Annotated in this window: 50 protein-coding genes, 1 tRNA gene, 1 other RNA gene, 1 pseudogene and 1 riboswitch (1 of these 54 running past the window's edge); of the genes and pseudogenes, 39 read left to right on the top strand and 14 right to left on the bottom strand. The window is 73.7% G+C overall.

The genetic code is table 11. The features are described from left to right. Positions 1-671: the 3' portion of a peptide chain release factor 2 gene (gene prfB / locus ACZ4UX_RS22065; protein ID WP_329487884.1), read on the top strand. Its footprint begins 442 nt before the window's first position; the window shows 671 of its 1,113 coding nt (coding positions 443-1,113); its start codon lies off the left edge, out of view; the stop codon is at positions 669-671. Positions 672-749: 78 nt separating this feature from the next. Here prfB and ACZ4UX_RS22060 read toward each other — a convergent pair whose 3' ends face one another. After that, on the bottom strand, positions 750-944 hold the full coding sequence (locus ACZ4UX_RS22060; protein ID WP_329487883.1) for a hypothetical protein: 195 nt from the start codon (positions 942-944) through the stop codon (positions 750-752). A gap of 349 nt (positions 945-1,293) precedes the next feature. Between ACZ4UX_RS22060 and ftsE the strand changes: the two genes are divergently transcribed. The 8 genes from ftsE (at position 1,294) to ACZ4UX_RS22020 (ending at position 10,379) form a co-directional block, all read left to right on the top strand. Beyond that, positions 1,294-1,983, top strand: coding sequence for a cell division ATP-binding protein FtsE (ftsE, locus tag ACZ4UX_RS22055; RefSeq protein ID WP_329487882.1), 690 nt, complete (start codon positions 1,294-1,296; stop codon positions 1,981-1,983). 60 nt (positions 1,984-2,043) lie between these two features. Next, the gene (ftsX, locus tag ACZ4UX_RS22050) at positions 2,044-2,955 is read left to right on the top strand and encodes a permease-like cell division protein FtsX (RefSeq protein ID WP_329487881.1); all 912 of its coding nucleotides are present in this window, start codon (positions 2,044-2,046) and stop codon (positions 2,953-2,955) included. Between the two features lie 113 nt (positions 2,956-3,068). Then, entirely contained in the window at positions 3,069-4,211 is a 1,143-nt protein-coding gene (locus ACZ4UX_RS22045) for a S41 family peptidase (RefSeq protein ID WP_465707884.1), read from the top strand. A 58-nt stretch (positions 4,212-4,269) separates the two neighbouring features. Continuing rightward, positions 4,270-4,746 carry an SsrA-binding protein SmpB gene (gene smpB, locus ACZ4UX_RS22040; protein ID WP_329487879.1) on the top strand — a complete coding sequence of 159 codons (477 nt, stop codon included), beginning with the start codon at positions 4,270-4,272 and terminating at the stop codon, positions 4,744-4,746. A gap of 110 nt (positions 4,747-4,856) precedes the next feature. Next, positions 4,857-5,238, top strand: a transfer-messenger RNA (tmRNA) gene (ssrA, locus tag ACZ4UX_RS22035). Between the two features lie 246 nt (positions 5,239-5,484). After that, on the top strand, positions 5,485-7,788 hold the full coding sequence (locus ACZ4UX_RS22030) for a HelD family protein (protein ID WP_352296299.1): 2,304 nt from the start codon (positions 5,485-5,487) through the stop codon (positions 7,786-7,788). Between the two features lie 329 nt (positions 7,789-8,117). Further along, positions 8,118-9,590: an NAD-dependent malic enzyme gene (locus ACZ4UX_RS22025; RefSeq protein WP_329487878.1), complete on the top strand. Its 1,473-nt coding sequence runs from the start codon at positions 8,118-8,120 to the stop codon at positions 9,588-9,590. Between the two features lie 507 nt (positions 9,591-10,097). Continuing rightward, positions 10,098-10,379 carry an HU family DNA-binding protein gene (locus tag ACZ4UX_RS22020; protein WP_030059737.1) on the top strand — a complete coding sequence of 94 codons (282 nt, stop codon included), beginning with the start codon at positions 10,098-10,100 and terminating at the stop codon, positions 10,377-10,379. Positions 10,380-10,472: 93 nt separating this feature from the next. Here the strand turns inward: ACZ4UX_RS22020 and murA are convergent, their stop codons facing one another. Next, positions 10,473-11,813 (bottom strand): UDP-N-acetylglucosamine 1-carboxyvinyltransferase, encoded by a 1,341-nt coding sequence (gene murA / locus ACZ4UX_RS22015; protein WP_329487877.1) that lies wholly within the window; start codon positions 11,811-11,813, stop codon positions 10,473-10,475. Positions 11,814-12,137: 324 nt separating this feature from the next. Here murA and ACZ4UX_RS22010 point away from each other — a divergent pair, with 324 nt between their 5' ends. The 6 genes and pseudogenes from ACZ4UX_RS22010 to ACZ4UX_RS21985 all read left to right on the top strand — a co-directional run bounded on the left by ACZ4UX_RS22010 (position 12,138) and on the right by ACZ4UX_RS21985 (position 19,686). Then, positions 12,138-12,722: a YqgE/AlgH family protein gene (locus ACZ4UX_RS22010; protein WP_329487876.1), complete on the top strand. Its 585-nt coding sequence runs from the start codon at positions 12,138-12,140 to the stop codon at positions 12,720-12,722. A gap of 110 nt (positions 12,723-12,832) precedes the next feature. After that, positions 12,833-13,114 carry a DUF3039 domain-containing protein gene (locus ACZ4UX_RS22005; protein WP_329487875.1) on the top strand — a complete coding sequence of 94 codons (282 nt, stop codon included), beginning with the start codon at positions 12,833-12,835 and terminating at the stop codon, positions 13,112-13,114. Positions 13,115-13,322: 208 nt separating this feature from the next. Continuing rightward, a complete protein-coding gene (locus ACZ4UX_RS22000) occupies positions 13,323-14,933 on the top strand; it encodes a beta-N-acetylhexosaminidase (RefSeq protein ID WP_465707883.1) in 1,611 nt (536 codons plus the stop codon). A gap of 321 nt (positions 14,934-15,254) precedes the next feature. Continuing rightward, a complete protein-coding gene (locus ACZ4UX_RS21995; protein WP_329492115.1) occupies positions 15,255-16,121 on the top strand; it encodes an FAD binding domain-containing protein in 867 nt (288 codons plus the stop codon). Between the two features lie 71 nt (positions 16,122-16,192). After that, positions 16,193-16,723 (top strand): annotated as a pseudogene (locus ACZ4UX_RS21990) ((2Fe-2S)-binding protein); the annotation flags it as partial. A 635-nt stretch (positions 16,724-17,358) separates the two neighbouring features. Further along, complete coding sequence (locus ACZ4UX_RS21985; RefSeq protein WP_380390055.1) at positions 17,359-19,686, top strand: xanthine dehydrogenase family protein molybdopterin-binding subunit; 2,328 nt, start codon at positions 17,359-17,361, stop codon at positions 19,684-19,686. Between the two features lie 133 nt (positions 19,687-19,819). On the opposite strand, the gene ACZ4UX_RS21980 is transcribed toward ACZ4UX_RS21985, so the two are convergent. Beyond that, positions 19,820-19,894, bottom strand: a tRNA-Cys gene (locus tag ACZ4UX_RS21980). A gap of 234 nt (positions 19,895-20,128) precedes the next feature. Next, positions 20,129-20,194: riboswitch (guanidine-III (ykkC-III) riboswitch) on the top strand. 43 nt (positions 20,195-20,237) lie between these two features. Between ACZ4UX_RS21980 and ACZ4UX_RS21975 the strand changes: the two genes are divergently transcribed. Both ACZ4UX_RS21975 and ACZ4UX_RS21970 read left to right on the top strand, forming a co-directional pair. Further along, positions 20,238-20,552: a DMT family transporter gene (locus ACZ4UX_RS21975; protein ID WP_465707882.1), complete on the top strand. Its 315-nt coding sequence runs from the start codon at positions 20,238-20,240 to the stop codon at positions 20,550-20,552. Between the two features lie 107 nt (positions 20,553-20,659). Beyond that, on the top strand, positions 20,660-22,102 hold the full coding sequence (locus ACZ4UX_RS21970; RefSeq protein WP_465707881.1) for an MFS transporter: 1,443 nt from the start codon (positions 20,660-20,662) through the stop codon (positions 22,100-22,102). 2 nt (positions 22,103-22,104) lie between these two features. Here ACZ4UX_RS21970 and ACZ4UX_RS21965 read toward each other — a convergent pair whose 3' ends face one another. Next, positions 22,105-23,385 (bottom strand): polysaccharide deacetylase family protein, encoded by a 1,281-nt coding sequence (locus tag ACZ4UX_RS21965; protein WP_329487870.1) that lies wholly within the window; start codon positions 23,383-23,385, stop codon positions 22,105-22,107. A 394-nt stretch (positions 23,386-23,779) separates the two neighbouring features. Here ACZ4UX_RS21965 and ACZ4UX_RS21960 point away from each other — a divergent pair, with 394 nt between their 5' ends. From ACZ4UX_RS21960 to ACZ4UX_RS21950, 3 genes are read left to right on the top strand one after another with little or no spacing between them, the layout of a single operon-like run. Continuing rightward, a complete protein-coding gene (locus ACZ4UX_RS21960; RefSeq protein WP_329487869.1) occupies positions 23,780-24,424 on the top strand; it encodes a class F sortase in 645 nt (214 codons plus the stop codon). After that, on the top strand, positions 24,421-25,746 hold the full coding sequence (locus ACZ4UX_RS21955; protein WP_465707880.1) for an alpha/beta hydrolase: 1,326 nt from the start codon (positions 24,421-24,423) through the stop codon (positions 25,744-25,746). The genes ACZ4UX_RS21960 and ACZ4UX_RS21955 overlap by 4 nt, the downstream gene beginning before the upstream one ends. Next, positions 25,743-28,325, top strand: coding sequence for a bifunctional lysylphosphatidylglycerol flippase/synthetase MprF (locus ACZ4UX_RS21950; protein ID WP_465707879.1), 2,583 nt, complete (start codon positions 25,743-25,745; stop codon positions 28,323-28,325). Before ACZ4UX_RS21955 ends, ACZ4UX_RS21950 begins: the two co-directional genes overlap by 4 nt. Positions 28,326-28,416: 91 nt before the next feature. On the opposite strand, the gene ACZ4UX_RS21945 is transcribed toward ACZ4UX_RS21950, so the two are convergent. Beyond that, positions 28,417-28,866: an SsgA family sporulation/cell division regulator gene (locus ACZ4UX_RS21945; protein WP_465707878.1), complete on the bottom strand. Its 450-nt coding sequence runs from the start codon at positions 28,864-28,866 to the stop codon at positions 28,417-28,419. A gap of 326 nt (positions 28,867-29,192) precedes the next feature. Here ACZ4UX_RS21945 and ACZ4UX_RS21940 point away from each other — a divergent pair, with 326 nt between their 5' ends. From ACZ4UX_RS21940 to ACZ4UX_RS21920, 5 genes are all read left to right on the top strand, one after another. Beyond that, positions 29,193-31,025 carry a DEAD/DEAH box helicase gene (locus ACZ4UX_RS21940; protein ID WP_329492114.1) on the top strand — a complete coding sequence of 611 codons (1,833 nt, stop codon included), beginning with the start codon at positions 29,193-29,195 and terminating at the stop codon, positions 31,023-31,025. Positions 31,026-31,284: 259 nt separating this feature from the next. Continuing rightward, complete coding sequence (locus ACZ4UX_RS21935; RefSeq protein ID WP_380388532.1) at positions 31,285-31,524, top strand: TM2 domain-containing protein; 240 nt, start codon at positions 31,285-31,287, stop codon at positions 31,522-31,524. A gap of 2 nt (positions 31,525-31,526) precedes the next feature. Then, positions 31,527-32,018 (top strand): DUF2752 domain-containing protein, encoded by a 492-nt coding sequence (locus ACZ4UX_RS21930; protein WP_465606240.1) that lies wholly within the window; start codon positions 31,527-31,529, stop codon positions 32,016-32,018. A gap of 390 nt (positions 32,019-32,408) precedes the next feature. Further along, complete coding sequence (locus tag ACZ4UX_RS21925; protein WP_329487863.1) at positions 32,409-33,059, top strand: IclR family transcriptional regulator; 651 nt, start codon at positions 32,409-32,411, stop codon at positions 33,057-33,059. A gap of 24 nt (positions 33,060-33,083) precedes the next feature. Further along, positions 33,084-33,890 (top strand): S16 family serine protease, encoded by an 807-nt coding sequence (locus tag ACZ4UX_RS21920; protein WP_465707877.1) that lies wholly within the window; start codon positions 33,084-33,086, stop codon positions 33,888-33,890. Between the two features lie 36 nt (positions 33,891-33,926). Here ACZ4UX_RS21920 and ACZ4UX_RS21915 read toward each other — a convergent pair whose 3' ends face one another. Next, positions 33,927-34,493 carry an Lrp/AsnC family transcriptional regulator gene (locus tag ACZ4UX_RS21915; protein ID WP_329487861.1) on the bottom strand — a complete coding sequence of 189 codons (567 nt, stop codon included), beginning with the start codon at positions 34,491-34,493 and terminating at the stop codon, positions 33,927-33,929. Positions 34,494-34,696: 203 nt separating this feature from the next. Here ACZ4UX_RS21915 and ACZ4UX_RS21910 point away from each other — a divergent pair, with 203 nt between their 5' ends. Then, a complete protein-coding gene (locus ACZ4UX_RS21910) occupies positions 34,697-35,227 on the top strand; it encodes a VOC family protein (RefSeq protein WP_329487860.1) in 531 nt (176 codons plus the stop codon). A 30-nt stretch (positions 35,228-35,257) separates the two neighbouring features. Here ACZ4UX_RS21910 and ACZ4UX_RS21905 read toward each other — a convergent pair whose 3' ends face one another. Next, positions 35,258-35,833: a hypothetical protein gene (locus ACZ4UX_RS21905; protein WP_465707876.1), complete on the bottom strand. Its 576-nt coding sequence runs from the start codon at positions 35,831-35,833 to the stop codon at positions 35,258-35,260. A 178-nt stretch (positions 35,834-36,011) separates the two neighbouring features. Between ACZ4UX_RS21905 and ACZ4UX_RS21900 the strand changes: the two genes are divergently transcribed. From ACZ4UX_RS21900 to ACZ4UX_RS21885, 4 genes are all read left to right on the top strand, one after another. Further along, positions 36,012-36,737 carry a response regulator transcription factor gene (locus tag ACZ4UX_RS21900; protein ID WP_329487858.1) on the top strand — a complete coding sequence of 242 codons (726 nt, stop codon included), beginning with the start codon at positions 36,012-36,014 and terminating at the stop codon, positions 36,735-36,737. 17 nt (positions 36,738-36,754) lie between these two features. Next, positions 36,755-38,251, top strand: coding sequence for a HAMP domain-containing sensor histidine kinase (locus tag ACZ4UX_RS21895; RefSeq protein ID WP_465707904.1), 1,497 nt, complete (start codon positions 36,755-36,757; stop codon positions 38,249-38,251). A gap of 274 nt (positions 38,252-38,525) precedes the next feature. Continuing rightward, positions 38,526-40,118, top strand: a complete 1,593-nt coding sequence (locus tag ACZ4UX_RS21890) for a glycoside hydrolase family 18 protein (RefSeq protein WP_465707874.1) — start codon at positions 38,526-38,528, stop codon at positions 40,116-40,118. Between the two features lie 174 nt (positions 40,119-40,292). Then, positions 40,293-41,696: a glycosyltransferase 87 family protein gene (locus ACZ4UX_RS21885; RefSeq protein WP_465707873.1), complete on the top strand. Its 1,404-nt coding sequence runs from the start codon at positions 40,293-40,295 to the stop codon at positions 41,694-41,696. A 161-nt stretch (positions 41,697-41,857) separates the two neighbouring features. Here the strand turns inward: ACZ4UX_RS21885 and ACZ4UX_RS21880 are convergent, their stop codons facing one another. After that, a complete protein-coding gene (locus tag ACZ4UX_RS21880; RefSeq protein ID WP_352293229.1) occupies positions 41,858-42,274 on the bottom strand; it encodes an SsgA family sporulation/cell division regulator in 417 nt (138 codons plus the stop codon). Between the two features lie 398 nt (positions 42,275-42,672). Between ACZ4UX_RS21880 and ACZ4UX_RS21875 the strand changes: the two genes are divergently transcribed. Then, positions 42,673-44,274 carry an RDD family protein gene (locus tag ACZ4UX_RS21875; RefSeq protein ID WP_465707872.1) on the top strand — a complete coding sequence of 534 codons (1,602 nt, stop codon included), beginning with the start codon at positions 42,673-42,675 and terminating at the stop codon, positions 44,272-44,274. 79 nt (positions 44,275-44,353) lie between these two features. Further along, a complete protein-coding gene (locus ACZ4UX_RS21870; protein ID WP_465707871.1) occupies positions 44,354-45,109 on the top strand; it encodes an RDD family protein in 756 nt (251 codons plus the stop codon). 36 nt (positions 45,110-45,145) lie between these two features. On the opposite strand, the gene ACZ4UX_RS21865 is transcribed toward ACZ4UX_RS21870, so the two are convergent. After that, positions 45,146-45,427 carry a hypothetical protein gene (locus tag ACZ4UX_RS21865; protein ID WP_465707870.1) on the bottom strand — a complete coding sequence of 94 codons (282 nt, stop codon included), beginning with the start codon at positions 45,425-45,427 and terminating at the stop codon, positions 45,146-45,148. Positions 45,428-45,660: 233 nt separating this feature from the next. On the opposite strand from ACZ4UX_RS21865, the gene ACZ4UX_RS21860 reads away from it, so the two are divergent. The 4 genes from ACZ4UX_RS21860 (at position 45,661) to mycP (ending at position 49,798) form a co-directional block, all read left to right on the top strand. Further along, the gene (locus ACZ4UX_RS21860; protein WP_465707869.1) at positions 45,661-46,374 is read left to right on the top strand and encodes an endonuclease V; all 714 of its coding nucleotides are present in this window, start codon (positions 45,661-45,663) and stop codon (positions 46,372-46,374) included. A 127-nt stretch (positions 46,375-46,501) separates the two neighbouring features. Next, positions 46,502-46,948, top strand: coding sequence for a hypothetical protein (locus ACZ4UX_RS21855; protein ID WP_329487850.1), 447 nt, complete (start codon positions 46,502-46,504; stop codon positions 46,946-46,948). A 43-nt stretch (positions 46,949-46,991) separates the two neighbouring features. Further along, positions 46,992-48,461: a WXG100 family type VII secretion target gene (locus ACZ4UX_RS21850; protein WP_465707868.1), complete on the top strand. Its 1,470-nt coding sequence runs from the start codon at positions 46,992-46,994 to the stop codon at positions 48,459-48,461. Between the two features lie 221 nt (positions 48,462-48,682). Then, complete coding sequence (gene mycP, locus ACZ4UX_RS21845) at positions 48,683-49,798, top strand: type VII secretion-associated serine protease mycosin (RefSeq protein ID WP_465707867.1); 1,116 nt, start codon at positions 48,683-48,685, stop codon at positions 49,796-49,798. A 24-nt stretch (positions 49,799-49,822) separates the two neighbouring features. Here mycP and ACZ4UX_RS21840 read toward each other — a convergent pair whose 3' ends face one another. Beyond that, positions 49,823-50,311 (bottom strand): GNAT family N-acetyltransferase, encoded by a 489-nt coding sequence (locus ACZ4UX_RS21840; protein ID WP_465707866.1) that lies wholly within the window; start codon positions 50,309-50,311, stop codon positions 49,823-49,825. Positions 50,312-50,467: 156 nt separating this feature from the next. Continuing rightward, positions 50,468-51,127, bottom strand: coding sequence for an NAD(P)-dependent oxidoreductase (locus ACZ4UX_RS21835; RefSeq protein ID WP_465707865.1), 660 nt, complete (start codon positions 51,125-51,127; stop codon positions 50,468-50,470). A 129-nt stretch (positions 51,128-51,256) separates the two neighbouring features. Here ACZ4UX_RS21835 and ACZ4UX_RS21830 point away from each other — a divergent pair, with 129 nt between their 5' ends. Both ACZ4UX_RS21830 and ACZ4UX_RS21825 read left to right on the top strand, forming a co-directional pair. Beyond that, positions 51,257-51,652, top strand: a complete 396-nt coding sequence (locus tag ACZ4UX_RS21830) for a winged helix-turn-helix transcriptional regulator (protein WP_352293209.1) — start codon at positions 51,257-51,259, stop codon at positions 51,650-51,652. A 115-nt stretch (positions 51,653-51,767) separates the two neighbouring features. Next, positions 51,768-52,370 (top strand): DinB family protein, encoded by a 603-nt coding sequence (locus ACZ4UX_RS21825; protein WP_465707864.1) that lies wholly within the window; start codon positions 51,768-51,770, stop codon positions 52,368-52,370. A 66-nt stretch (positions 52,371-52,436) separates the two neighbouring features. Here the strand turns inward: ACZ4UX_RS21825 and ACZ4UX_RS21820 are convergent, their stop codons facing one another. Together ACZ4UX_RS21820 and ACZ4UX_RS21815 are read right to left on the bottom strand one after the other, a co-directional pair. Further along, a complete protein-coding gene (locus ACZ4UX_RS21820; protein ID WP_352293205.1) occupies positions 52,437-52,871 on the bottom strand; it encodes an RNA polymerase sigma factor in 435 nt (144 codons plus the stop codon). A gap of 719 nt (positions 52,872-53,590) precedes the next feature. After that, positions 53,591-54,100: a hypothetical protein gene (locus ACZ4UX_RS21815; RefSeq protein ID WP_465707863.1), complete on the bottom strand. Its 510-nt coding sequence runs from the start codon at positions 54,098-54,100 to the stop codon at positions 53,591-53,593. Positions 54,101-54,355: 255 nt separating this feature from the next. Here ACZ4UX_RS21815 and ACZ4UX_RS21810 point away from each other — a divergent pair, with 255 nt between their 5' ends. Further along, on the top strand, positions 54,356-55,387 hold the full coding sequence (locus ACZ4UX_RS21810) for a hypothetical protein (RefSeq protein WP_329487843.1): 1,032 nt from the start codon (positions 54,356-54,358) through the stop codon (positions 55,385-55,387). A gap of 19 nt (positions 55,388-55,406) precedes the next feature. On the opposite strand, the gene ACZ4UX_RS21805 is transcribed toward ACZ4UX_RS21810, so the two are convergent. After that, positions 55,407-55,997, bottom strand: a complete 591-nt coding sequence (locus tag ACZ4UX_RS21805) for an isochorismatase family protein (RefSeq protein WP_329487842.1) — start codon at positions 55,995-55,997, stop codon at positions 55,407-55,409. Between the last annotated feature and the right edge of the window lie 216 nt (positions 55,998-56,213).

Below are 56,213 nucleotides of genomic sequence, written 5' to 3'. Positions count from 1 at the left end.
TGCGGATGTACCTGCGCTGGGCCGAGCGGCACGGGTACCCCACCGAGGTGTACGACACCTCGTACGCGGAGGAGGCCGGCATCAAGTCCGCGACCTTCACCGTCAAGGCGCCCTACGCCTACGGCACCCTCTCGGTCGAGCAGGGCACCCACCGCCTGGTCCGCATCTCGCCCTTCGACAACCAGGGCCGCCGGCAGACCTCGTTCGCCGGTGTCGAGGTGCTCCCCGTCGTCGAGCAGTCCGACCACGTCGACATCGACGAGTCCGAGCTGCGGATCGACGTCTACCGCGCGTCCGGCCCCGGCGGCCAGGGCGTCAACACCACCGACTCGGCGGTGCGCATCACGCACCTCCCGACCGGCGTCGTGGTCTCCTGCCAGAACGAGCGCTCGCAGATCCAGAACAAGGCGTCCGCGATGAACGTCCTCCAGGCCAAGCTGCTGGAGCGGCGGCGCCAGGAGGAGCGGGCGGCCATGGACGCGCTGAAGGACAGCGGCAGCTCCTGGGGCAACCAGATGCGCTCCTACGTGCTGCACCCGTACCAGATGGTGAAGGACGTCCGCACCGAGTACGAGGTCGGCAACCCGCAGGGCGTGCTGGACGGCGACATCGACGGCTTCATCGAGGCCGGCATCCGCTGGCGCAAGCAGCGCGAGACTGCCGCGAACTGAGCGTGAACGACGGAAGGCCCCCGACGGAGATCCTGAAACCAAGGATCCGTCGGGGGCCTTCCGGCTGTCCGTCGTGGCTCAGGCCAGCGCCTGCCGGGCGATCAGTGCCACCGCGATCAGCCCGGCCAGCAGGGCCAGCAGCATCACGGGGGAGAGCGCGGCGAACGGACCCTGCTGCTCCTGCAGCCGGGCCCGGTTGGCGCGGCACACGGGGCAGCGGCCATCGCTCACGCGGCCGTTGCAGTTGGCGCACACCAGATGGTCGCAGGTCATGCGATCTCCTCCTCGCTGCTACTGCCAACGCACCGGACGGGGCTTTGGTTCCTGTTCTTGCCCTGTGCGGGGGAGTGGCCGGCCCCGGCCACCACCTCCACTCTGCCAGGTTCCGACCGTTCCGGCCCCCGGGCTGTGAGATGCCTCCAAATTTTCCGGGCATAACCGGACATTATCTCCCAAGATGAGGTTTCCGTCCCGGACCGGCCCTGCGAGCCGGACGCCGGTTCGCGTATGGTCCCAAGCCGGGAGTGGCCCTTTCCGCTCCCGCCGCCCGCCCCCGGGCCGGGCGCCCGGGGTGGACCGACCGAGGACTGGCGCCGCCTAGGATGGCCTCCGTGATGCAGCCGTGATCAGATTCGACAACGTCTCCAAGACCTATCCCAAGCAGAACCGTCCCGCCCTGGACAACGTCTCGCTGGAGATCGAGAAGGGTGAGTTCGTCTTCCTGGTCGGTTCGTCCGGCTCGGGCAAGTCCACCTTCCTGCGCCTGTGCCTGCGCGAGGAGCGCCCCAGCACCGGCGAGGTGCACGTGATGGGCAAGGACCTGGGCAAGCTGTCCAACTGGAAGGTGCCGCACATGCGCCGCCAGCTGGGCACCGTCTTCCAGGACTTCCGCCTGCTCCCCAACAAGACGGTCGCGCAGAACGTGGCCTTCGCCCTCGAAGTGATCGGCAAGCCCAAGAGCGCCATCAACAAGGTGGTGCCCGAGGTGCTGGACCTGGTCGGCCTCGGCGGCAAGGAGGACCGCATGCCGGGCGAGCTCTCCGGTGGTGAGCAGCAGCGCGTCGCGATCGCCCGGGCGTTCGTGAACCGCCCGATGCTGCTGATCGCGGACGAGCCCACCGGCAACCTCGACCCGCAGAACTCGGTCGGCATCATGAAGCTGCTGGACCGGATCAACCGCACCGGCACCACGGTGCTGATGGCCACGCACGACCAGGCCATCGTCGACCAGATGCGCAAGCGCGTCATCGAACTCGACAAGGGGCTGCTGGTCCGCGACCAGGCCCGCGGCGTCTACGGGTACCAGCACTGATCCCGTAGGCCGCCGGCCCGTCTCGCCCGACCAGCAACCGACCCTGGAGTTGTTACCCGCATGCGCGCCCAGTTCGTCCTGTCGGAGATCGGTGTGGGTCTCCGCCGCAACCTGACGATGACCATCGCGGTGGTCGTCAGTGTCGCGCTCTCCCTCGCCCTCGCCGGTGCCTCCCTGCTGGTTCGTGACCAGGTGAACTCCATGAAGGGGTACTGGTACGACAAGGTCGAGGTGAGCATCTACTTCTGCACCAAGGCGGATGCCCGCAACTCGCCGCAGTGCCAGGCGGGTGCGGCCACCGACCAGCAGATCGCCGACATCAAGACCCAGCTCGACAAGATGGACTCGGTCGTCCAGTCCTCCGTGTTCGAGGACTCCGCCGAGGCCTACAAGCACTGGAAGGAGATGAACCCGGACAACCCGCTCATCTCCGTCCTCGGCCCGGAGGCCATCCCGCAGTCCTGGCGGGTGAAGCTGAACGACCCGACCAAGTACGACGTCATCCAGAGCGCCTTCGCGGGCAAGCCCGGGGTGAAGTCGGTCGAGGACCAGCGCAAGATCCTGGAGAACCTGTTCGGCCTGCTGAACGGTCTCCAGACCGCGGCCTTCGTGATCATGGTGCTGATGCTCTTCGTCGCGTTGCTGCTGATCGTGAACACCGTCCGGGTGTCGGCGTTCAGCAGGCGGCGCGAGACCGGCATCATGCGCCTGGTGGGTGCCTCGAACTTCTACGTCCAGATGCCCTTCATCGCCGAGGCGGCGTTCGCCGCGCTGCTCGGCGCGGTGATGGCCTCCGGACTGCTGCTCGGCGGGCACTTCTTCGTCCACAGCTGGCTGGCCGAGCGGGTGCAGTTCATCCACTTCATCGGGCTCGGTTCGGTGCTGGCGGTGATACCGCTGCTGGTGGTGGTCGGGATGGGCATGGCCGGCATCGCGGCGTTCTTCACCCTGCGCAAGTACCTCAAGGTCTGACCCCGCGCGGCCCCGACGGCCCCGGACGGCACTGCGCCGTCCGGGGCCGTCGGGGTTTCGCCGTCGGCCGATCCGGCCCACCGCCCCGCACGCTGCGCCTACACTCCGATGCCATGCCAGAAACTCCGCGCAGAGCACGTCAGGTGGTCACCCTCAGCCTGGTGTTCGGCGCCGTGCTGCTGGCCGGGGCCGCGACCGGTGCCTGGGGCGACCCGGCCGCGCCGCACCCGCGCCCCTCCGGCGACGCGGCCCCGGCCGCCGTCGCCACGGTCGGGGCCGGCCAGGACCCGGCCGGCGCGGCCCTCTCCGAGCAGCAGGCCGAGCACCTGATCGGCGCCACCGGCGACCGCTGGGGCGCCTACTACAGCGCGCGGGAGTACGCCGAGTTCAGCCAGGGACTGGACGGCCGCTACCTCGGCGTGGGCCTCTCGGTCGGCCGGGGCCAGGACGGCGTCACCACGGTCTCCCAGGTGCTGCCGGCCGGTCCGGCCGCCGCCGCCGGGATCGCGGTGGGCGACCGGCTGCTGACGATCGACGCGGACCAGGCCGACCGGCTGCCGGTCACCGAGGTGGTCGCCCGGCTGCGCGGCCGCGAGGGCGAGCGCCAGGCCGGCTCCGAGGTGACCCTGACCGTCCGGCGCGGCGAGGGCGAGGTCCGCGAGGTCCGGCTGCGGCGGGCCCTGCTGGACAGTCAGCAGGTCGCGGTGGAGCGGCTGGACAAGGGGGTCGTGCGGATCACCGTGCGGGCCTTCACCAGCGGCGTCGCCGAGCAGGTGCGCGCCGCCGTGCACGGCGCCCACGGGGTGGTGCTCGACCTGCGGGGGAACTCCGGCGGGCTGGTCGAGGAGGCCGCCGGCACCGCCGCGGTCTTCCTGGACGGCGGCCCGGTCGGCTCCTACCAGGAGCGCGGCGGGACGCGCGAGCTGACCGCCCCGCCCGGCGGCGACCAGCGCACCCCGCTGGTGGTGCTGGTGGACGGCGGCACCATGAGCGCCGCCGAACTGCTCACCGGCGCCCTCCAGGACCGCAGCCGGGCCGTCGTGGTGGGCGGCCGGACCTTCGGCAAGGGCACCGTCCAGCAGCCCAGCCGGCTGGCCGACGGCGCGGTGCTGGAGCTGACCGTCGGGCGCTACTACACCCCCGCCGGCCGCTCCCCGGAGGGCGCCGGCCTGGTGCCCGACGTGCCCGCGTCCGGCACCGAGGACGCCGGCGCGCTGGCCCTGCGGGTGCTCGCCGGCCTCGGCACCCGGACCTGAGGCACCGCGGGTAAAGGAGCTGCCCGCCACCGCGTCGAGGTGCGAGAATGGCGGCGCTATGGCAAAGGAAACCGGACACAAGCTGATCGCGCAGAACAAGAAGGCGCGACACGAGTACACCATCCTCGACACCTACGAGTGCGGTCTCGTGCTCACCGGCACCGAGGTCAAGTCACTGCGCGAGGGGCGGGCCAACCTGGTCGACGGCTATGCCTACATCCAGAACCACGAGGCCTGGATCGACAACGTCTTCATCCCCGAGTACACCCAGGGGACGTGGACCAACCACGCCGCGCGGCGCAAGCGCAAGCTGCTGCTGCACCGGCTGGAGATCCACAAGATCGAGGCGAAGGTCCGGGACGCGGGCCACACCCTGATCCCGCTCTCGCTGTACTTCAAGGACGGCCGGGTGAAGCTCGAACTGGCACTCGCCGTCGGCAAGAAGCTGTACGACAAGCGCCAGACGCTGCGGGAGAAGCAGGACACCCGCGAGACGGCCCGCGCCGTCGCCGCCGCCCGGCGGCGCCAGCAGTGACCCGGCGGCCACGTCGGAGTTAATCCGCTGGACCCTCGCAGGCCGCCTCGCGTAGTATGGCGCCAGCACCACGGACGGTTCGCCGTCCGAGTTGTTTCTCAACAAAACATGGGGATGATCGGTTTCGACAGGGGAAGTCGAAACAGGAGAAGCGAGCCGAGGAACGCGGCAATGATCTCGTTAACCATCTGTCGCAAACAAATAATCGCCAACTCTAAGCGCGATTCCCAGCAGTTCGCTCTCGCTGCCTAATAAGCACCGATAGCGCTTGGGTGTCAGACCGGGGAGTTCCCGACCCGGACCCTGGCATAATCTAGGGAACTCAACCGTCCACCCGGGCTGCGGGGGTGGAGGGGAAATCAAACAGCAGCTGGGCCTGTTGGCGGCTTGTCCGCGTGACCGCCAGGGCCGAGAAAATCACAGCGGACTGCGCTCGGAGAAGTCCTGAATCCACTCCACTGGACCCGGGTTCGATTCCCGGCATCTCCACCACCCCATGTTTGAAGATCGAAGGCCGCCCACCGCTCAGCGGGGGGCGGCCTTCGTGCGTCCCGGGCCCCGTCCGGAGCCTCCCGCGCCACATTCCGGCCCTGGTGCGGCGCGGGGGAGGGGTGGGGGCGTAGGATTTTCCGTCCGCTCGTTTCGCCGGGCCGGACCCCATCCACCGCAGGACGTACGTCAGGGGGCTTCTTGGGCGAGACCGGCTCCACCCAGTACTCCGCCGCAACCACCGAGGCCATGCAGAGCAACACGGACACCACCGCCGTCACCGATTCCGAGACCGTCCGCGAGCGCGAGATCGCCGGGGAACAGCGTCACCTCGACACGGTCTACCACCGCCTGGAGGAGAAGCTCGCCGAGGCCGAGTACATCCTGGAGGACGCCGCCAAGCGCGTGCAGGTCGGCACCCCCGGCGCGCTCGCCGAGCGCGACGCCCAGGTGTACCGAGCCGGCGCGCACCTCCAGCGGCTCAACAACGAATTCGAGGACTTCCTCTTCGGCCGGATCGACCTCCAGCAGGCCGATGCGCCGGAGGAGCACGGCATCCCCTCGGACACCCCGCTCGACCCGGCCGACCCGGCCGTCGCCGAGACCCTGCACATCGGCCGGCTCGGGGTGCTGGACGCCGAGTACGGCCCGCTGGTGATCGACTGGCGGGCGCCCGCGGCGGCGCCGTTCTACCGCGCCACGCCGCTGGAGCCGGGCCGGGTGGTCCGCCGCCGGGTGATCCGGTCCAAGGGCCGCCGGGTGATCGGGGTCGAGGACGACCTGCTCCGCCCCGACCTGACCCCCACCCTGGACGGCCGCGAGCTGGCCGTGGTCGGCGACGGCGCGCTGATGGCCTCGCTCGGCCGGGCCCGCAGCCACTCGATGCGCGACATCGTCTCGTCCATCCAGAAGGAGCAGGACGAGGTGATCCGCGCCGCCGCGGCCGGGGCCACCCTGGTCACCGGCGGCCCCGGCACCGGCAAGACCGCCGTCGCCCTGCACCGCGCCGCCTTCCTGCTCTACCAGGACCGCCGCCGCTACGCCGGGGGCATCCTGGTGGTCTCCCCGACCCCGCTGCTGGTCTCCTACACCGAGGGCGTGCTGCCCTCGCTCGGCGAGGAGGGGCAGGTCGCCGTCCGCGCGGTCGGCTCGCTGGTGGACGGCATCGAGGCGGGCACCTACGACACCCCGGAGGCGGCCCGGATCAAGGGCTCGGCCCGGATGACGCAGCTGCTGCGCCGGGCCGCCAGGGGCGCCCTGGAGCTGGGCGCGCCGCAGGAGCTCAAGGTGGTCGCCCGCGGCGAGGTGCTGCGGCTGGACGCCGGCCGGCTGAAGGCCGTCCGCGGCCACGTGATCGGCTCCGGCGGCACCCCGCTGAACCTGCTGCGCCCGCGCGCCCGCAGGCTGCTGCTGGACGCCCTCTGGCAGGAGCTCACCCGGCACCTGCCCAGGCCCGCCGACCACTACGCCCGGGAGCAGCGCCAGGAGGAGAAGGAGTCCTTCGACGACTACGTCTCGGACGAGGCGCCGTTCCTGGACTTCCTGGACGCCTGGTGGCCCGCGCTGACCCCGCGTCGGGTGCTCGCCACGCTGAAGCAGAGCCGGCACACCAACCGGATCGCCCGTCGCGCCGTCACCCCGGAGGAGGCCAGGGTGCTGGCCGGCTCCTGGCGGCACCTGTCCGAGCGCGGCGAGGGCGCGCTGTCGGCGCACGACGTGGCGCTGGTGGACGAGCTCCAGGTGCTGCTCGGCGAGGCGGCCCGCCCGAGGGTCCGCGAGGTGGACGCGGTGGACCTGCTGAGCGGGCTGGACGAGGTCACCACCTTCGCCGACCGCAGCTCCAGACAGCGGGAGAAGGTGCCGGTGGAGCGCACCGAGTACGCGCACATCATCGTGGACGAGGCGCAGGACCTCACCCCGATGCAGTGGCGGATGATCGGGCGCCGCGCCCGGATGGCCACCTGGACGATCGTCGGCGACCCGGCGCAGTCCTCCTGGCCGTTCCCGCAGGAGGCGCAGGCCGCGCTGGACGAGGTGCTGGCCGGCAAGCCGCGCCGGCGGTTCACGCTGACCGTGAACTACCGCAACCCCGCCGAGATCGCCGAGGTCGCGGCCAAGGTGCTGGCGCTGGCGGCCCCGGGCACGCCCTCGCCGAGCGCGGTGCGCCACGTCGGCGTGGAGCCGCGCTTCGCGGCCGTCACCGATCCGTCGCCCCGGGCCTTCGGCGCGGCGGCCCGGGCGGAGCTGGAGCGGCTGCTGGCGGAGGTGGACGGCACCGTGGCGGTCGTCGTGCCGATGGACCGGCGGGCCGAGGCGGCCGGCTGGATCGAGGGCCTGGGCGCCCGCGCGGTGGCCCTGGGCAGCCTGGAGGCCAAGGGACTGGAGTACGACGCGACCGTGGTGGCCGACCCGACCGGGATCGCCGGCGAGTCGGAGGCCGGTCTGCGAGTGCTCTACGTGGCCCTCACCCGGGCGACCCAGCGGCTGACGGTGCTCTCCGGTCCGGACGACCTGCCGGACGCGGCCGGGGTGCCGGCGCTGCTGCACGGCTGACCGACCGTCGCGTGCCGCGGGCACGAAGAAGGCCCCTTACCGGCGGTGAGGGGCCTTCAGACGTTGATGACACCGACCCGCCATGCTCGCCTCGCGGCAAGTGGTCCCTCGAAGGGACGAAGGTTGGGCCCGGGGGCTTGGATCGAGCCGGTGTCCCGTCCAATGTAACGCATCTGCCCGGGGAGGCAAGAAGTTGTCGAGTCCGCACACTCAATGAACGTTATTTCTGGCTTCGCCCTGGTAGGTGCGACGATCGAGGTCTAGCATGCGCAGGCGAAGGGCTTCAACATTCTGTTGAAGCAGCTGACGGACGGAAGAAGGAAACGTCGATGGCGACGGTGCCCAGTGTCTCCAACTCGATCACGGTGCGGCTGGAGGTCCCGGCCAGGGGCAACGCCGTCAGTGCGATCACCACGGCGGTCGAGTCCTCCGGCGGCTCGGTCACCGGCCTCGACGTGACCGCCTCCGGCCTGGAGGCCCTGCGGATCGACGTGACGGTGGCCGCGTCCTCGGTCGCGCACGGCGAGGAGATCGTCGAGAAGCTCCGCACCATCGACGGCGTGTCGATCGGCAAGGTCTCGGACCGCACCTTCCTGATGCACCTCGGCGGCAAGATCGAGATGTCCTCGAAGCTCCCGATCCGCAACCGTGACGACCTGAGCATGATCTACACCCCGGGTGTCGCCCGGGTCTGCATGGCGATCGCCGAGAACCCCGAGGACGCCCGCCGCCTGACCATCAAGCGCAACAGCGTCGCCGTGGTCACCGACGGCTCGGCGGTGCTGGGCCTGGGCAACATCGGCCCGGCGGCCGCGCTGCCGGTGATGGAGGGCAAGGCGGCCCTGTTCAAGCGCTTCGCCGGCATCGACGCCTGGCCGATCTGCCTGGACACCCAGGACACCGACGAGATCGTGGCCATCGTCAAGGCGATCGCCCCCGGCTTCGCCGGCATCAACCTGGAGGACATCTCCGCGCCGCGCTGCTTCGAGATCGAGGCCCGGCTGCGCGAGGCCCTGGACATCCCGGTCTTCCACGACGACCAGCACGGCACCGCGATCGTGGTGCTGGCGGCGCTGACCAACGCGCTCAAGGTGGTCGGCAAGGAGATCGGCGACATCCGGGTGGTGATGTCGGGCGCCGGCGCCGCCGGCACCGCGATCCTCAAGCTGCTGCTCGCGGCCGGCGTCGAGCACGCCACCGTCGCGGACGTGCTGGGCGTGGTCCACCAGGGCCGTGAGGACCTCAACGACTCGCTGCGCTGGATCGCCGAGCACACCAACCGCTCGGGTCGCACCGGCAGCCTCAAGGAGGCCGTGGCGGGCGCCGACGTCTTCATCGGCGTCTCGGCCCCGAACGTGCTGGACGGCGACGACCTGGCCACCATGGCCGAGGACGCGATCGTCTTCGCGCTGGCCAACCCGGACCCGGAGGTCGACCCGGCGATCGCCCGCCAGACCGCCGCGGTGGTCGCCACCGGCCGCAGCGACTTCCCGAACCAGATCAACAACGTGTTGGTCTTCCCGGGTGTCTTCCGCGGCCTGCTGGACGCGCAGAGCCGGACCGTCAACACCGAGATGATGATCGCCGCCGCCCGCGCGCTGGCCACCACCGTCGCGGACGACGAGCTGAACGCCAACTACATCATCCCAAGCGTCTTCCACAAGGACGTCGCCAAGACCGTGGCCGCCGCCGTCCGGGACGCCGCCCTGGCCGGCCCCCAGGAGGAGCAGGCGCCGTCCCGGCCGACCCCGGGCATCGTCGGCACGCTCGACACCTCGTCCTTCCCCGTCTTCAAGCTCTGATGGCGGTACGCGACAGGTGTCGCGGATCGGTCAAATGACCGATTAGCGTCCTTACCCGCCCAAGCCCGCCCCGAACCCTTGCGACACAAGGGCGAGGGGCGTGTTTGGGCTTGTCGGGCCTAGGGCGTACGGTAGCCCTGCACGGGGCAGGCGTGTCCGACAAGTACGGAACGTCCCCCTGGTCTTCCGGCGCGTCGTCCCGACCGCCGCCCGCGCCCGGTCCGCCGGAGCCGACGGAGCGTCACACCTCCGGCGGGCGGGCTTTGTTCGGGTGGCACGGCCGGGGCCCGATTGGCTTTCTCGGGGCCGGTCGGGGCAGGATTCGTATCCAGGCAGGCAGACGGGCCGTCGACGGCACCGACCGCGGCACAGGGCGCGAACCCGGCCTGCGACCACGCATTGCCTGAATGAGCACTGTGTGCGGACCTGCGGCCTGTCCGGGTGCCCCCGGAGGGGAGCACCGATGGGCCCCCGCACACCGCAAGCGAACAGACCACAGGAGTACACATGAACCGCAGTGAGCTGGTGGCCGCGCTGTCCGAGCGCGCCGAGGTGACCCGCAAGGACGCCGACGCCGTTCTGGCCGCCTTCGCCGAGATCGTCGGCGAGGTCGTCGCCAAGGGCGACGAGAAGGTCACCATTCCCGGTTTCCTGACCTTCGAGCGCACCCACCGCGCTGCCCGCACCGCCCGCAACCCGCAGACCGGTGAGCCGATCCAGATCGCGGCCGGCTACAGCGCCAAGGTGAGCGCGGGCTCCAAGCTCAAGGAAGCCGCCAAGGGCGCCTGAGCAACCCCTTGAACGCCGAGAGGCCGGGTTCCCTTCGGGGAGCCCGGCCTCTCGCCGTGCGGCCGTGCTCCCCGGAGGGAACCCGGCCCCGGGTCAGGCGGTGACCAGCCGCTCGTTGGGCAGCTCCACGTGGGCGCCCAGGTCGCGCAGCTTCTCCATGAAGTTCTCGTAGCCGCGGTTGATCAGGTCGATGCCGTGCACGGTCGAGGTGCCCTCGGCCGCCAGCGCCGCGATCAGGTACGAGAAGCCGCCGCGCAGGTCCGGGATGACCAGCTCGGAGCCCATCAGCTTGGACGGGCCGGAGACGACCGCGGAGTGCAGGAAGTTGCGGGCGCCGAAGCGGCACGGGGTGGCGCCCAGGCACTCGCGGTAGAGCTGGATGTGCGCGCCCATCTGGTTCAGCGCCCCGGTGAAGCCGAGCCGCGACTCGTACACCGTCTCGTGCACGATGGACAGGCCGGTCGCCTGGGTCAGCGCGACGACCAGCGGCTGCTGCCAGTCGGTCTGGAAGCCGGGGTGCACGTCGGTCTCCAGGGCGATCGCCTTGAGCTCGCCGCCCGGGTGCCAGAACCGGATGCCCTCGTCGTCCACCTCGAAGGCGCCACCGACCTTCCGGAAGGTGTTGAGGAAGGTCATCATCTCCAGCTGGCGGGCGCCGCGGACGTAGATGTCGCCCTTGGTGGCCAGCGCCGCGCAGGCCCAGGAGGCGGACTCCAGGCGGTCCGGCAGGGCGCGGTGGTTGTAGCCGGAGAGCTCGTCCACACCGGTGATCAGGATGGTCCGGTCGGTGCCCATGGTGATGATCGCGCCCATCTTCTGCAGCACGCAGATGAGGTCGACGATCTCGGGCTCCACGGCCGCGTTGCGCAGCTCGGTGACGCCCTCGCAGAGGACGGCCGTGAGCAGCACCTGCTCGGTCGCGCCGACCGAGGGGTAGGGCAGCTCGATCCGGGTGCCGCGCAGCCGCTGCGGGGCCACCAGGTAGGTGCCCTGCGGGTGCTTCTCGATGCTGGCGCCGAACTGGCGCAGCACCTCGAAGTGGAAGTCGACCGGGCGGCCGCCGATGTCGCAGCCGCCGAGGCCGGGGATGAAGGCGTGGCCGAGGCGGTGCAGCAGCGGGCCGCAGAAGAGGATCGGGATGCGCGAGGAGCCGGCGTGCGCGTCGATGTCGGCGACGTTGGCACTCTCCACGTGGGAGGGGTCGAGGATCAGCTCGCCGTCCTCGTCACCGGTGCGCACGGTGACCCCGTGCAGCTGGAGCAGGCCGCGGACCACCTTGACGTCGCGGATGTCCGGGACGTTGCGCAGTCTGCTGGGGCCCTGCCCGAGGAGGGCGGCGACCATGGCCTTGGGGACCAGGTTCTTCGCACCGCGGACGCGGATCTCGCCTTCGAGCGGGTTTCCGCCGTGGACCAGCAGGACGTCGTCGGTCATCGTTCTCGCAATCCGGGGTGCCAGAGGAGTGGGTGCGGCTCCGGGTGGGAGCCGGGCGGTGGACCGGTCGTACGGGCGCGCTCGGGCCCCCGGCGTGACCGAGTCGGCACCGCATAAGGGCGTCCACCATCAGTAGATGGTAGTAGGCGTATCGGTGGTTCCCGTCTGCCTCTCCCGTGATGGTGCTCCCGCCCGGGGGTGTCGCGCCCGCCGGTGCGTCCGTACGGGTGTTCGCGCCGCCGTCCGCGGCGGGTGGCGGGCCCTCGCCGGCCGGCTTCGCGTCGAGGTGTCCGGCCCCGGTGGTTCTGCGGGATCATGTGAGACATGACGGCGGCCCATACGCACGGAGGCCGGTCGCACACCGGCCGATTGCTCGTCGCTACGCCCGTGCTCACCGATCCGAACTTCGCCCGGGCGGTGGTGCTCCTCCTCGACCACGACGCCGAGGGGGCGCTCGGTGTGGTCCTCAACCGGCCGACGCCGGTCGAGGTGGGCAGCGTGCTGGACGGCTGGGGCGGTCTCGTCGGGCACCCCGCCGTGGTGTTCCAGGGCGGCCCGGTGGCGCTGGACTCCGCGCTCGGCCTGGCGGTGGCACCGGGCGAGCCGGAGACCGTGGAGCCGCTCGGCTGGCGCCGGGTGCACGGGGCGATCGGCCTGGTGGACCTGGAGGCGCCGCCCGAGGTGCTGGCCGGTGAGCTCGGCGGCCTGCGGATCTTCGCCGGGTACGCGGGCTGGTCGCCGGGGCAGCTGGAGGCGGAGCTGGGCACCGGGGCCTGGTACCTGGTCGACTGCGAGCCGGGGGACATCTCCAGCCCCGAGCCGGAGCGGCTGTGGCGCGCCGTGCTGCGCCGCCAGCGCGGCCCGTTGGCGCTGCTCGCGACGTACCCGGACGACCCCACGCTGAACTGACCCGAGGGCCGGCCGGCGGGCCGGTCCGCGCCGCCCGCGGCAGCCCCGCGGGCGCGGCCGCCGGCACGACACTGGCCCGGTTTCCCGGGGCGCCCATAGACTTGGCACCTATGAGCACTCTTGAGCCCGAGCGCGGCCTCGGCACCGGCACCCTGGTCGAGCCCGTCCCCCAGGTGTCCCACGGGGACGGCGACCACGAGCGCTTCGCGCACTACGTCCAGAAGGACAAGATCATGGAGAGCGCGCTCTCCGGGTCTCCCGTGGTGGCGCTCTGCGGCAAGGTCTGGGTGCCCGGGCGCGACCCGAAGAAGTACCCGGTCTGCCCGATGTGCAAGGAGATCTACGACGGCATCGGCAAGCCGCAGGACGGCAAGGGCGGCGACGACAAGTAGCCCGGCCGCCTGGCCCGGCCGGGTCGCCCGGTCCGGGACGGCGCCGACCCGTCCGCACGGCACCGTTCCGCACGGTGCGGTTCCGCACGGCACCGTTCCGCACGGCACCGTTCCGCACAGCGCTGTTCTGCACTGCGCCGTTTTGCACTGTGCGGCATTGTGCAAAGTGGTCTATGCCAATTGACCGGGCCGGGGGCAGGATGGCGGAATGGACCTCATTCCCGCCCCCTTGAGTTCCGTCCGCCTCCAGGACCAGGACTTCCCCCTCGACCGCTCCACCACCCTGACCGCGCCGCCGGAGCTGTCCGGGGCCGAGCGGTGGCTGCGCACCGCGCTGACCGCCGCCACCGGACTGCCGCTCGGTCCCGGGCGGCCCGGCGAGGGCATCGAACTGGTCCACGACGCGACGCTGGCCGGTGAGGCGTACCGGCTCTCGGTGCGCCCCGGCCGCGCCGTGGTCACCGCCGGCGGCCCGGCCGGCGCGCTCTGGGGCGCGCAGACCCTGCGCCGCCTGCTCGGCCCGGACGCCTACCGCCGGGCGCCGCTGCGCGACACCGGGTGGGTGCTGCCCGGCGTCGACATCGAGGACGCCCCCCGCTTCGGCTGGCGCGGCGCGCTGCTGGACGTCGCCCGCCACTTCCTGCCCAAGTCCGACGTGCTGCGCTTCATCGACCAGCTCTCCGCGCACAAGCTCAACGTGCTCCACCTGCACCTGACCGACGACCAGGGCTGGCGGGTGGAGATCAAGCGCTACCCGAAGCTCACCGAGCTGGCCTCCTGGCGGGAGCGCTCGATGGTCGGCTACCGCTCCGCCCAGCGCCGCGACGACCGCCCGCACGGCGGCTTCTACACCCAGGACGACCTGCGCGAGATCGTCGCGTACGCCGCCGAACGGGCGATCACCGTCGTCCCGGAGATCGACCTTCCGGGTCACTCCCAGGCCGCCATCTCCGCCTACCCCGAACTGGGCAACACCGACGTGGTGGACACCGCCGCCCTCGGCGTGTGGACGGACTGGGGCGTGAGTCACAACGTGCTCAACCCCTCCGAGGCCACCGTCCGCTTCTTCGAGGGGGTGCTGGAGGAGGTCCTGGAGCTCTTCCCGTCCGAGTTCGTCCACCTGGGCGGCGACGAGTGCCCGAAGGAGCAGTGGAAGGACAGCGCCGCGGCCCAGGAGCGGATCCAGGAGCTCGGGCTGAGCAACGAGGACGAGCTGCAGAGCTGGGTGATCCGGCACTTCGACCGCTGGCTGGCCGAGCGCGGGCGCCGGCTGATCGGCTGGGACGAGATCCTGGAGGGCGGGCTGGCACCCGGTGCGGCGGTCTCCTCCTGGCGCGGCTACGGGGGCGGGATCGCCGCCGCGCAGGCCGGGCACGACGTGGTGATGTGCCCCGAGCAGCACGTGTACCTGGACCACCGGCAGGCCCCGGGCGAGGACGAGCCGGTCCCGGTCGGCTTCGTCCGCACCCTGGAGGACGTGTACCGCTTCGAGCCGGTGCCGGCGCAGCTCGACGAGGCCGCGGCCCGCCGGGTGATCGGCACCCAGGCCAACCTGTGGAGCGAGTTCATGGACAGCGCCCGGGACGTCGACTACCGGGCCTTCCCCCGGCTCGCGGCCTTCTCGGAGGTGGCCTGGTCCGCGCTGCCCGCCGACCCGGCCGAGCGCGACTACGCGGGCTTCGAGCGGCGGATGGAGTCGCACCGGGCCGTGCTGGACGCGCTCGGCGTCGAGTACCGCCCGGTCGACGGGCCGCACCCCTGGCAGCGCCGGCCCGGGGTGGCCGGCCGTCCGATCGAGGGGGCGCCGCCGGCGGTCTGACCACGATCGGCCACCGGGCTCCATGGCGACCGGGAACTTCTGAGTGGTCATCCGACGTCAAGAACAGATGAACATCTGCTCCGGTCCGGTTTCGGGCCGGAGCAGATACCGCCCGGTATGCGTCCCAATCGGGCAGTTCCGTTCGCCCGTCCCGAAATGATCATCGAGCATTGTGTGCCAGAGTTGCCCAACCCGGCCCGATCGCCCGTACCCTACGGGCCAGGCCGGGCTGCCGACGCGGACACCCCGGCCGAGGGCCGCGGGCGGCAGGCGATCGATGAGCAAGTGGAGCACGGTGGGACCCAGGTGAACCGGACGATCATGCTGCCGGCCTCCCTCGACGAGGCCGTCGACGCGCTGGCCGCCACCCCGGCCGCGGTGCCGGTGGCCGGCGCCACCGACCTGATGGAGGCCGTCAACGCCGGGCGGTTGCGCCCCGCGGCCCTGATCGGCCTCGGCCGGATCACCGAGCTGCGCGGCTGGCGCTACGAGGACGGCGGCACCGCCGTGCTCGGCGCCGGGCTCACCCACGCCCGGATGGACCGCCCCGACTTCGCGGCCCTCATCCCCGCCCTGGCCGACGCGGCCCGGACCGCGGGGCCCCCGCAGGTGCGCAACGTCGGCACCCTCGGCGGCAACATCGTCACCGCCGCGCCGGCCGGCGACACCCTCCCGGTGCTGGCCGCGCTGGAGGCCACCGCGACCCTCGCCCGGGCCGGCGCCACCCGCGAGGTCCCGGTCAGCCACCTGCTCACCGGCCTCGACCCGCTGCGCCCCGGTGAGCTGCTCACCTGGGTGCGCGTCCCGCTGCTGCACGCCCCGCAGGTCTTCCTCAAGGCCACCGGCCGCAGCGGCCCGGCCCGCGCCACCGCCTCCGTCGCGCTCGTCCTCGACCCCGCCCGGCGCGCCGTGCGCTGCGCCGTCGGGGCCGTCGCCCCGGTGCCGCTGCGCCCGCTGGAGGCCGAGGCCTGGGTGGCCGGCTGCATCGACTGGGACGGCAGCCGCGAGATCGACCCCACCGCGACGGCGGCCTTCGGCGAGTACGTGGCCGCCGCGTGCGTACCCGACAGCTACGGCGCCGAGGGCGCCTGGGAGGCCGTGACCGAGGGGCCGAGCGCGGCCGCCGTTCGGCTGCGGCGTACCGTATCGGTGCTGGCCCGCCGGGCACTGGGAAGGGCGCTGAAGTGACCACTGACCCCATCGGAACCCTCGACGCCGGCCCGTTCGACCACGCGCCGCAGGTCAGCCGCGAGCTGCGCCCCTGCGCCTCGTACACCCTGCGGGTCAACGGTTTCGAACGGCCCGTCACCGACGCCTGGATCGGCGAGAGCCTGCTGTACGTGCTGCGCGAGCGGCTCGGGCTGGCCGGCGCCAAGGACGGCTGCGAGCAGGGCGAGTGCGGCGCCTGCTCGGTCCAGGTGGACGGCCAGCTGGTGGCCGGCTGCCTGGTCCCCGCCGCGCTGGCCGCGGACAGCGAGATCAACACCGTCGAGGGCCTCTCGGCCGGCGGCGGCGCCAGCGAGGTCCAGCAGGCGCTGGCCGAGTCCGGCGCGGTGCAGTGCGGCTACTGCACGCCCGGCATGGCGATGGCCGTGCACGACCTGCTCCAGCGCAACCACCGGCCCACCGAGGTCGAGGCCCGCCAGGCGCTCTGCGGCAACCTCTGCCGCTGCACCGGCTACCGGGGCGTGCTGGCCGCGGTGCAGTCCGTCGCCGACGCCCGCGCCCTGGGGGCCGAGGAGGCGGAGGAGGCCCACGCGGCGGCCGCCGGGGCGGCCGCGCCCGCCGGCGACGCCCCCGCGGGTGGGGCACCGGCGCCCGAGCCGGCCGCCCGGGCCGCCGACCTGCCGGTCTACACCGACGCCGACGCCTGGATCGAGCACGTCCCGCAGTCGCACGGCTCGCAGTCGCCCGTCGAGGAGGCCCCGGCCCCCGGCGGGGCGGGCCCGGGCGTGCCCTACGGCGCCCCCGACGGCCACGGCGGCTACGACACCGGCGTGTACGACACCGCGGTGCTCACCCCCGTCACCGGCATCCCCGCCCAGGCGGCCGGCGAGGGGCAGGGCTACTACCCGCCGCAGGGCTACCCCGAGCAGCAGCCCTACCAGGGCGCCCCCGCACCCGGTGGCTACCTGCCCGGCGGCTACCCGGACGGGGGCTACCCGCAGCAGTCCGGCTACGACGCCTCCCCGTACGACGGCCCGGTCTACGAGCAGACCCCGGCGCACGGCATCCCGGCCCCCGGCGGCGGGTTCGACGGCACGGCCCCGAACGGGGCCGGGTACGACGGCACGCCCGCCCACGGCACGCCGTACGCGCACACGCCCCCGCACGGGGTCCCGGTCGAGGGCGTCGCCCCCGCCGGCGTCCCGTACGGTGCCACCCCCGCCCACGGCATCCGGCTCCCCGAGGACGACCACGCATCATGACGTCGCCTACCGACATCGGCGCAGCACCCCAGCAGGACGGCGACGAGGGCGGCGCACGGGAGCCGTTCGGGCTGGGCAGCTCCCCGCTGCGCAGCGACGCCCTGCCGAAGGCGCTCGGCATCTACCCGTACGCCGCCGACCTCTGGGCCGAGGGCCTGCTCTGGGGCGCGGTGTTGCGCTCCCCGCACCCGCACGCCCGGATCAGGGGCATCGACACCTCGGCCGCGCTCGCGCTGCCGGGCGTGCACGCGGTGGTCACCTCCGCCGACCTGCCGCCCGGGCCGGACGGCACCCCCGACGGCGCCCCGGCCGGGCCGATCGTCGCGGACCGGCCGGTGCTGGCCGCCGGTGTGGTGCGCCACCACGGCGAGCCGGTCGCCGCGGTCGCCGCCGACCACCCGGACACCGCCCGGCTGGCGGTCGGTCTGATCACCGTCGAGTACGAGCCGCTGGAGGCGGTGACCGATCCCGAGCAGGCCTTCACCGCCGGCCCGCTGCACCCGGACGGCAACCTCTTCCGGCACCTGCCGCTGCGCACCGGGGACCCGGACGCGGCCGGCGAGGTCATCGTCGAGGGCCTCTACCAGGTCGGCCGCCAGGACCCGGCGCCGCTCGGCGCGGAGGCCGGTCTGGCCGTGCCGCGCCCGGACGGCGGCGTCGAACTGCACCTGTCGTCCACCGACCCGCACGGCGACCGCGACCGCACCGCCGCCTGCCTCGGCCTGGAGCCGGACCGGGTCCGACTGGTGGTCACCGGCGTGCCCGGCGCCACCTCGGACCGCGAGGACCTCTCCTTCCAGGTGACCCTGGCGCTGCTGGCGCTGCGCACCGGCCGCCCGGTGAAGATGACCCTCACCCGCGAGGAGTCGTTCCACACCCACACCTCCCGCCACCCGGCGCTGCTGCGCTACCGCCACCACGCCGACGCCGAGGGCAAGCTGGTCAAGGTGGAGGCGCAGATCCTGCTGGACGGCGGCGCCTACGCGGACGTCTCGGCCGAGGCGCTGGCCGCCGCCACCGCCTTCTCGGTCGGGCCCTACGTCTGCCCGAACGTCTTCGTGGACGCCTGGGCGGTGCGCACCAACAACCCGCCGGCCGGCCGGATGCGCGGCGAGGGCGCCCTGCAGGCCTGCTTCGCCTACGAGTCGCAGCTGGACCAGCTGGCGGCCCGGGTCGGCGTGGACCCGGTGGAGATCCGCCGGCGCAACGCGATGGCGACCGGAGACCCGATGCCCACCGGACAGGCCGTCACCTGCCCCGCGCCGGTGGCCGCGCTGCTGGAGGCCGTCGCCGAGGAGCCGCTGCCCCCGCTGCCGGTGGACGACCCGGACGCCGAGTGGCTGCTGCCGGGCGGGCCCGGCGGGGCCGGCGACCCGGCGGCGGTGCGCCGCGGCATCGGCTACGCGGTCGGCATGGTGCACATGCTGGGCGCCGAGGGCGAGGACGAGGTCTCCACCGCGACGGTGCGGGTCAGCGGCGACCACGCCACGGTGATCTGCGCCGCCGTCGACTCCGGCCAGGGCTTCGCCACCCTGGCGCGGCAGATCGTGCAGTCGGTGCTGGGGATCAACGAGGTCTACATCGCACCGGCCGACAGCGACCAGTCGATCGCCGGGCCCGCCGCCCGCGGCCGGCACACCTGGGTCTCCGGCGGCGCGGTCGAGCGGGCCGCGCTGATGGTCCGCCACCAGCTGCTCCAGCCGATCGCCGCCGACTTCGGGATGTCGGTCGAGCTGCTGCAGATCTCCGACGGCAAGATCACCTCCTACGACGGCGTGCTCGGCATGCCGGTCGCCGAGGCGCTGGAGGGCAAGGAGCTCTGGGCGACCGCGCAGTGCCGCCCGCACCCGACCGAGCCGCTGGACGAGGCCGGGCACGGTGACGCGTTCGTCTCCATCGCGTTCTGCGCGATGCGCGCGGTGGTGGACGTGGACATCGAGCTGGGCGCGGTCCGGGTGGTGGACGTGACGGTGGCCCAGGACGTCGGCCGCGCGCTCAACCCGCGTCAGATCGAGGACCGGATCGAGGCGGGCGTGGCCCAGGGCGTGGGGCTGGCGCTGCTGGAGGACCTGCGCACCGAGGGCGGCCTGCTGCTGAACCCCTCGCTCACCGGCTACCGGCTGCCGACCGCCCTGGACACCCCCGAGGTCCGGATCGCCGCCCTGGTCGAGGAGCGCGACGTGGTCGCCACCTTCGGTGCCAAGGCGGTCAGCGCGGCCCCCGCGGTGGTCGCCCCGGCCGCCGTGGCCGCCGCCGTCCGGGCCGCGACCGGCCTGCCCGTCGGGCGGCTGCCGATCCGGCCCGAGGACGCCGTCGCCGGCTGACCCCGGGGGCGGGGCACCCGCCCCGCCCCCGGGGGTGAATTCCGGCGGTATTCGGGGGGCCCGGAATATCCGGCCGGGAGAATGCCGAACAGCCGGTCCGCGAATTCTTCGCGGACCGGCGCATTCATTTCGGTGGAGGCCATGACGGGAATCGAACCCGTGTAAACCGCTTTGCAGGCGGTTCCCTAAACCACTCGGGCACACGGCCGTGGGAGGAGCTGTTCCGCAGATGCGCTCAGGCGTGGCGGCAACAGCGACAGGCGCGACAACACCGGGGAGCCGCGGCACAGGCGCGGGGCGCGAGAAGGGCCACCGTCTTCCTGTTCATTGCCGACTCCTGTCGTCGTTCGCCGTGTTGGTGAATTCATCTTGGCGGAATGGCGGGCGGCCCGTCAATGTCCTTGTGTAAATTCTGTGTGGCGGGTCGTGCTACCGTCGAAGACAGGTGGCCGGACTCCGGCCACTCCGGACGAGCGCGTCGTACCCGGTGACGACAAGACGGCGCAGCACAGCGGCAACCCGGCCGCTGCTGACTGCGGAGGTCCCTCGTCATGGCATGGCTCGTTCTCATCGTCTCCGGTGTCCTGGAGACCGTCTGGGCGGTGGCCCTGGACTCGTCCAAGGGCTTCTCCCGGCTCGTCCCCACCCTGGTCTTCGCCGTCGCGCTGGCGCTCAGCATGGGCGGTCTGGCGTACGCGATGCGCTCCATCCCGATCGGCACCGGCTACGCGGTCTGGGTCGGCATCGGCGCGGTCGGTACGGCGCTCTACGGCATGGCCGTCCTGGGGGACGCGGTCACCGCGGCGCGGATCGGCTGCCTGCTGCTGATCGTCTCCGGCGTGGTGGGCCTCAAGGTGCTGCACTGAGCCGGTCGCCCCGCAGGCCGGGGCCCCGGTCCTAGGTCCTGCGGACCACGCGGAACCGGTCCACCGGTCAGGGGTCATGGTGCCCTACGGGCCTTACGATATGACCCATGACCACAGCCTCCGCCACCTCGGTCGACTCCGGCCCGACACCCCCCGACGAGACCGACCCCGGTGGCGGCGTGCTCACCGGCCGCTACCGGGCGCTGACCCTGGGGATCGTCTCGGTGGTCCTGCTGCTCGCCTTCGAGGCGACCGCCGTCAACACCGCGATGCCGGTGGCGGCCCGCCAGCTGGACGGGCTCCCGCTGTACGCCTTCGCCTTCTCCGGGTACTTCACCACCACGCTGTTCGCCCTGGTGGTCTCCGGCCAGTGGTGCGACCGGCGGGGTCCGCTGCGACCCCTGTTCACCGGCATCGCGGTGTTCGGGGCCGGTCTGGTGGTGGCCGGGGCGGCGCCCGGCATGTGGGTCTTCGTGGCCGGCCGGGCGATCCAGGGCCTGGGCGGCGGGCTGGTGATCGTCGCGCTGTACGTGGTGGTCGGCCGGGCCTACCCGGAGCGGCTGCGGCCGTCGGTGTTCGCGGCCTTCTCCTCGGCCTGGGTGCTGCCCTCGATCGTCGGCCCGGTGGTCTCCGGCGCCGTCACCGACCACCTGGGCTGGCGCTGGGTGTTCCTCGCCGTCCCGGTGCTGATCCTGCTGCCGCTCGCGGTGATGGGGCCGGCGCTGCGCCGCTCCGAGCGCGAGCAGCCGGTGCTGAAGGGCGCGGAGTTCGACCGCCGCCGGAGCAGGATGGCCGCGATGGCGGCGCTGGGCGCCGGTCTGCTGCAGTACGCCGGCCAGCGGTTGGACCTGATCGGGCTGCTCCCGGCGTTCGCGGGGGTGGCGCTGCTGGTGCCCGCCGTCCTGGGGCTGCTGCCGGCCGGGACGCTGCGGGCCGCGCGCGGGCTGCCGACGGTGATCCTGCTGCGCGGCGTGGCCGCCGGGGCGTTCTTCGCGGCGGAGGCGTTCATCCCGCTGATGATGGTGACCCAGCGCGGCCTGTCGCCCACGCTGGCCGGTCTGACCCTGACCAGCGGCGGTCTCTCCTGGGCGCTCGGCTCCTGGCTGCAGGGCCGGCCGGGCGCGGAGCCGTACCGGGAGGCGATGATCCGCTGGGGCTTCCTGCTGACGGCGGTGGCGATCGCGGGGGCGGCGCTGGTGCTGGTCCCGGCGGTGCCGGCCTGGGTGGCGGCGGCGGCCTGGGGTGTCGGCGGCATCGGGATGGGGCTGACGGTGGCGAGCGTCAGCGTGCTGATGATGAAGCTGTCCACGCCCGAGGACGCCGGGGCCAACTCCGCCTCGCTGCAGATGAGCGACGCGCTCGGCAACGTCCTGCTGGTGGGGCTGTCCGGGGTGCTCTTCTCGGCGCTGGGCGGCGGCTCGGTGGCCGCCGCCCACGGGGGCGCCGAGGGCTCCGGTTCGGTCGGCGCGTTCACCGTGATCTTCCTGACCATGACGGGCGTGGCGCTGGTGGGCGCGCTGCTCGGCGGCCGGGTCCGGAGGACGGCGTAGCGTCAGCCGGCGGCGGCACCGGCCGGCGCGGGGGAGCCGAGGAAGGTCTCCCAGCCGCCGGTCGGCGCCTGGCCGACGGCGAGGCCCTGCAGCTTGCGGAGCACCGCCGGGTCCTGGGCGTCCAGCCAGTCGACCAGCTGGCGGAACGAGACCAGCCGCACCCCGGGCTTGCCGGCGATCTCCTTGAGCGCGTCCTCGACGGCGTTCATGTAGATGCCGCCGTTCCACTGCTCGAAGTGGTTGCCGATGACGAACGGCGCCCGGTTGCCGTTGTAGGCGCGCTCGAAGCCCATCAGGTAGGAGTCCCTGGCCTGGGTCTGGTACGCGGCGTGCAGCGAGGGGTCGGCCTTGGTGTTGCTGCCGGACTGGTTGAACATGATGTTGTAGTCCATCGACAGCACCTGGAAGGTGTGCCCGGGGAAGGGGATGGACTGCAGCGGGAGGTCCCAGAGCGCCCCGCCCTGGATCTTCTGCGGCCAGACCTGCGTCCCGTTGCCGCTGCTGTCGTAGCGCCAGCCGCGCTTGACGGCGGTCGGCAGCAGGTTGCGCTGGCCCTCCAGGCACGGGGTGCGGCTGCCGATCAGCTCCTTGCGGTAGTCGAAGGGCAGCGCCGGCAGGTCGGTGAAGCCGGTGGTGGTCTTCCAGTTGGTGACGAAGTCCATCGCCTGCTGGATCTCGCTGTCCCACTCCTGCGGCGACCACTGCCCGACGCCGGTGGCGCCGCAGAAGTGCCCGTTGAAGTGGGTGCCGATCTCGTGCCCCTCCAGCCAGGCCGCGTGCAGGTTCTCCAGGGTGTCGTGGATGTGCTGGTCCGACAGGTAGCCGATGTCGGAGGCGCCGACCTTGTGCTGCGGCGGACGGTAGAGGTCCTTCTTGGCCTCGGGCAGCAGGTAGAGGCCGCTCAGGAAGAAGGTCATCGACGCGTTGTGCTCCTGCGCCAGCCGGCGGAACCGGCGGAACAGGCCGTTGTCCAGTTCGCCGGCGCCGTCCCAGGAGAAGACCACGAACTGCGGCGGGCGCTCGCCGAGCTTCAGCGGCTCGACGGCGGGCTGGTTCGGCTGCGCACCGGTGTCCGAGGTGGAGCCGTCGCCGATCAGCGTGACGGGGGCCTTCGGGGGCGCGGAGCCCGGGCCCGCGTGGTCCGCCGCGGGGCTGGCCGGGGCCGGTTCCGGGGTCGCCGCCTGCGCTCCGCCGGCCCCGCCCTTGGTGCCGCAGCCGGCCGTGAGGGCGGCTGCGGTCGCGGCTCCGGCGGCCAGTAGGGTGCGGCGGGAGAGAGCGTCCATGGTCACTCCGTTCGTGGGGCGTGCGGCGGACCGGAGGCGCCCGGTCGGACAAGTGCGGTGATAGGCCTGTGAACGGGGTCAGCATGGCATGCGGACACGATCGGTCGGTGATCCACCACGAACGGTCGCAACTGATCGCCCGATTGGTGCAACCGGACAGGTGTCCGAGATTGTCGATGGTCATGCAGGTGGACTCGGGAGCGGTCCGTCCGGCGGGATCCGCTCTCTCCCCGTGTTCGCCCCCCTACCCGGAGCACGGATCGGACCGCTGGCCCTGCCGATCGGGGGGTGTCGGTAGGACCATCGTATGGACGTGCCTTAAGGTCCAATCCGGTTGAATTGTTCCCAGGAAACTCTCAGGAACGATCGAGCTGTCAGCAGAGGGGAGCGCCGGGTGGGCGCCCAGCAGAGCAGGAGCCCGTGGCCGGGTACCCTGGCGGTCGGCGCCGCGATCGTCCTCGGGGCCTGGCTGCTGAACGACGGGGGCCACGCCGCACTTCCTCCGGCTCCCGGTGCGGGACAGTCCCTCTCCGGTTTCGCCCCGGTCTCCGTCGTCCCCCCGCTCGGCCCCTCCGCCCCGACCCGGATCAGGATCCCCGCCGTCAAGCTCGACGCCCCCGTCACCGGACTCGGACTGGACGGCGACGGCCGCCTCCAGACGCCCCCGGCGGCCGACCGCAACCTCGCCGGCTGGTACCGCGGCGGCGCCACCCCCGGTCAGCGCGGCACCGCGATCCTCGCGGGGCACGTCGACAACCAGAGCGGGCCCGCCGTCTTCTATCATCTGGGCGCGCTGCACCGCGGCGACCGGATCGAGATCGCCCGCGAGGACGGCGCGACCGCCGTCTACCAGCTCTACGCCATCGAAGTGCACGACCGAAAGGACTTCCCGGACGACCGGGTGTACCGCCAGGCCGCCGACGCCCAGCTCCGGGTGATCACGTGCGGCGGCGGGTACAGCGAGGAACACGGCTACCAGGGAAACGTGGTCGCCTACGGATTCCTGGCCGACACCACCCGGCCGGGGACACGTACATGACCACCGCCACGCTCGCCGTCCCATGGAACCCGATCGACTGGCCGCTGACGCACGGCCCGATCCCGCTCGCCGTGCTCGCCGCCGGCTGGGGCTCGCTGCTCCTGCTCGCGCTGGCCCGCGGCCGGAGCTGGTGGAACCGCCGGCTGCCCGCCGCGCTGTTCAGCGCCGCCGCGCTCAGCCTGGTGCTGGACGTCGTCGTGGACGACTGGTGGCACCCCTTCCCGGAGGGCCTGCCCCGCTACGTCACCTGGTGGATCGCCGTCGCGCTCCTCGGACTCTGCCTGGCCGGCTTCCGGATGCCCCGGCTCGGCCGGCGCGGCAAGCTGCTGGCGGTCGCCGCCGGAGCGCTGGTGCTGCTGATGGCCTCCTCCCAGGTCAACCGCGGGTTCGGCCAGTACCCCAGCGGCCGGGTCATGCTCGCGCCCTGGCTCTCCAAGACCCAGGGCCTCACCACCGGCTTCGACGCCCGGACGGTGAGCCCGCCCCCCGGCAAGGTGCTCGCCGACGTCTGGCAGGCGCCGCCCGGGCTGCCCGCCAAGGGCACCGTCTCGATCGAGCCGATACCGGGCGGCAAGTCCGGCTTCAAGGCCCGCGACGCGTACATCTACCTGCCGCCCGCCTACCAGGCCAGCCCGCGCCCGCTGCTCCCGGTGGTGGTCCTGGTCACCGGCCAGCCCGGCAACCCGGGCGACTGGGTGCTCGGCGGCCAGGTGAACGAGGCGCTGGACGCCTTCGCCGCCGAGCACGACGGCCTGGCCCCGATCGTGGTGATGCCCGACCAGCTCGGGTCGATCTGGAACAACACGCTCTGCATGGACTCCAAGCTCGGCAACGTGCAGACCTACCTGGCCGAGGACGTGCCGAACTGGGTGCACCAGCACCTCCAGGCCGCCAAGGGCCGGGGCTCCTGGTCCATCGGCGGCGCCTCGATGGGCGGCACTTGCGCGCTCCAGATGGCCGTCAACGCCCCCGACGTCTACGGCTCGTTCCTCGACATGTCCGGGCAGGAGGAACCCACCCTGGGGACCCGGGAGCAGACCGTCGCCGCCGCCTTCGGCGGTGACCACGCCAAGTTCGACGCGATCGATCCGCTGCAGGTGATGCGGCGCAAGCGGTTCCCGGACACCGCGGCGGCGATCGTCGTCGGCCGCACCGACGGCGAGTTCCGCCCGCAGCAGGAGAAGGTCTACCAGGCGGCGCTCGACGCCGGGATGAAGGCGAGGTTCGATCTGATGCCGGGTGGGCACGGCTGGGTGGTGTTCCGGCCCGGAATCGTCGACCAACTGCCGTGGCTGGCCCAACAGACGGGATTGATCCGGTGATCCGGCTCAGCGCGGCTCCGGCGGTCGTCGCCGCCCGCGAACGGGAACGCGAGCGCGAGCGCGAGCGTGAACGCGCGCACGACCACGGCCCCGGGCCGGTACCGGTGGCGACCGCCCCCGAGCCCGCCCCCCAGCCCGGGCGGCAGGCCGTCACCGGGATCGCCGACCGGCTGCGCGCCGCGCCGCTGACCCTGGCGCTGCTCGGCCTGCTCTGGACGGTCGGCGCCGCCACCGGCAGCCTGGCCGGCGGCCCCTCCCGGGGCCTGCTGGCCCGGATCGGCGTCGGCCTGCCCACCCTCGGCGAGGGCCGCTGGTGGACGCCGTTCACCTCGCTGCTCTGGTGCTCCAGCGCGGGCTCGTACGTCTTCACCAGCCTGCTGCTGCTCCTGGTCGGCCCGGCCGCCGAGAGCCGGCTCGGCCGGCGCCGGACCCTCCTGGTGCTGGTCGGCGGGCAGGTGCTGGGCACCCTGCTCGGCACCGGACTGGTCGCCTTCGGCTCACGGGCCGGCGAGCAGTGGACCCTCGCCGTCGCCGACCAGACCGCGACCGGCCCGGTCGTCGGCCTGTTCGCGCTGGCCGGCGTGCTCGGCTACCGGCTCAGCGTGCTCTGGCGCCGCCGGCTGCACCTGCTGGTGGTGCTCGTCCCGCTGGTGATGACGCTGTACGTCGGCCACCTGCAGAGCGTCCAGCGCAGCGCCGGCGCGCTGCTCGGCCTCGGCATCGGCGCGCTGCTCGCCCGGCGCCGGTGGCAGCTGCGCCCGCACCGCTCCTCGCACACCGAGACCCGGGTGCTGGTCGCGCTCTGCCTGGTGGCCGCCGCCCTCGGGCCGCTGGTCGCCTCGCTGTACGACAACGCGGCCGGGCCCTTCAACACCTTCTCCGAGCTGTACTTCTCGCACCGGCTCTCGCCGGACGAGGTCGCCGACTTCTGCGCGATGTCCGCCCACGACTGCGCCCGCGCGCACGCCGTCGAGCGGATATTCGACACCCCGGCGCGGCTGATGGCCGCGCTCTTCCCGGCCCTGCTGCTGGTCCTCGCCGAGGGCCTGCGCCGCGGCCTGCGGCTGGCCTGGCGGATCACCGTCGCCACCGAACTGCTCTGGGCGGCGCTGCTGCTCTGGCTGTTCGCCGGCACCGGCACCGGCGCCGGCGACGTGGTGCAGTACTTCGTCGAGGCGCTGCTGCTGCCGCTGCTCACCACCGGCCTGCTGCTGGCCACCCGGCACCGGTTCGGCCTGCGGCTGCCGGCCGCGGTGCTGCGCCGGCTCGCCCTCGTCACCGGCGGGGCGGCGCTGGCCGCGGCGGCCGCGTACGTGGGGTTCGGCCGGCTGGTGGCCGGCGAGTTCGACCCCCGCGCCGGGGTGGGCGGCCTGGTCGCCGGACTGCCGGCGCAGTTCCTGCCGCCCGCCTACAACGACCTGCTGCCCGACTACCCGATAGCGGTCGGCCCGCCGGCCCGCCTCCTGGAGACGTACTGCGGCCTGGCGTTCTGGGTGGTCGCGCTGACCGCCCTGCTGGTCGCCTTCCGCCGCCCGGTGGTGCACACCGACGCCGAGGACGCCGCCCGCGCCCGCGCGCTGCTCACCGCGCACGGCGGCGGCACGCTGTCCTTCATCACCACCTGGGACGGCAACCACTACTGGTTCGACGAGGAGGGCCGGGCCGCCGTCGCCTACCGGGTGCTCTCCACCGTGGCGCTGACCACCGGCGACCCGTTCGGCGAGCCGGAGGCCCGACGCCGGGCGGTGGCCGGCTTCGCCCGGTACTGCGACACCCGGGGCTGGACGCCCTGCTTCTACAGCGTCACCCCGGAGACCAGCGACGCCGCCGGGCAGCTCGGCTGGCGCTCGCTCCAGGTGGCGGAGGACACCGTGGTCGCCCTGCCCGGACTGGCCTTCACCGGCCGCAAGTGGCAGGACATCCGGACCGCCCTCAACAAGGCGGGCAAGCAGGGCATCACCGCCGAGTGGTGGGCCTACCACGACGCGCCGCTCGCCCTGCGCGACCAGATCCGCTCGATCTCGGAGGAGTGGGTCTCCGAGAAGGGCCTGCCCGAGATGGGCTTCACCCTCGGTGGCCTGGAGGAGCTGGACGACCCGGCGGTCCGGCTGCTGATCGCCGTCGACGGCGACCGCGTCGTGCACGGGCTGACCAGCTGGATGCCGGTCTACGAGGACGGGGTGCCGGTCGGCTGGACGCTGGACTTCATGCGCCGCCGCTCGGACGGCTTCCGGGGGGTGACGGAGTTCCTGATCGCCTCGGCCGCGCTCGGTTTCAAGGAGGAGGGCGCGCGCTTCGTCTCGCTCTCCGGCGCGCCGCTGGCCCGCTCCGGGCAGGACGCGCCGCCCACCGGGCTGCAGCGCACGCTGGACTGGATGGGCCGGGTGCTGGAGCCGGTCTACGGGTTCCGCTCGCTGCTGGCCTTCAAGGCGAAGTTCCAGCCGGAGTACCGACCGCTGTACATGGCGTACCCCGACCCGGCGGCGCTGCCCAGCATCACCCGGGCGATAGGGAAGGCCTACCTGCCGCACCTGACGGCGGCGCAGGGCGTCCGGCTGATGCGCCGGCTCTCCTCCTGAGCCGCTCCGCTCCCGGCCCGCCGGGACGCCCGCCCGGGCCTCGGCCCCGGGCGGGCGCCGGCGGGGCCGCCACCGTCCCCGCCGGGGCCGGTCAGCCCAGGAGCTCGGCGAGGGCGCGGTCGGCGTCCAGGTGGCGGTGCTCCTCGCCCTCGGGGACGACCAGCCGGCTGTGCCAGAGGAAGCGCCGCAGGTCGGCGGTGTCGAACCGGACCAGCGCGGTGCCCTCGGCCGCGCGCAGCTCGACCATGGTGCGCCGGCCGGGGGCGGGCCGGACGTGGACGTCGCCGTCGCCGGCGGCCAGCTCCAGGCCGGCCGACAGCAGCTGCCGGGCGAAGACCCACTCGATGTCCGGGCCGGCGTCCCGGCCGGAGCCCGGCCCGGCGCCGTCGCCCGGTTCGTCCAGCGAGAACTCGGCGGGGAAGCCCATCCGGACGGCGAGCGGGTCCTCCCGGCGGTAGCCGAGGGTGACCCGCAGCCGGACCGACCGGTGGGCGGACAGGATCAGACGGGCCTGGACGGTCTCTTCGACGGTGGCGTGCACGGCGCGCCCTTTCTGGGGGAGTGAGGTCTTCGCGGTGGCATGAGGCCGGGGTGGCGGCTGTGGAGGGTGGGGCGGCCTCACTGGAGAGAGTCGGGCGGGGCGGTCGCGCTTACGCGGTTCCGGTGGGTGATTTCCGTGATCCGGGTCACATCGGTTTCCGGCCGTCCGGGCGTACCGGAGGTCGAGCCTGGCCGCTCGAACGGCGCCGGACCGGTACGCTGGACCGGTTGTCCGATTGCCGCCCGACCGCGGGCGGGGGCCGCTAAACGGCCTCTGACCTGCGATGATCCCCCTCGGAGACCGTGAGTACTGCCGCCGCCTCCTCGATGCCCCTCTTCTCCGACGCGCAGGAGCCGCACGCGCCCGCCCGGGCCGCTGGCCAAGGCGCGTCGGCCGCTTCGCACCACCTGTCGCCGGCCTTCCCCGGCCGGGCCCCCTGGGGCACCGCCGGCAAGCTCCGGGCCTGGCAGCAGGGTGCGCTGGACAGGTACATCGAGAACCAGCCGCGCGACTTCCTCGCGGTCGCGACCCCGGGCGCCGGTAAGACCACCTTCGCCCTGACGCTGGCCTCCTACCTGCTGCACAACCACCTGGTGCAGCAGATCACCGTCGTCGCGCCGACCGAGCACCTGAAGAAGCAGTGGGCCGAGGCCGCCGCCCGGATAGGCATCAAGCTCGATCCGGCCTACTCCTCGGGCCCGCTCTCCCGCGAGTACCACGGCATCGTGGTCACCTACGCGGGCGTGGGGGTCAACCCGATGCTGCACCGCAACCGGACCGAGGCCCGCAAGACGCTGGTCATCATGGACGAGATCCACCACGCCGGTGACTCGAAGTCCTGGGGCGAGGCCTGCTTCGAGGCCTTCGAGCCGGCCTCCCGCCGGCTGGCGCTGACCGGTACGCCGTTCCGTTCGGACACCAACCCGATCCCGTTCGTCCAGTACGAGGCGGGTGGCGACGGCATCCGCAAGTCGGTCGCCGACTACACCTACGGCTACGGGCACGCGCTCGCCGACCACGTCGTGCGCCCGGTGATCTTCCTGAGCTACAGCGGCAACATGCGCTGGCGCACCAAGTCCGGCGACGAGCTGGAGGCGCGGCTCGGCGAGCCGATGACCAAGGACCTGATCGCCCAGGCCTGGCGCACCGCGCTGGCGCCGCAGGGCGAGTGGATCCCCAGCGTGCTCCAGGCCGCCGACCGGCGGCTGAGCGAGGTCCGCAAGGCGATCCCGGACGCCGGCGGCCTGGTGATCGCCACCGACCAGAACACCGCCCGCGCCTACGCCAAGATCCTCCGGGAGATCAGCGGCGAGAAGGCCACCGTGGTGCTCTCCGACGAGGCGGAGGCGTCCCAGCGGATCTCCGACTTCTCGGCGGGCGACGCGCGCTGGATGGTCGCGGTCCGGATGGTGTCCGAGGGCGTCGACGTGCCGCGGCTGGCCGTCGGGGTGTACGCCACCTCGATCTCCACCCCGCTGTTCTTCGCGCAGGCCGTCGGCCGTTTCGTGCGGGCCCGCAAGCGCGGCGAGACCGCGTCCGTCTTCCTGCCGACCATCCCGACGCTGCTGGGCTTCGCCAACGAGATGGAGCTCCAGCGCGACCACGTGCTGGACCGGCCGAAGAAGGAGGGCGAGGGCCTCTTCGACGAGGAGGACCGGCTGCTCGCCGAGGCCGAGCGGGCCAACGACGGGCCGGACGGCGCGGGCGGCGAGGAGTTCTCCTACGAGGCGATCGGCTCCGACGCGGTCTTCGACCGGGTGCTGTACAACGCCATGGAATTCGGCATGCAGGCGCACCCGGGCAGCGAGGAGGAGGAGGAGTACCTCGGCATCCCGGGCCTGCTGGAGCCGGACCAGGTGCAGATGCTGCTGCAGAAGCGCCAGCACCGCCAGATCCAGCGCAGCAAGGCCAAGCCCGCCGAGGAGGCCGACCTGCTGGAGCTGCCGGCCGAGCAGCGGCCGGTGGTCACCCACCAGGAACTGCGCGAGCTGCGCAAGGAGTTGAACGCGCTGGTGGCGGCCTGGCACCACCGGACGAGCCAGCCGCACGGCACCATCCACAACGAGCTGCGGCGCCAGTGCGGCGGTCCGCTCACCGCGCAGGCGACGGTCAATCAGCTGAAGGCCCGGATCGAGCGGATCCGGGAGTGGGCGAAGTAACGGACGTCGGCGAATCGTCCGGGAACGCCCGAAGGTCATGTGACGGTCAGGCGAACGCGAAGAATCTGTGGAGACAGCCGGTGTGATGATCGGCTAGTGTTCCGCGTGCCGCGCCGCCTCCGGGTCTGTCGTGGCTGCGCCCCGCCCCGTCCGGACGGTGGCCGCAGCCCCCGGTGAGCCGGGCCGGCAACCTCACCAGTCGAGGCAGCGACCGTCCCGTCGCGAGCTCGAACATGCCGTCACAAGGAGCACACCGAACGTGTCGTACCCGCCCCACGCCCAGCCCGAGCTCTCCGACAAGTCCAAGGTCGTCGCCGGCATCCTGACGATCCTGCTCGGCAGCCTGGGCGTCGGCCGCTTCTACACCGGCCACATCGGCCTGGGCATCGCCCAGCTGCTGACCTGCGGTGGTCTCGGTGTCTGGTCGCTGATCGACGGCATCCTGTTCCTCACCAGCAACGACCGCACGGACGCCCAGGGCCGTCTGCTGCGCAGCTGATCTTGCCCAGGCCATTCGCGGCGCGCCGCCCCGGCTCCGGCCGGGGCGGCTTCGCCGTGCCCGGGGCCGACGGCCCCGCCCCCCGGCTGCCGCTCCTCGCCCGGCTGCCCCTCCCGGCCCGGCTGCGCACCGCGGGACCGCCGCTGGCGGTGCTCGGCGGCGGCCTGGCCGGCTGCGCCTACCTGTGGTCGCGCGACCCGCACCTGCCCGGGCAGCTGCTGCCGTTCTGCCCCTGGCACAAGGTCACCGGGCTGGACTGCCCCGGCTGCGGCGGCACCCGGATGACGTACGACCTGCTGCACGGCGACCTCGCGGCGGCCTGGCACGACAACGCGGCGCTGTTGCTCTCGCTGCCGCTGGTCGCGCTGCTCTACCTCACCTGGCTGCGGCACGGCCTGGCCGGCCGGAGCTGGCGGCCGACGCTCGGCCGGGGCGGCACGGCGGTGGTGCTGGGCACCGCGGTGGCCTGGACGGTGCTGCGCAACCTGCTCTGAGCCGCGCCCTGCTCTGAGCCGCCACCTGCTCCGAGCCGCGCCCGGCGAGCGGCCCCCGCCGCGGCGGGCACTGTCCGAACTTCGGACTGTGGTCGAACTTGTGCCCAGTCCAGGGCCGTGAATTGTGGGCCTTTGTCCCGGTTCGTCATGCGTGACGAAATCGATCATGCCCGAATTTTGGACAACCACTTCCGCCGCGACAATTCCTTCACTACCTTTCCCACACGCTCCCCCGTCGGGTAACCCCCGTCGGGACGGGCGCTGCAGGACCGCCAGGACGTCAAGGACGACACACCGCGGCCCGAGCGCGGCCACCCACCTGCGCGCGACACCTGAGTCCCGGACCGGCGCCGCCGCTCCGGCGGCCGCCGCGGAAAGGACATGCGCGTCGTGACTGCAGAGACCTCCCAGACCCTGGACCGGGGCGTCCGGGTCCTCAAACTCCTCGCCGACTCGGAACGCGGGCTCACCGTCACCGAGCTCGCCGCCCGCCTCGCGGTCAACCGGACCGTCGTCTACCGGCTGCTGGCCACGCTGGAGCAGCACGGGCTGGTCCGCCGCGACATCGGCGGCCGGGCCCGGGTGGGCCTGGGCGTGCTGCGGCTGGCCCACCGGGTGCACCCGCTGCTGCGCGAGGCGGCGCTGCCGGCCCTGCGCAGCCTGGCCGAGGACCTCGGCGCCACCGCCCACCTCACCCTGGTCGACGGCAACGAGGCGCTGGCCGTCGCCGTGGTCGAGCCCAGCTGGACGGACTTCCACGTCGCCTACCGGACCGGGCTGCGCCACCCGCTGGGGGAGAGCGCCGCCGGGCGGGCGATCCTGGAGGCGCGCGGCTTCCCCAGCCAGCGCCGTCCGGAGTCAGGTTTCGTCATCACCCGTGCGGAGGAGCAGTCGGGTGCGAGCGGCGCGGCCGCCGCACTGGTCGGGCTGAGCGGGATCGAGGGCAGCGTCGGCGTGGTGATGCTGAACGGGCTCGTCCCCGAGCGGGTCGGCCCCCGGGTGGTGGAGGCGGCGACCGAGGTCGCCGACGCCCTGCGATAGCGCCGGGTGTGTTTGGATGCCTCTGTGTCCGACACCAAGCTGCCCAAGGCCCTGACCGCCCCCCGCACCCGTGCGCTGGCGCTGTGCGGGGTGCTGGTCGCCGCGCTGTTCGGCGTGGCGGCCTTCGTCCCGCTGCCGTACACGCTCACCTGGCCGGGGGTCACCGCGGACACCCTCGGCAGCTACCAGGACCAGCCGGTGCTGACCGTCACCGGAGCGCCGGTGCGCACCACCGACGGGGAGCTGCGGATGGTGACCATCTCGGCGACCAATCCGGGGGACCGCACCACCTTCTGGCGGTCGCTGCGGGCCTGGTTCGACCAGGACGAGGCGGTCCGGCCGACCGAGACGGTCTACCCGCAGGGCGATCCGGCCAAGGCGCAGGAGGTGACGGCCCAGCAGATGACCGAGTCGCAGGACAGCGCCACCACGGCCGCGCTCTCCTACCTCCACCTCTCGCCCGCGCAGGTGAAGGTGAAGGTCGACCTCGGTGACATCGGCGGCCCGAGCGCGGGCCAGATGCTGGCGCTGGGCATCGTCGACAAGCTGGCCGGCGACGGCAAGGGCGGCGACCTCACCGGCGGGCTGACGGTCGCGGGGACCGGCACCATCGACGACCAGGGCGTCATCGGCCCGGTCGGCGGCGTGCCGCTGAAGACCCAGGCGGCGGCCCGGGACGGCGCGACGGTGTTCCTGCTGCCCAAGGACGAGTGCGCGGACGCCAAGGTCAACCTGCCCGACGGTCTGCGGCTGGTGCCGGTGGGCACGCTGAGCGAGTCGATCTCCGCGCTGGACGCGCTGCGCGGCGGCGGGACCGTCCCCACCTGCTGAGGTCCGGCAGGCACCGCCGGGGCCGGACCGGACGGGCTACTCGGCCGCGGCCTGGTCCACCAGCGGCAGGATCCGGTACGGCACCGGGTTCTCCAGCGCGATGGCCGTCGAGGAGCGGACGATCCCGTCGAACCCCACCACCCGGTCGATCACGCGCTGCAGATCGGCGTTGGACCGGGCCACGATCCGCACCATCATGTCCCCGTGCCCGGTGATCGTGTGCAGCTCCAGGACCTCCGGCACCGCCGCCAGGTGGGCCCGCACGTCGGCGCCCTGGCCCTGGGAGATCTCCAGCGTGGCGAAGGCCGTCACCGGGTAGCCGAGCGCGGCCGGGTCCACCTCGGGCCCGAAGCCGCCGATCACCCCCTTGGCCTGGAGCCGGTCCAGCCGCGCCTGGACGGTGCCCCGGGCCACCTGGAGGCGGCGCGAGCACTCCAGCACGCCGATCCGCGGCTCCTCCGCCAGCAGCCGGATCAGCCGGCCGTCCAGGACGTCGATCGCGTCGTTGGCGGTACCCGGCGCGGCGGCCGAAGACGCTTGCCCAGGTGTGGAGTTGGGCGATTCGGTGGAGTTCGGGGAACTCGGGGAGTGGGCGGGGGGCATCGCGGGGCTCCGTCCTCCGGTGGGCATTCTGTACAGCGGTGCGGCCGATTCTCCCGCCCCGGCGCACACCTTGACCAGGAGGAAACGGAACAGTTGCGCGCCGGTCGGCCCGGCGCCACCCTCCAGCCACAACCCCGTGAGCCGGTCCCCACACCGGCCCGCGGGGCAGACCGTGGTTGCGCACGCCCACCGGGAGGGCCGTCATGACCGACACCGCCGCCGAACCCCTGCTGTTCACCGCGGGCCTGGAGGAGCCCGACCTCGTCCCGATGGGGCACGCCGACGCGGTGGTCTTCGCCGTCGCCGACGCGGAGCGTGCGGCACGCCGCTACGCCACGGCGCTCGGCCTGCGCTGTACCGCCTACGCCGGGCCCGACACCGGCGAGCCGGAGACCGTCTCCTACGTGCTGCGCGCACCCGGGACCAGGTTCGTGCTGACCTCGCTGGTCCAGGTGATCGGGCCGCGGGGCCGGGAGCTGGCCGGCCACCTGGCCCGGCACGGCGACGGGGTGCTCGACCTCGCCGTCGGCGTTCCGGACGTCCACTACGCCTACGACTACGCGGTGGACCGGGGCGCCAGCTCGCTCGCCGAGCCCTACGAGGCGCACGACCGGTACGGGGTGGTGGTGCTGGCCGCGATCGGGGTGCCCGGCGGCACCCGGCACACCCTGGTCGACCGCTCCCGCTACCGGGGCCCGTACCTGCCCGGGTACGTCCCCTTCGACCGGTGGTGACCGCCCGGGGGACCGCCGGGCGGACGGCGGTCAGCGGACGACCGTCTCCACCGTCGGCGGGTGGCCGTTCCAGGCGACGAAGACCGAGTTGGCCTGGTCGCCCTTGGTGAAGTCCACCCGCATCCACTGCGGGCCGTTCCAGACCTGCATCTGCCAGCCCGGGTCCGGGGTGGCGGAGACCAGCGAGGCGTTGTCCGGCCGGATGTCCAGGGCCACCTTGCCGCCGGGGACGGGGTAACTGCGCACGGTGGACGTGGCGGTCGCGGCGGCGGCCGCGGTCGTCGTGGCGGTGGTGGGCGCGGGACGGCGTGACGCGGGCGGGGTACCGGGCGCCGCCGCACCGCGCTGGGTGGTCGACGAGGCCGGCGCGGGCGTCGGGCCGGAGCTCTCCGGCCGGGGCGCGGACGGCTCCTGGGGCGGCGTCGGAACCGGCGCCGACGCGACCGGGGAGCGTGCTCCGCCGGCGGCCGGGGACGGCAGCGGCAGCGCCGTCGGCTGCTCGAACGCGGCGCCGGTCAGCACCGCGTGCACGCCGAACCAGGACAGCGCCACCGCCGCCCCGGTGGCCGCCGCCCAGGCGCCGAGCTGTACCAGTCCGTTCCGCATCGTGCGCACATCCTGCCGTATTCGGGGCCGCCGCAGGTGGGCAGCCCTGCTATTCAGCAGGCAACTTGCACAAAACACCAGGGGACGGAGCGAATCGGTCCGGAGCCGTCCGGCGGCCCCTCCCGGACCCACCCCGAGGTACAGACCACCGCACGCCGATGGCGTACCGTGCAGCCCCATGGCAACAGTGCTCGTGGTCGAGGACGACCCCTTCGTACGCTCCGCCCTCATCCGGCATCTGGCCGACACCGGTCACGCGGTCCGCAGTGTGGGCACGGCACTTGAGGCGTTGCGCGAGGTGGCCCAGGTCGGCTGCGACCTGGTGATCCTCGATCTCGGCCTGCCCGATCTGGACGGCAGCGAGGCGCTCAAGATGATCCGTGGCCTGACCAACGTGCCGGTGATCATCTCCACCGCCCGGGACGACGAGGCCGAGATCGTCCGGCTGCTCAACGACGGCGCCGACGACTACCTGGTGAAACCTTTCTCCGGGGAACACCTCAGCGCCCGGATGGCCGCCGTACTGCGCCGCCTCGGCGGCGGGACGGCCCCGGTCACCCAGGTGCTCCGGGTCGGCGGGCTCGCCATCGACCTCCAGCGCCGCGAGGCCACCCTGGACGGCCGGGCGCTCGACCTGACCCGCCGCGAGTTCGACCTGCTGGCCTTCCTCGCCGCCCGCCCCGGCGTGGTCGTGCCGCGCAAGGAGATCCTGGCCGAAGTGTGGCGCCAGACCTACGGCGGCGACCAGACCATCGACGTCCACCTCTCCTGGCTGCGCCGCAAGCTCGGCGAGACCGCCTCCAACCCCCGCTACCTGCACACCGTGCGCGGCGTCGGCGTCCGGTTGGAGGCGACCGGGCACCCGGCGGGGCCCGGCCCCGCCCCCACGGAGGGCCGGGCGTGAGGCGGTTCGGGCACTCGTTGCGCTGGGCCCTGATCAAGGCCGCGGTGGCCGGGACCACCATGGTCGCGCTGGCCTTTCTCATCCCGCTCGGGCTGATGGTCCAACAGACCGCGCGGGACCGGGCGTTCACCGCGGCCGAACGGCAGGCGGCGGCGCTCGGCCCGGCCCTCGCCATCACCACCGACCAGGGCGCCATCGCCCGTGCGGTGGCCAGTACCGACGCCGGTGCGCAGGGGCGGATGGCGGTCCATCTGCCGGCCCCGGGCCCGGTGCCGGCCGCGGACTCGCCCTCGCCGCCGCCGAACCCGCTGCCGAACCCGCTGCCGTCCTCTTTGCCCACCGAAGCGACCTCCGCCGGAGCGCCGATGGTCGGGCCGGACGGCGGGGCGACCATCGGCGAGGCCCGTGCGCTGGCCGCCGACGTGGGCACCGCCGGCGGCCAGGGCCGCTCGTTCACCGTCGAGGTGCCCGGCGGCTTCGCCCTCCTGCAGCCGGTGGCCGTCGACACCGGCCGGACGGCCGTGGTCGAGGTGTTCGTGGCCGACGGCGACCTCACCCGCGGGGTCTCCACCGCCTGGCTGGTGCTGTCCGCGGTCGCGCTCGCCCTGGTCGCCATCTCGGTGCTGGTGGCCGACCGGATGGGCACCCGGATCGTCGGCTCGGCCCGCCGGCTGGCCGCCGCGGCCCGCTCGCTCGGCGGCGGCAACCTCGCCGTCCGGGTGCCCGTCGACGACCGGCAGACCGCCGGGAGCCCGGAGGAGCTGCGCGAAGCCGCCCACGCGTTCAACACGATGGCCGACCGGGTCGTCCAGTTGCTCGCCGCCGAAAGGGAGTTGGCCGCCGACCTGTCGCACCGGCTGCGCACCCCGCTCACCGTGCTGCGGCTCAACGCCGCGTCGCTGGGCGAGGGCGACGCGGCCGACGCCACCCGGCACGCGGTCTCCCAACTGGAGCGCGAGGTCGACCAGATCATCCGTTCGGCCCGGCGCGCGCCCGAGGACGCGCCCGCCGTCACCGTCGGCTGCGACGCCGCCGAGGTGATCCGGGAGCGGGTCGGCTTCTGGTCCGCGCTCGCCGAGGACGAGGGGCGCCGCTGGCAGCTGGCCGGTGCCGACCAACCCGCCGGCGTGTCCGTCCAGCGCGGCGACCTCGCCGCCGCCGTCGACGCCCTGCTCGGCAACGTCTTCCGCCACACCGCCGTCGGCACCGCGTTCTCGGTCGACGTGCTCGCCACCGACAGCTCGGTGATCGTGCTGGTCGGCGACGCCGGACCGGGCTTCACCGACCCCGAGGCCGCCCTGGAGCGCGGGCAGGGCGACGGCGGCGAGGGCTCCACCGGCCTCGGCCTGGACATCGCCCGCAAGCTCGCCGAGGTCACCGGCGGCGACCTCGCGCTCGGTCGCTCCGCGGGGCTCGGCGGCGCCGAGATCCGGCTGCGGTTGCAGGCCCGCCCCGACGGCGCCCCCGCCCGCGCCAGCCGCCGGCGCAGCCGCGGCACGCTGTTCCAGCGCTGAGCGGTCCCCGGCGCCGGGGACCCCGCGCACCGGTGCCGCGCACCGGTGTCACCCCTCTTCCTTAAGCGGGCCCTAAGAGAGCTGTACCCCTCGCTCAGCAGGCCCCTTCCGGCCCTCCCGCCCCACTAGCGTCATCCGCGCCGGTCACCCGACCGAGCCGGGTCACGCCGCCCGCGACGGGTCCATCCACCCGCGCCCGGCCGCCGCGACCCCGTCCGGCCCAGCCGTCCCCCGCGCCCCCCGGGCGGGAGGCGCCCCCTACGGAGGTACGCCCATGACGACCCAGCCCGAACGCCGCCGGGGCCGCCGCCGACGCAGCCGCAAGGGAGTCGTCCTCGCCTCCTCGGCCGTCGCCGCCGCGCTGGTCGCGGGCGCGGTCGTGGCCCTCGCCTCCTCGGCCAGCGCTGCCTCGCTCGGCGCCGTCTACACCCGCACCAGCGCCTGGGACGCCGGCTACACCGGCCAGTACCTGGTCACCAACCCGGCCGGCAGCGCGATCGAGGACTGGACGCTGTCCTTCGACCTGCCGGCCGGAGCGAAGATCGACTCGCTCTGGAACGCCACCTTCAGCGCCGACGGGCAGCACGTCACCGTCAAGCCCGAGGCCTGGAGCAAGCGGTTGGAGCCCGGCCGGAGCCTGGTGGTCGGCTTCGTCGCCCAGGGCGCCGGCGCCGCGCAGGCGGAGCCCGGCAACTGCCTGATCAACAACGCCTCCTGCAAGGCCGGCGACACCGTGCCCACCCCCTCGGGCCGCCCGACGGGCACCCCCGGCACCTCGCCGACCCCGACCGGCACGCCCGTCGTGACGCCCACCGCCACCGCCACCGCCCGGCCCACCACCGCGTCCCCGAGCCCCACCGCCACGACCAGGCCGACCACCCCGGCGCCGACCACCAGCGCCACCCCCGCGCCCACCGCCACCGCGACCGGCACGCCCGCCCCGGCCACCGGCGCCGGCTTCGCGCCGTACGTGGACACCTCGCTCTACCCGCCGTACGACCTGGTCGCCACCGCGAAGGCCACCGGCGTGAAGAACTTCACCCTCGCCTTCGTGGTCTCCGGCGGCGGCTGCACCCCGAAGTGGGGCGGCGTCAGCGAGCTGTCCGCCGACGCGGTGGCCGCCCAGATCGGCGCGCTGCGGGCGATCGGCGGCGACGTCCGGGTCTCCTTCGGCGGCGCCAACGGCAGCGAGCTGGCCCTCGCCTGCGCCACCACCACCGACCTGACCGCCGTGTACCAGAAGACCGTCGACGCCTTCGGGCTGACCAAGGTCGACTTCGACGTCGAGGGCGGCGCGATCGCCAACACCGCCGCCAACACCCGCCGTGCCCAGGCCGTCGCCCAGCTGCAGAAGAACGCGGCCGCCAAGGGCAAGGCCCTGGACGTCTCCTTCACCCTCCCCGCGCTGCCCTCCGGCCTGACCCAGGAGGGCGTCGACCTGGTGGCCGACGCCAAGCGCAACGGCGTCGCGATCGGCGCGGTCAACATCATGGCGATGGACTTCGGGGACGGCGTCGCCCCGAACCCGCAGGGCCAGATGGGCAAGTACGCCATCGCCGCGGCCACCGCCACCCAGGCCCAGGTCAAGAGCGTGCTCGGGCTGGACGACGCGGCCGCCTGGCGCAAGGTCGCGGTCACCCCGATGATCGGGGTCAACGACGTGGCCAGCGAGGTCTTCACCGTCGCCGACGCCAAGCAGCTCGCCGAGTTCGCCGGGACCAAGCACCTGGCCTGGCTGGCGATGTGGTCCGGCACCCGCGACAAGGCGTGCGCGGGCGGTGCCAAGGCGTACGCCGACGCGAGCTGCAGCAGCATCGTCCAGCAGCCGCTGGACTTCACCCGGGCCCTCGGCGCCTACGCCGGCTGAGCTCCACGACCCCTCCCCGGGACCCCGGCCGTCCGTGCTCCGCCCGCAACGGAGTACGGCCGGCCGGGGTGCACTTCCACCCGGGCGATCACGCTCCGTAGTCGGCTCGACCGGGCCCGGTCGCCGGGCATCCGGTATCGTCGCTGGTTGGCCGAACGGTGGACGGAGCGAACAGTGACAGCGGTGCAAGACGAGCGCAGCGTGGTGCCGACGGCACCGGACCCGGCGCCCGGACCTCTGTCGGACCGCCTCAAGGACGCCCTCGGCGCGCCCGTGCGGGCCCTGCGGGAGGCACCGCGCCGCCCGTTGCTGGCCGTCTCCGCCGTGGCGCTGCTGTCCCTGGTGGTCTACGCCGTGGTGCGGCACTTCGTCCACACCTCGATGGTCGACATGATCGTCTACCGGGCGGAGGGCGGCGCCGTCGCCGACGGGACCGACCTCTACGCGCTGCGGGTCACCGAGTGGAACCTGCCCGCCACCTACCCGCCGTTCGCCGCGATGCTGTTCGTGCCGACGACCTGGTTCCCGGTGCCGTTCCTGCGGGTGGCGATCACGCTCGGCAACCTCGGGCTGCTCGCGCTGCTCACCCACCTGTCGTTCAAGCTGGTCGGCTGGCCGCGCCGCGAACTGCGCCCACTCGGCGTGATCCTGGTCACCGGCGGCGGCGTCTGGCTCGAACCGGTCTTCACCACGCTGCGCTACGGCCAGATCAACCTCGCGCTGGCCTGCCTGATCCTCTGGGACCTCACCCGCCCCGACGGCCGCCGCAGCAAGGGCGTCGCGATCGGCATCGCCGCGGGCATCAAGCTCACCCCCGGCCTCTTCGCCGTCTACCTGCTGCTCACCGGCCGGATCCGGGCCGCCTTCGTGGCCGGCTTCACCTTCCTCGGGACCTTCCTGCTCGGTGCGCTGATCCTGCCCGACGCCACCTGGGGCTTCTGGACCAAGTACCTGTACGACTCCTCGCGGGTCGGCAAGACCGAGATCGTCGACAACCAGTCGGTACGCGGCGCCGTCGCCCGGCTGCTGCACACCGCCGAGCCCGGGACCGTCGCGACGCTGGCCGGCGCCGTGATCGCGGTGCTTGGCCTCGCCATCGCCGCCTGGGCGGCCTCCAGCTCCCGCTGGCTGCCGCGCGCCGAGGCGTGGGGCGTCTGCTGCGCCGCCGTCACCGCGGTCCTGATCTCGCCGATCAGCTGGACCCACCACTGGATCTGGTGCGTGCCCGTGCTCGCGCTGCTCGCCTGCGAGGCCGCGGTCGAGCAGGGCCGGCCGGCCGTCGTCCGCCGGCTGCGCTGGCGCGCGGCCTTCGGGGCGACGCTGATCGCCTTCTTCTCGTTCGGGATGTGGGTCGTGCCGCACCACGGCGACCTCGACCTGCACCTGTCGGCGGTCAGCCAGATCCCGGCCTCGGTCTACCCGCTCGTCGGGATCTGCTTCCTGCTGGCCGCGGCGCTACGGATAAGGGCGCGGCGGCGGGCCGCCGGCGCCCCGCTCGTCCCGCTGCCCGGGCAGCGCAGCGGCGGCGGCCGTCCGGGCCCCGCGCACGACCGTCAGCAGGCCCCCGCGGCCCGCTGAGTCGCCGGGGACTCCCGGGCCCACCGGCCCGGGGGTGCTCCGTCCGGGGCCGCCGTGGGCGGGGGTCCCGCTTCCGGGGGTTCCGCGTCCGGGGCTGTCCCGCCCGGGAGTGCCCGGTGCCGGGGCGGCCGGGGTGGGGCGGCGCCGTGCGGCGCGGTCGCTCACGCGAGCAGCTCGGCGAGCGACCCGTCCATGTCCAGCGCGGCCAGTTCGCTGCCCGGCGGCACCAGCCGGTGCGCCCGCTCCAGCCAGGCGGCCACCACCGGCAGCGGGGCCTCCAGCAGGGCGTCCCCGGCGGGCGAACTCAGGGCCATGCAGAGCACGCTGCGCCGGCCCGAGCGGGTCGGCCAGATCCGCACGTCCCCCTGGCCGCACGGCCGGAAGGTGCCCTCCACCAGCAGCTCGCGGGCGAACACCCAGGTGACCGGCGAGCCGGTGTCCAGGTGGAAGGTGATGTGCACCGCGTAGGGGTCGTGGCTGCCGTAGGACAGCCGGGCCGGGACGGGGACGCTGTGCTCGGGGGAGAGCACCAGGTTGAGTTCCAGCTCGTGCTCGACCACGCTCGTCGCGCGCTCCATGATCGGGTTCCTCTCTGACTCCGGTTCGTGCCCGGTTCCGGGCCCTGTGACCTTGGAGAGCGCGGGTCGCGGGCGCTCTTACACATGTTTCCGAGATTTCTTGGCGGAGTTCCCGCGGGCGTGGGCGGGCCGTGGAGACCGTGGGGGGAGCGGGCGAGGGTCCGCTGAACGCGCGCCGTCCTCCTTATCCCGGGCGGACCCGGTCTGTCCGGCGATCGCGCAACTTGCCACCTTCGCGCCGCCGAGGTACTACCCTTTGTGACTGCCCCGCGACTGTCCGCCAATGAGGCGGTGTCCTCGCGCGCGCCGACGGGCGAAGCGACCTCCGCCGCCCGAGTCGCCGTCGCGTGGTCCGCCCGCCGGTTGCGCCGCAACGGCCCTGCCAGAAAGAAGACCCCATGACGGACCGGCCCTTCGCCGGCGGCGCGGAGACGGCCGTCGGCCCCACCCCGGGGTACTACCCCGACCCCTCGGTGCCCGGCTTCGTGCGCTACTGGGGCGGTACCGCGTGGGTGCCGGGCACCAGCCGCCCGGCCCCGGCCGCGGGCGAGGTGCTGCAGCCGCCCCGGTTCGCGGCCCGCCGCGGCGGCGTGGCGGGCGGTGCGGGGGTCGGGCCCGGGGCGGGGGCGCGCTTCGTGCCGCCGCCGGCGTCGCCGGAGGCCCATTCGCCGTCGTCCGCGGTGCCGTCTTCCGCTGTACCTCCGTCCGTCGCGCCTTCGTCCGTCGCGCCTTCGCGTGCGGTGCCCTCGCCCGCGGTGCCGGCGATCGCCGGGGTGGCCGGGGAGACCGGGCCGGTGTACCTGGACCAGACGGCGGGTGGGGCGTCGTTCAGCGTCGGGCCGCAGCTGGCGGCCCGTGCGGCGCTACGTCCGGCGGTGGCGCAACCGGTCGCCGGTGGGGAGGCGGCGCGCGCCGGGGAGATCCACGACGGGGCCGCCGGGCGGGAGCCCGACGGGGCCGTCGAGGAGGTCGAGGAGCAGCGTGCGGGCGAGCCGGGGGCCGTCGGCTGGCAGGTCGACCCGCGGGCGCAGCGTGGCCTGATGGAGACCGGCGGTGCGCCGCGCTGGGTCTCCTGGGGCGTGCTGCCGGGGGCGGAGCCGGACTCCGGCGCGGACGGGCCGGCGGAGGATCGGGCGGTGGGTGCGGCGCGTCCGTCCGGCGAGGCGTCCGGCGAGCGGGCGGAGCCCGTCGCCGCGCCGGTGGCCGGGCGTGCTCCCGGGGCGGTGCCGGTGCCCGCGTCGGTGCCTGCGCCTGCTGCGGAGCCGGAGCCGGAGCCGGTGTCGGAGTCGCGGCCGGAGCCCGAGCCGGTGTCGGGGTCGGAGCCGGAAGCCGCGGCCGAGTCGGCCGTCGCGGTGGTGCCCGCCGTCACGGTCCCCCGCACCCTCATCACCTCGTCCGCCGCCCCGGTCGCGGGGCCGGTCGGAGCCCCCGCTCCGGGCGCGCTCGCCGACCCGGCGAAGGCCGGGGCCGCCGCGCCCCGGCCGGCTCGCCGTCGTCCCCCGGCCCCGCTGCCCGCCGGGCTCGGACGCCGGCTGGCCGCCCGGCTGGTGGACACCGCCGTCCTCGCCGTGGTCGCCACCGCGACCGCCATCCCGCTCGGCAACTCCGTGGTGTCCCACGTCCAGCAGAAGCTCGACCAGGCCAGGATGGCCAGCGCGCTGACCCGCCGCCAGGTGGACGTCTGGCTGGTGGACGGGGTGGTGCTGGGCAAGGTGGCCGTCCTGTTCGCCGTCCTCGCCTTCGTCGGGGTGCTCTACGAAGTCCTGCCGACCGCCCGCACCGGGCAGACCTTCGGCAAGCGCCTGGTCCGGATCCGGGTGGTCGACGCGGCTCCGTCGGCCGCCCGGGGCCGGCTGAGCCTCGCCCGGTCGCTGGCCCGCTGGCTGGCCCGGAACGCCTCGGCGGTGCTGCTGCTCGGCCTGGTCTGGCCGCTGTTCGACCGCCCCGCCCGGCGCGGGTGGCACGACCGGATGGCGGGCACCCGGGTGGTCCGGGACTGACCGCGGTCCGCCGGAGGTTGCCGGGCGAAACGGACTAAATATCCGAAACTTAGCCAATCTGCAATGTTCTACTCGGTGAATGAGCACCCAGAACCCCTCAGGCTCCGAGCCGGAGGGGGGCGGTCAGCCCTCCTTCGACAAGCAGCCCCCGTCCCCGGGTGGCGGCACGCCGGAAGGTGCGCCGTCGGACCCGTCCGGAAACCCGCCGCCGTCCTCGACCCCGCCGCCCGGCAACCCCTACGGCGACCGGCCCGGCGCGTACGGGGGCGACTACGGGGGCACCCCCGGCGGTTCGCCGTACGGGCGACCGCCGTACGGGCAGGACCCGTACGGCGGGCCGCCGTCCGACCAGCCGCCGCCCGGATACGGGCCTGCGGGGCACGGCACGCCCGGCGCCGGGCCCGTCCCCGGGATGCCGCCGCTCGGCACCTGGCCGAACCGGATCCTCGCGCAGGTGATCGACTACGTCCTGGTGCAGATCGTGGCGATCGTCCTGGTGCTGCCCTTCGCCACGCTCAGCGACCGCTCGGGCGAGGCCGGCGCGTTCTGGCTGGCCTGCGGCCTCTACCTGATCTATGACGGCGTGATGCTCAGCCGGGCCGGCCAGACCCTCGGCAAGAAGGCCATGAAGATCAGGGTCGCGATGCTGATCGACGGCAGCACGCCGCCACCGGCCGCCGCCTGGACCAGGGCCGCCGTCTTCATCCTCCCTGCGGTCATCTGCTGCGCGGCGCTCTGGTGGCTGATCGACGGCCTGTTCGGCGTCTTCGACAAGCCGTACCGCCAGTGCCTCCACGACAAGGCCGCGAAGACCGTGGTGGTCTCCACGGTCTGATCCCGTCCGCTGTCCGGACCGCCCGGTGGTGCCGCCTCAGCGCTGCCGGGCGTACGCGTGCCCGGCCGGGGCCGGGGCGTCGGCTTGGAGGGGTGCCGCGCCGGGCGTGGCGGTCGCGCCGGCCGTGGCGTTGGTGCGGCGCTGCGCGGCGGTGGACAGCGACAGCAGCGTCACCAGCGTCCCGAGGGCGAGCGCGAAGCCCACCAGCACGGCGATCTCCAGGACGCCCGTGGCGCCCGAGACGGCCAGCAGCGCCACGGCGGCGGCGACGACGGTGCAGGTGCCGAGGCAGAACTGAGCGGTGGTCGGGCGCGGCATGGCGATCGGTCCTTCGCACGTCGGGGGAACGGGCGGGAAGCGGGGTGGAGCGGTGCCGGTGCTGGAAACCTCTCCACAACTCCTACCCAGTACGGCAGTTCGGTAAGTGCAGCCTAAGCCGCCGGATCCGGGGCACGGGGGGCGCACAGGCTCACTGCGGGGTCGTCCGCCCCACTCGGTACGGTGACCGGGACACATTCCTTGACACCCGACGCCCCAGGGGGAGACCCTCCGTGCCCATCCCCGCCGACTGGCCCGCCACCGAGGCCGAGGCGCTCGCCGAACAGGAACGGCTGCGCCCGCTCGTCCAGCCGTACGGCCCCGGCCCGGGGGCCGGCACCGAGGCCGACGACACGCTGATCGCCGGTGTGGACGTCGCCTACGACGACGAACGGGACCTCGTGGTCGCCGCCGCCGTGGTCCTGGACCGCGACACCCTGGCCGTCGTCGACGAGTCGACCGCCGTCGGCCGGATCGCCTTCCCCTACGTGCCCGGCCTGCTCGCCTTCCGTGAACTCCCGGCCGTGCTGGACGCCCTGGCCGCCCTCCGCCGCACCCCCGGCACCGTGGTCTGCGACGGCTACGGCCTCGCCCACCCGCGCCGCCTCGGCCTGGCCAGCCACCTCGGCGTGCTCACCGGCCTGCGCACACTCGGCGTCGCCAAGACCCCGTTCGTCTTCGACCACCACGAGCCCGGGGCCGCCCGCGGCGCCTGGACCCCGCTCACCGACCCGGCCACCGGGGAGGAGGTCGGCCGCGCCGTCCGGACCAGGCCCGGCGTCAAACCGGTGTTCGTCTCCGTCGGCCACCGGATCGGCCTGTCCGAGGCGGTCGCCACCACCCTGGCCCTCGCCCCGCACTACCGGCTGCCCGAGACCACCCGCCGCGCCGACTCGCTCTGCCGCCGCGCCCTCGCCGCCCGACAGCTTGGAACAGCCGTGAACTGACGGTCCGCCAGCATCTCGACTGCTTCGCCGCGAGCACCGTTCAGCTTGCCCCGCCCATGTGTTAGACATGTGTCTCCCGGAGCTGTGCACGACAGCGCGGGGCGGACGCACGGGGGAGGCGCCGGACGTGTCAACGGGGACCGGATCGACGGGCGGGGCCGGCGGCGGCTACCGCGTCGAAGTCGAGCAACTACGGGCCTTCGCCGCCCAGGTGCGGCTTCTGCTGGCCGAGTTCGAACGCCATGCCGACGGCACCCGCACCCACGGACAGAGCGCCGTCGGCAAGACCTCCTTCGGCACCTTCGCCGAGGCCACCGAACTGCACGGCCGGTACCAGACGATGCGCGACGGCCTGCGCGACGTGCTCAACCAGCTCCAGGAGGCCGTCGACGAGGCCCAGAAGAAGGCCGAACTCACCGCCACCAACTACCAGGAGCAGGAACACCGCACCGCTGGCAAGCTGAAACTCGGCGACGACGGCTGGTCGGTGGCGGCACCGTCCGCCACCAGCACCGCCGCCTACACCCGCACGGTGGCGCCGCCCCGGCACGACGGCGGGAAGTCCGAACGATGAGCGCCGACCGGGCACAGCCCCGCGGGAACGGAGGCGGCCGCCGATGACGTACACCAACTTCAACGACTACAGCCACGCCGAACTCCGGAAGATGGCCCAGGCCCTCAACCCCGGAGAGGTGATGGCCGCCGGCGACCCCTGGCGCCGCGCCGCCGACACCCTCAAAGCCATCCGCGCCACCCTCACCCGGGCCAGCACCGAGGCCGCCGTCAGCTGGGAGGGCACCACCAGCGACGCCTTCCACACCCGCATGCTCAACCTCGCCGCCACCATCAACAACGCGGCCTCCTACGCCAACGACGCCGCCAACACCCTCAAGGCGATGTCCGAGGCCATCGCCAAGGCCAAGCACGACATGCCCGAGGAACCCAGCGGCTGGGACCAGGTCAAGGACGGCATCGGCGACACCGTCTCGTCCCTCTTCGGCGACGACGACGAGGACAGCAGGACGGCCATCGCCGAACAGCGCAAACTCGAAGCCGCCGCGGTGATGCAGACCCTCGCCATGCACTACCGCGTCGCCACCCCGATGCTGAAGCCACCACCGCCTTACCAGCCGGGGCCGCTTCGTGAGGAGACTCGCGATGTCACCCCGTCCGACGATGCGGCGGGTGCGCCGTTTCTGAGTGCCCTCACGACCGGCGCCAACTTCGTCGGCGCGGGGTCCACACCGGCCCCCAACAGTGGCTCGGCGCCGCGGATCCAGAAGCCCGGGAACCAGGCCGCCCCGAAGCCGGTGGCGGCGAAGACGGTACCGGCAGCCCCTACCGATCCGGGGATCAAGGGGGGAACCGCTCAGCCGGTACCCAAGCCTCCGTCAGTCGGTCACGTCGGTCCGGGGACCGGGATCGACGGCACGCCGACCACTCTTCCCGCGCCGTCGGGTGGCACCCAGACCACCCACGCCGTTACTCCGGGCGGTCCTACCGGTGTCAGTCCCGGTAGTGGGCCTCTCACCACCGGAGGTGGACTGGTGAGGGGTGCGACGGATGGAAGGCCGGCCGGCGGCCAGGGCAAGGCCGAGCCGCAGGGCAAGGCGGAGGTGCAGGGCAGGGCCGCGGCGCCGGGCAAGGACGGGACGCAGGGCAAGGGGCCGTTCAGCCGGACGAACCCGCCCGGCCGGCCGGAAGCCCGTGGTGGCAAGGCGTTCGGTGTCGGCGAGGTCCACGAGGGCGGTTTCCGGGCGGCCGGCCGGCCTGCCGCGGGGCCCCAGCCCGGAGAGACCGTGCCGGGGCGGAGCGGAGGCATCGTCGGCGAGGGAGGACGACCGAGCGGCGGGCCCGGGGCGAAGCAGTCGTTCACCGAGGGCGGCTCCGGGCTCGGAGCCCGGAGTCGGGCGGCCAGGGGCGAATCGGGAGGGAGCGCTGCGGGGGGCATGGGGCCCGGCGTGCCGTTCGGTGACACACGACGTAAGGACGACAAGGGCAAGGACGGCAAGCGCCCCGACTACCTCGTGGAGGACGAGGAGACCTGGGCGTCGGAGAAGCCGACCAATCCGAACGTGGTGGAATGAGGTCTGTCCGAAGGGACTGGCCGAACGACCGGTCGTCCCGTGGGCCACTGGCCTGCGGGACGCTTCGCTGAGTGGGGTGACCAGGCTTGACGAGCAGTCGAGTAGGGCGTGGGGCAGCCGTGCTTGCTGCTGGAGCCCTGGTGTGGGGTTCGGCAGCTTCCCCGGCGGTCGCGGATCAGATCCGGGACGCCCAGTGGCCGCTGAAGAAGTACCAGGCTGACGTGAAGATCTGGCCGGTCAGCCAGGGCGACGGCATCGTCGTCGCCGTCGTCGACAGCGGAGTCAAGGACGACCATCAGGATCTCACCGGTCAGGTGCTGCCCGGCGCTGACTTCTCGGGCGGGACGACGGACGGCCGGGTGGACACGAACGGCCACGGGACCGGGATGGCGAGCCTGATCGCAGGCGTGGGGCATGGCTCCCAGGCCGGAATCGAGGGTCTGGCGCCGAAGTCGAAGATCCTCCCGATCAAGGTCAGAAGTGACGGGGAGTCCCCGGAGCTCCAGCAGTCTGACATCGCACTGGCCATCAGGTTCGCCGCGGATCACGGGGCGAAGGTCATCAACATGTCGGTCGGATTTGCGCGACTCGATTCGCAGGCGCGCTCCGCAGTCGACTACGCGGCTTCCAAAGATGTCGTCCTCGTGGCGGCCACGGGAAACAGCGGGGACAAGGGCACTCCTGTGGAGTACCCGGCGGCCTTCCCGGGAGTGGTCGCGGTGGCGGCGGTCGATGAACAGGGCAAGGTGTGGGAGAAGTCGACGTTCGGACCTGAGACCACGCTGGCCGCGCCGGGTGTGGAGGTCTATCACGCCACGGCGAAGTCGGTATCGGCCTACGGAGTCGGCCAGGGCACCTCCGACGCCACCGCCTACGTCTCCGCCACCGCCGCGCTGATCAGGTCGAAGTATCCCGGGCTCTCGGCGGGGCAGGTCATCAATCGGATGATCAAGAGTGCGACGGCGCCGGGGGACGGGTCGGCGGTGCCGAACGCGCATTACGGGTACGGGATCGTCGATCCGGCCAAGGCGCTGGAGGCGAATCCCGCGGTGGACGGCGGGCCCAGGGCCAATCCGTTGCTCGGGCGGGCGGAGTCGCAGGGGGCTCCGCCGGATTCCGGGGCGGTGCCCGGCGACGGTGCCTCCGGGCCGCCGATGGCGGCGCCGGTGGCGGGGGCGGGCGGGAACGCGGGGGTCACGTACACGCTGCTCGGGGCCGGTGGGCTGCTGGTGGTGGTCGCCGGGGTGGCGGCGGGGTTGGCGGCGCGGGCGCGGAAGCGGCGGCGGGCCGTCGCGGCGAGCCCCTATCCGTACCCGCCGCAGCCGCCGCAGTGGTGAGCCGGGTGTGCGCGGGCGCCGTCCTCAGAGCCGGCGGTGCATGATGTGCAGGCCGACGTAGCCCTTCCGGGGGTGGTGGAAGGCTTCGGGGACGGTGGTGAGGATCTCGAAGCCCAGGGACTCCCAGAGGGCCACCGCACGGGTGTTGGTCTCCACGACGGCGTTGAACTGCATCGCGCGGTAGCCGTCGGCGCGGGCCTGGTCGAGGACGTGGGCGGCGAGGGCGCGGGCGACGCCCCGGCCGGAGTGGCGGGGGTCGACCATGAAGCCCGCGTTGGCGACGTGGGCGCCGCCGCCGGCCTGGTTGGGGTGGCTCTCGGCGGTGCCCAGGACGGTGCCGTCCTCGTCGACGGCGACGAAGGTGCGGCCGGGGGCGGGTTTGCACCAGAGCGCGCGGGCCCGGTCCTCGGTGGTGTCGCGGTCCCAGCTGTAGGTCTCGCCGGCGGCGACGATCTCGCGGAGGAAGGCCCAGATGGCCGGCCAGTCGGCGGGGGTGGCTTCGCGGATGAGCATGGTGCCCAGCATGGACCCGGGCACCCCCGCCCGACCAGGGGGTTTCGCCGCGCGACGCCCGGTCCACCGGCGCCCGGTCGCGCCGACGCCCGGCCGCCCCGACACCCAGTCCCCCGGCGCCCGGCCGCGCGCCGCCACCCCGTCGTGCGGCCCCGGCTACGCCGCGACGGCGATCTGCTCACGGTGGTGCGCCGGTGCGGCGGCCTCGTCGACCACGGCCACCGCGAGGTCGGCCTGGGCGATCCGCTCGCCGAGGACCCGCGGGCCGCCGACCCGGTAGCGGCCGGTGCCGGGCGCGGTGCGGTCGAGGTCGAGGGGCGGGGTGACGACGACCCAGTCCAGCGCGGGGGCGGACGTGCGCAGCCGGTCCAGTGCGCCGGAGTGGCCGAGCGAGAAGGCGCGGTAGGCCTCGGGGAACGTGGGGTCGTCGTGGACGGCGGTGCCGGGCGCGGTCTCCAGCGTGGTGGCGACGCCCACGTGGACCAGGCGGTGGACCCCGGCCGTGGCGAGGCCGGCCACCAGGGCGTCGGTGGTGGCCCGGTAGAACCGGACGGAGGGCACGTCGGGGGTGTACACGGTGCTGACGGCGGCGGTGTGCCCGAGGGCCGCGGCGGCGACGGCGGCCTCGTCGGTGACGTCGCAGCGGACCAGGGCGGCGCCGGTGTCCGCGAGGTCGCGGTGGCGCTCGGGGTCGCGCACGGCGGCGGTGACGGTCAGCCCGCGCCGCCGGGCCTCGGCGACCACGGCGCGCCCGACCTGCCCGCCCGCGCCGAACACGATGACGTCTGTTCCGACCTGCTTGCCGGTGCTGCTCATGGCGGTCTCCGTCCGCTCGCCGGGGGCGCTGTCGCCCGCCGTTGCCGGGACGGTAGACCGGGGGGTGCCGGTTACTTCAACGGTACCGGCGCGGGGCCGGCCGGACGCCGCGTCGGCTACCTTCGGGGCATGACCCGGCCCGTGCTCGAACCGCTGCCCCCGGACTTCTTCGACCCGGACTGCCCGGTGCCGACGATCCCGGTGCTGGGCGGCAGGAAGTGGTCCTGGAGGATCATGCGCTGTCTGGAGGGCGGCCCGCGCCGCTTCTCCGAGCTGCGGGTGCCGCTGGTCGGCATCACCTCGAAGGTGCTGGCCGAGTCCTTGCGCGCGATGGAGCAGGACGGCGCGGTGAGCCGCACCGAGTACGACGAGAACCCGCCCCGGGTGGAGTACGCGCTGACGCCGCTCGGCCGCACGCTACTGGAGCCGATGGACGCGCTCTGCGACTGGAGCCGCCGGAACCTGGCCGGCCTGCTGGAGGCGCGGGAGGCGTACGAGCGGGACGAGGCCGGGCGGAACGGCTGAGCCGGGCGGGACGGCTGAGCGGGGCGGTGCGGCCGTGCGGCGCTGGCAGGATGTCGGCGGTCGCTGGCGGTCGGGCCGCTGGTGGCGGGCCGTTCCCCGCGGCCATCCTGGACGCATGACCAGCCCTGAGAACGCCCCCGCCCCGAAGGCTCCGGCCGCCGCCCCCGGAACCGTCGACACCCCCGACGCCGTCGTCCCGGACACCAAGGACTGGACCTGGGTGCTGGAGCGGGCCTGCCCGGACTGCGGCCTGGACTCCGGGGCCGTGGCCCGCGAGGCCGTCCCCGGGCTGATCCGGGCCAACGCGGAGGCCTGGGTGGCGGTCCTGGCCGGCGACGGGGAGGCGCTGCGCCGGCGGCCCCGCCCGGAGACCTGGTCGGACCTGGAGTACGCCTGCCACGTGCGGGACGTCTTCCGGCTGTTCCACGTCCGGCTGAACCTCATGCTCGACCGGGAGGGCCCGGACTTCCCGAACTGGGACCAGGACGAGACGGCCGTCGCCGAACGCTACGGGGAGCAGCGGCCGGACGCCGTCGCGGCGGATCTGGCCGCGGCGGCGCGGATCCTGGCGGACGCCTTCGAGCGGGTCACGGACGAGCAGTGGCGGCGCACCGGCAACCGCAGCGACGGCGCGCGCTTCACGGTGGAGTCGTTCGCCCGCTACCTGGTCCACGACCCGGTCCACCACCTCTACGACGTGACGGGCGAGCGGGTCTGATCCACCGGTCGCGGGTCCGGGCGCCGGTGCGCGGCGCGGCGGCCCGGCGCGAGGGCTCGGCCGGGGTCACCAGCCGGAGGCCTCACGCAGCATGGTGCGGCGGAGTCGGCCGGCCACGCTGGCGGTGTCGGTGCCGATGACATCGGCGATCTCGGGTGCGGCGAGGCCGACCACGTAGTGCAGGATCGCCAGGTCGTCGTCGGCGGCCGGGTGGTCGGGTCCGGGCCGGCGGGTGTGGTCGCCGACCGTGCCGCGCAGGATCTGCCAGGCGTGCGCCGTGGGGTTGGAGCTGCCCAGCAACTCCCGCCAGTGGACGGCGATTTCGGCGAAGGCCTGTTGGACCGCGCCGGCCGCCTCGGTCTGGTCCGGCAGCCATACCCGGGCGTAGCTGAGGTACCGCGGTCGGTGCAGCTCGCAGAAGGCCGCGAACTCCAGCGGTACGGCAGGCGGTTCGTCGAGCCCCGGGGGAGGCTCGGCGGTGCTGTCATGACGGTTGGTCATCTCGGCTTCTCGGCAAGTGAGATGGGCTTCTGACGGTCGATCATCTGTGCTCACTCTACGGTAGGCGCTCGGTGCGCTGGGTGACCAATCGGATTGAATGCCCGGAACGCACCGCCGCTCGGCCGGTTCCGGCGGTGGCCGGATGCGGGCGAGCGGACGGCAAGGTGGCGCGGGGCCGGTGGTGGAGTGGGGCGCAGTGGTGCGGCAGGCGCGGATCTGAGTGCGTCGTGGCCGGTCAGCGGGGTGGGGCGACGGAATCGCGGGGCGGTTGATGAGCCACCGTAGGCGGTTCGGCGGCTCACGTCCACGCCATCGGCGTGAAGCCGCACGCGCGCAACCGGTCGCGCGCGTGGCGGGCCTGGGCAGGTGTTCGGACGGTCCCCGGGGCGGGTCGGCGAAGGGGTGGTGCGCTCGCGCCGCCGGGGGGCGGTGCCGGGTGGGAGCCGGTCGGCCGGGGAGGGGTCGCGTGGGGCCGGATGGGGCCTGACGGAGTCCCCGGTGCAGCCCGGTGGGGCCGTGCGGTGCTGGGCGGGGCCGTGCGGTGCTGTGCGGAGACGGTGGGGACGGGTGGACCGGGACCGGGTCCGAAGCGGTGCGGTCGGTGCGGTCGAGGCGGCGGGGCGGGCGGTCCGGCCCCCTCCGGCCGCCCTGTCCGTGTCGGTGGCGCTCCGGCGCCCGGCGCGCGGGCGCGTGACGCGGGTCGCTCGTCCGAGCGAACGTCAGCCGGTGCGCCCGGCCTCCGAAGTGGTGATCCGGCCGTCCGCCGCGGCGGCCCGTCCGAGCTGGGCGGGAAATGCCTCGACGGCCCGCCGCCGGGCCAGTTCGGCCGCCGCCGCGGCGGCTCCGGCGCTCGCGCTGGCGGCCGGGTCCGGCCCGGTGGGGTCGTCGGTCCGTCGTTCGCGGCCGACCGCGGTGCGGGCGGCCTGGTCCTCGGCCGCCTGTCTCGCGGCCAGGTAGGCCTGGACGGCGGCCATCCCGTAGACGGGCTGGATCAGCTGGTGGCCCTTGAAGAAGGGCCTGGCGGGGGCGAATCCGGCGGCGACCACCAGGTCGCGGATCTCGGCTATCTCCGCCTCGCTGCGGGCGGTGAAGCGAACCTCCCAGCCCTTTTTGTACGTATGGCCCTGTTCGCCGCTGCGGCGGGCCGGGTCCGGCCGGCGGACGTATCCGGGCAGGCGGCCAAGGCGGAGCTGGGCCGCGCGGAGGCCGGCGGTCTCGTCACGTGACATGCACCAAGAGTAGGCAATCCGGGGAGTGGGAGTGACGTCCGGACGCGCTTCATCGTATGCCCTTGGTCACGCACGGTCAGACACCCTGGTGGTCGATTGGCATCGATCAATGATGACAAGTATATGAACGCCTATTACGCCGAATGAGTGAGGGTATGAGGACTTTAGTGCGGGCTGGTCCCGGTTTCGCGACGGTTGGGTAACAGTGCGTCAGGTGGCCGATGGTCGGTGCGGGCGGTTGGGGATGGTGTCGGCATGAGCTACCGGATCCCCTCGCCGCCGCCCTCCCTGGAGGAACTGGCGAAGCGTCAGCAGAACGTCATCACCGCCAGCCAGCTGCGCGCCCGGGGCGTGCCGGCCCGGGTGGTCACCGAGCACTGCCGTCGCGGCGGCCCCTGGCAGCGGCTGCTGCCCAGGGTCTACCTCCTGCAGTCCGCCGAGCCGACCCCGGAGCAGCGGATGTGGGCGGCCCTGCTCTACGCCGCGCAGAACGGGCGCGAGGAGGGCCGCCGGGAGGGTGCGGTGATCACCGGGACGGCCGCGCTGGCGCTCTACGGCTTCGCCGCCGTGCCCCGGCTGCCCGCCGTCACCGGGGTGGACGTCCTGGTGCCCCGCCAGCGCCGCCTGAAGGACGCCGGCGGGGTGCGGATCCGGCGCACCGAGCGGGAGTTGGTCGCCAGTTCGGTGCACGGCCTGGCCTGCGCGCCGGTCGCCCGGGCGGTCGCCGACGCGCTGCGCGAGTGGACGGCGGACGGTGCCGCGCCGGAGTTCGGCGAGGGCGTCGCGCTGCCGGTCCGCGCGGTGCTGCGGGAGGCCGTGGCGCGCCCCGGCATCCGCTGCACGGTCCGGGAGTTGGTCGCCGAGCTGACCGAGTCCGGGCTGGCCGCCGACCTGCGGGTGCGGGCCGCGCTGGACGAACTGCTGGCCGCCGAGCGGGAGGCGGTGCTGGAGCGGGTCGGCGCCCTGCTGGACGAGTGGTTGCTGCCCGCCCCGCTGACCGGTCCCGAGCTGCGGATGCGCGGCGGCACCTACATCGCCGTCCCGGACCTCTACTGGCCGCGGTCGGGGGTGGCGGTGGAGGTCGACTCCGAGCTGCGCTGCGTCAGCGAGGGGGAGGCCGCCTGGGTGCGCGCCGGCCAGCACCGGATGGAGTACCTCGGGGTCCGGGTGGTCTACCTCTCCGGTGCGCGGCTGGCCGACGAGCCGGAGGCCGTCGGCGCCGAGCTGCGCGAGGCCTTCCGGCAGGGCGGCACCGACGTGGTGGAGCTGCTGGTCACCGAGCGGTGAGCCGGCGCCGCTCCGGGGCTCAGCCCCGAACCGTCGGCGTCCCGACCAGTTCGACGCCGGCCGCCCGCAGCTCCTCCAGCGCGGCGGCGGTGGTCCGCGGCGACACACCGGCCGTGAGGTCGAGCAGGATCCGGGTCGCGAAGCCCGCCCGGACGGCGTCCAGCGCGGTGGCCTTGACGCAGTGGTCGGTGGCGAGCCCGACCACGTCGACCTCGCTGACCTGACGCTCGCGCAGCCACTCGATCGGGCCGCGGTTGTTCTCGTCGACGCCCTCGAATCCGCTGTACGCCGCCGCGTAGGCGCCCTTGTCGAAGACCGCCTCGATCGCGCCGGAGGTGACGGAGGGCGCGAAGTTGGGGTGGAAGCCGACGCCCTCGGTGCCCGCCACGCAGTGCACCGGCCAGCTGTTGACGTAGTCCGGGTGGTCGGAGAAGTGGTCGCCCGGATCGATGTGGTTGTCGCGGGTCGCGAGGACGTGCTGGTAGCCGGCGGGGGACTCGGCGATCAGGTCGGTGATCGCGGCGGCCACCTCGGCCCCGCCGGCGACGGCCAGGCTGCCGCCCTCGCAGAAGTCGTTCTGCACGTCGACGACGATCAGTGCCCGGTGCATGGCTTGCATCCTCGGTGGTGTGGTGGGGGCGGTGCGCTGGTTTCTCCGCGCTTCCGGTTGAACTCTACGGTCGACTGTAGGCAGTGGCACCCGGTGGCGGGGGGGGGGGGGGGGGGGGGGGGGGGGGGGGGCCGGGGGGGGGGGGGGGGGGGGGGGGGGGTGGGGGAGAATGGGGCGGGGGAGAGGACTGCCTAGCAGCTATAAGTCCCGCACAAC

The sequence above is a fragment of the Kitasatospora sp. NPDC028961 genome, assembly GCF_055564815.1.
This window is presented reverse-complemented; position numbering and strand designations above follow the sequence as displayed.

Coding starts and splice junctions, on each gene's coding strand:
- ACZ4UX_RS21830 (WP_352293209.1), top strand. CDS start 51,257: ATGACCCGGCCCGTGCTCGAACCGCTGCCCCCGGACTTCTTCGACCCG.
- ACZ4UX_RS22045 (WP_465707884.1), top strand. CDS start 3,069: ATGCCAGAAACTCCGCGCAGAGCACGTCAGGTGGTCACCCTCAGCCTG.
- ACZ4UX_RS21975 (WP_465707882.1), top strand. CDS start 20,238: ATGGCATGGCTCGTTCTCATCGTCTCCGGTGTCCTGGAGACCGTCTGG.
- ACZ4UX_RS22060 (WP_329487883.1), bottom strand. CDS start 944: ATGACCTGCGACCATCTGGTGTGCGCCAACTGCAACGGCCGCGTGAGC.
- ACZ4UX_RS22010 (WP_329487876.1), top strand. CDS start 12,138: ATGACGGCGGCCCATACGCACGGAGGCCGGTCGCACACCGGCCGATTG.
- ACZ4UX_RS22000 (WP_465707883.1), top strand. CDS start 13,323: ATGGACCTCATTCCCGCCCCCTTGAGTTCCGTCCGCCTCCAGGACCAG.
- ACZ4UX_RS22025 (WP_329487878.1), top strand. CDS start 8,118: ATGGCGACGGTGCCCAGTGTCTCCAACTCGATCACGGTGCGGCTGGAG.
- ACZ4UX_RS21965 (WP_329487870.1), bottom strand. CDS start 23,385: ATGGACGCTCTCTCCCGCCGCACCCTACTGGCCGCCGGAGCCGCGACC.
- ACZ4UX_RS21915 (WP_329487861.1), bottom strand. CDS start 34,493: ATGCCCCCCGCCCACTCCCCGAGTTCCCCGAACTCCACCGAATCGCCC.
- murA (WP_329487877.1), bottom strand. CDS start 11,813: ATGACCGACGACGTCCTGCTGGTCCACGGCGGAAACCCGCTCGAAGGC.
- ACZ4UX_RS21865 (WP_465707870.1), bottom strand. CDS start 45,427: ATGCCGCGCCCGACCACCGCTCAGTTCTGCCTCGGCACCTGCACCGTC.
- ACZ4UX_RS21810 (WP_329487843.1), top strand. CDS start 54,356: ATGAGCTACCGGATCCCCTCGCCGCCGCCCTCCCTGGAGGAACTGGCG.
- smpB (WP_329487879.1), top strand. CDS start 4,270: ATGGCAAAGGAAACCGGACACAAGCTGATCGCGCAGAACAAGAAGGCG.
- ACZ4UX_RS21940 (WP_329492114.1), top strand. CDS start 29,193: ATGCCCCTCTTCTCCGACGCGCAGGAGCCGCACGCGCCCGCCCGGGCC.
- ACZ4UX_RS21910 (WP_329487860.1), top strand. CDS start 34,697: ATGACCGACACCGCCGCCGAACCCCTGCTGTTCACCGCGGGCCTGGAG.
- ACZ4UX_RS22030 (WP_352296299.1), top strand. CDS start 5,485: ATGCAGAGCAACACGGACACCACCGCCGTCACCGATTCCGAGACCGTC.
- ACZ4UX_RS21970 (WP_465707881.1), top strand. CDS start 20,660: ATGACCACAGCCTCCGCCACCTCGGTCGACTCCGGCCCGACACCCCCC.
- ACZ4UX_RS21955 (WP_465707880.1), top strand. CDS start 24,421: ATGACCACCGCCACGCTCGCCGTCCCATGGAACCCGATCGACTGGCCG.
- ACZ4UX_RS21890 (WP_465707874.1), top strand. CDS start 38,526: ATGACGACCCAGCCCGAACGCCGCCGGGGCCGCCGCCGACGCAGCCGC.
- ACZ4UX_RS21840 (WP_465707866.1), bottom strand. CDS start 50,311: ATGCTCATCCGCGAAGCCACCCCCGCCGACTGGCCGGCCATCTGGGCC.
- ACZ4UX_RS21995 (WP_329492115.1), top strand. CDS start 15,255: ATGCTGCCGGCCTCCCTCGACGAGGCCGTCGACGCGCTGGCCGCCACC.
- ACZ4UX_RS21900 (WP_329487858.1), top strand. CDS start 36,012: ATGGCAACAGTGCTCGTGGTCGAGGACGACCCCTTCGTACGCTCCGCC.
- ftsX (WP_329487881.1), top strand. CDS start 2,044: ATGCGCGCCCAGTTCGTCCTGTCGGAGATCGGTGTGGGTCTCCGCCGC.
- ACZ4UX_RS21870 (WP_465707871.1), top strand. CDS start 44,354: ATGAGCACCCAGAACCCCTCAGGCTCCGAGCCGGAGGGGGGCGGTCAG.
- ACZ4UX_RS21985 (WP_380390055.1), top strand. CDS start 17,359: ATGACGTCGCCTACCGACATCGGCGCAGCACCCCAGCAGGACGGCGAC.
- ACZ4UX_RS21805 (WP_329487842.1), bottom strand. CDS start 55,997: ATGCACCGGGCACTGATCGTCGTCGACGTGCAGAACGACTTCTGCGAG.
- ACZ4UX_RS21850 (WP_465707868.1), top strand. CDS start 46,992: ATGACGTACACCAACTTCAACGACTACAGCCACGCCGAACTCCGGAAG.
- ACZ4UX_RS21825 (WP_465707864.1), top strand. CDS start 51,768: ATGACCAGCCCTGAGAACGCCCCCGCCCCGAAGGCTCCGGCCGCCGCC.
- ACZ4UX_RS21835 (WP_465707865.1), bottom strand. CDS start 51,127: ATGAGCAGCACCGGCAAGCAGGTCGGAACAGACGTCATCGTGTTCGGC.
- ACZ4UX_RS21820 (WP_352293205.1), bottom strand. CDS start 52,871: ATGACCAACCGTCATGACAGCACCGCCGAGCCTCCCCCGGGGCTCGAC.
- ACZ4UX_RS21875 (WP_465707872.1), top strand. CDS start 42,673: ATGACGGACCGGCCCTTCGCCGGCGGCGCGGAGACGGCCGTCGGCCCC.
- ACZ4UX_RS22020 (WP_030059737.1), top strand. CDS start 10,098: ATGAACCGCAGTGAGCTGGTGGCCGCGCTGTCCGAGCGCGCCGAGGTG.
- ACZ4UX_RS21880 (WP_352293229.1), bottom strand. CDS start 42,274: ATGGAGCGCGCGACGAGCGTGGTCGAGCACGAGCTGGAACTCAACCTG.
- ACZ4UX_RS21905 (WP_465707876.1), bottom strand. CDS start 35,833: ATGCGGAACGGACTGGTACAGCTCGGCGCCTGGGCGGCGGCCACCGGG.
- ACZ4UX_RS21815 (WP_465707863.1), bottom strand. CDS start 54,100: ATGTCACGTGACGAGACCGCCGGCCTCCGCGCGGCCCAGCTCCGCCTT.
- ACZ4UX_RS22005 (WP_329487875.1), top strand. CDS start 12,833: ATGAGCACTCTTGAGCCCGAGCGCGGCCTCGGCACCGGCACCCTGGTC.